Source organism: gamma proteobacterium symbiont of Axiagastus rosmarus (genome assembly GCF_059730925.1).
The window spans coordinates 2962412-3016021 of sequence record NZ_AP035925.1 but is presented as its reverse complement, the minus strand read 5'-3'; the positions used below and the strand labels follow the sequence as shown (position 1 = coordinate 3016021).

Here is a 53610-nt window from a genome sequence, read left to right as displayed (position 1 = left end):
AACTTCCAGTGGGCGATGCTGAAAAATATCGAGCTGAAAGCGGTGATGGGCAGCTTCTATCAGTACATTCACGTGGCGTTCCAGGCTTCCTTTGCCTGTATCACCGTGGGGCTGATTGTTGGTTCGCTGGCTGAGCGTATTCGCTTCTCTGCGGTACTGATTTTCGTACTGGTGTGGCTGACGCTGGCCTATCTGCCTATCGCACATATGGTGTGGGCTGGCGGCTTCCTGGCACAGGATGGCGCGCTGGACTTCGCTGGCGGTACCGTGGTGCACATCAACGCCGCCGTTGCCGGTCTGGTTGGTGCTTACCTGGTAGGCAAGCGTGCTGGCTTCGGTAAAGAAGCGTTCAAACCGCATAACCTGCCGATGGTGTTTACCGGTACCGCGATTCTGTACGTTGGCTGGTTCGGTTTCAACGCCGGCTCTGCGTCTTCCGCGAACGAAATCGCGGCGCTGGCCTTCCTGAATACCGTGGTAGCCACTGCGGGTGCCGTGCTGTCGTGGGTGTTCGGTGAGTGGGCGCTGCGCGGTAAGCCTTCACTGCTGGGTGCGTCTTCTGGCTTCATCGCCGGTCTGGTTGCCATCACGCCAGCCTGTGGTTATGTCGGCGTCGGCGGCGCACTGATTATCGGTCTGGCCGGTGGCCTGGCGGGTATCTGGGGTGTGACCACGCTGAAGAAATGGCTGCGCGTGGATGACCCGTGCGATGTATTTGGTGTGCACGGCGTGTGCGGCATCCTCGGTTGTGTCCTGACCGGCGTGTTTGCCTCCTCGTCACTGGGCGGCGTGGGCTACGCAGAAGGCGTGACTATGGGCCATCAGGTTTGGGTTCAGCTGTTCAGCTGTGGCCTGACCATCGTCTGGTCTGGCGTGGTTGCCTTCATCGGCTTCAAGCTGGCAGATATGATTGTTGGCCTGCGCGTACCGGAAGAACAGGAACGTGAAGGTCTGGATGTGAACAGCCACGGCGAGAACGCTTACAACCAGTAAGTGCCGGCTGGCAGAAGAGCAGTGCGCTATAACTATAATGATGAGAAAGGGGCGAGATAATCGCCCCTTTTTTTATGCTTCGCGCTGACGCATCACCCCTTCCTGCACCGTCGTCGCCACCAGCGTGCCGTCCTGGCTGAAGAACTCACCGCGCACGAAGCCGCGCGCGCCGGACGCTGAGGTGCTTACCACGCTGTACAGGAGCCACTCCGAGAGATCAAATGGACGGTGGAACCACATGGAGTGGTCAATCGTCGCCACCTGCATATCCGGCTCAAGGAAGCCTTTGCCATGCGGCTGCAGCGCGACCGGCAGAAAGTTGAGATCGGAAGCGTAGCCCAGCAGATATTGGTGAATGCGGCGATCGTCCGGCAGCTGGCCATTGGCACGCACCCAGACCTGGCGCAGCGGCTCATCAACGTGGCCTTTCAGCGGATTGTGGATCTGCACCGGACGGATATCCAGCGGGCGCTCGGCGAGGAATTTTTCTTTCAGCTTGAGCGGCAGGTGCGCAGCCAGCCGGTGGGCGAGATCCTGCTCGGAGGGCAGGTTATCGGGTCCTGGCACCTGCGGCATGCTGTTCTGATGCTCGAAGCCATCTTCCGGTGACTGAAAGGAGGCGGTCATGTAGAAGATCGGCTGACCGTTTTGTACGGCGCTGACGCGGCGGGCGCTGAAGCTTTTGCCGTCGCGCAGGGTTTCCACATCGTAAATAATGGCTTTCTGGCTGTCGCCCGGGCGCAGAAAGTAGCTGTGGAAGGAGTGAATGATACGGGCTTCCGGCACGGTTTGTTTTGCCGCATACAGCGCCTGTCCCACCACCTGGCCGCCAAACACCTGGCGCAGGCCGAGATCTTCACTCTGGCCGCGAAACAGGCCTTCTTCCAGTTTTTCCAGATTCAATAAATTAAGCAGGTTGTGCAGTGCCTGGCTCATAACGGATTCCTCAGTGATGCCAATGGCGTCAGTGTGAAAGATCCGACCAGTTTGCGCAACGCTTTTACCCGGTTTTCAGCAGCATGGCGGGGCTTCAGGCGCAAAGGGGATTTTTGTGCCAGAATTAACAGCAATCGGCGGTGGAAAACCCAGCCAATAAATTTACCGCCGACAATCATAGTGTTCATAAGGAGACGACATCGATGAAACTCTGGCATGTAATTAGCGGTATGACACTGGCGGTGGCAATCACAGGCTGTGCCGATCACAGTAAACCCGTGCCGACGCCAACTTTAGGCGCCAGCGTGGCCGGGCAGCCGTCGGCGATTGCCCAGCCAAACGTAAGCGGTTCCGTCTATATTCGCCAGCGTATTGCGCTGCCGCCGGATGCGGTGCTGACCGTGACGCTGGCCGATGCGTCACTGGCGGATGCGCCGTCCAAAGTGCTGTCACAGCGTGTGGTTCGCACCGAGGGCAAACAGGCACCGTTCCAGTTTGTGCTGCCCTTTAACCCGGCCGATATCCAGCCGAACGCGCGCATTTTGCTGAGCGCAGCGATCACCATCGACGGCAAGCTGGCGTTTATCACCGATACGGTGAAACCGGTGATTAATCAGGGTGGAACGAAAGCGGAACTGCTGCTGGTACCGGTGACCAATATGGCGATGCCAACCCAGCCGGGCGCTGCTACCACTGTGCCTTCGACGTCGCCAACCCAGGTTACGCCGTCAGCCTCCGTGCCGGCACCAACCAGTCTGTAAGTTGAAACGGGAGACAGCGCGTTACGGAAGCTGCGCCAGAATGGCACTGCAGAAAGTAAAGGCGCTGTCTCGTCCCTGATCGCTCGGCACACGCCATCCCTGGCGTGTGACGCTTTACTTTCTGCAGTGCCATTCCCGCGCCTTAAAGGGAGTGCGGCCTGTCAGCATTAATACTCCCAGCGATACTTCGCCAGTTCAATTTCTCCCGCATCACTCACTTCAATACCTTCGGCTTCCAGCGCATCGCGCTGACGAAAAAGATCATCGCCCTGCAGCGAAATACGACCATGACGATTAATCACGCGGAACCACGGCAGTTTACTGCCTGGCGGCAGGCGCCGCAGCACGCCGCCCACCTGACGTGCGGCACGCGGTGAACCGGCCAGCAGCGCGACATCGCCGTAAGTCGTCACTTTACCGGCAGGAATAGCGGCAACAATTTGCCAGACGCGCTCGGAAAAATTGCTCTGTTCACTCACTGACGCACCTCGTCTGCGGGAAAAGCGCCACTTTAGCATGCGATTGCGGCTATCTGCAGGGTTTTGCCGCCGGCCTGTTCAAGAAACCAACGGTTGCCCGGCCTGCGCTTGCAATTGCCAGGGGCTTCCCCGATAATGCCAGCGCTCTCAACATGAGAGCTCGTCAATGGGGGCCCTGTTGGTTCTCCCGCAACGCTAACTTGTGAACTCGGTCAGGTCCGGAAGGAAGCAGCCGCAGCAGGCGACGCGTGTGCCGGGATGTAGCTGGCAGGGCCTCCACCATTTCTGCCCATGCAAAATCCCTGCGCGCAATGCGGCACAGCACCGTATCGGCACTCCTTTGCCTGCCTGTCATCCGTGGAAATAAAGGTGAGTAACGAAACGACCTGCGGGGAGAAAACTTAGCGGACGTACTTCCAGACAGATCCGGGCACTTTGTCATAGAGCTTGTTCATGGTCAGCTCGGCCAGACGGTGATCGGCTGCGGAGTAGAATACCGCTAACTCATCATCGGGTAATTCATACTTGTTCTTTTCAATCACCCGTTCAAGGGTGTCAATTGAGCGACAACGACGCAGTCGCATCAAATAGTCTGTTTTGGTTAAGGCTGGGTTGCTCATAAATAAACCGGTCTCACTCTGATGCTAAAAGGAATGGCTGGGTTGCTGGAGATAAGCGCACTCTTCGGCAAACAGATTAAATAAGCGTTTTGCTGAACGTTGCCACCGTTGAAGATCCTGGGTATTGATTCCATAGCTGCTAAACAGCATAAAGGTATCATCAAGATATTCATCGATTTGCGTAATCAGCGCTTCATCTTCAACATGCTTAATTTTGTAATTCATCGTGAAAGAGGCGATATGCTCAATCAAATCGTTGAGCTGTAAATTGCCTGGCGAAGTGGGATCATTAACCCAGCCGTGATGGCTGTCGGTTAGCGTCGCCATACTTTCGTCAAACAGGTTCTCACACAGAAATTTAAGCTGGGCAATATCATGCCGTTTCGGTGAGTATTCGTCCATCTTTTTCCCCTCCATAGCGAGCACAGTTACCGCGACGCGGCGAGATTTGGAAAAGCTACCAGGGAGCGATCACGAATAAAAAGAATTCAGCGACCTTTTAAATATAATCCACAATCATTAGTTTTGCTCACCCAATTACTAAATATTACAATTCGTCGCACGGTGACGGGCGGGTATTGTCTATCACCTCAAACACCAGTGCGCCGGGCGTTGTCTGGAACAAAACTTCTTCACGTTGGGTAAAGGTTTCATTTAAATCAAGGCAGGGATTAAATAAATCCCACGTGAAATCGTAAAGCATTTTAAATCGTTTGTGACCGACGGGCTGAATGGAAATAATGGTAAAACTGTCCGGAACTAATTGCGCGTTTTGAGAATACCACTGTAAATCGCCGGCAAGGTCCTGGGCTATTTTGAGAATATTCCCCTGGATAATCTGGCGTAACTTGCCGCAATCATCCTCATTCACATCAATATCACTATGAATAATAGACTGCATTCTGCATCCCGTAAAAAGCAAGGAGAGTTCTATCATTGGCTTTCAGCCCGGACATTGCAAGCCATTGGTAAACAGAAAGGGCGATTGCTGCGATGGGCGCTGGCTTGATGGCACAAATCGCCCAGGCGTATCGCCGCTGATCAATTTTTGAAACACTTTCGTCCGCGCGTCGCGATGATGCCATCAGGTAGTATATTGTTATGTTATAACATTTTGGTTGCCTATCATGAATCACAGTGGATTACTTCTCTCGCTCGGCGGGCGCCTGCTGGTAGCGCTACTGCTGAGTAGCCTGCTGGCTCTAGCCATCGTCTGGGGCCTGCACCAATGATGCGTTTTCATCGTCTGCAGGGCGGCTATCAGGGCAGGGCGGTGACGCCGGTGGTGAATGGCGAACTGGCGGCCGGCAGTATGACGGCACTGGTCGGGGCCAACGGAACGGGCAAATCAACCTTGCTCAAAACTATCGCCGGACTGCTGCCGCCAGTGGCGGGACGCTGTGAACTGCAGCTGCCGCGAAAAGCGCTGGGCTGGTTGCCGCAGCGCAGCGAGCTGGACACCCGCTTCCCGCTCACCGTCTATGAGCTGGTAGCAATGGGCTGCTGGCCGCGCTGCGGCTGGTTCGGTGGCATCACGCGTGCGCTGAGGCAGGAGATTGATGCCGCGCTGGAGGCGGTGCAGATGCGCGACTTCGCCACTGCGCAGCCCGCGATGCTTTCCGGCGGGCAGTTGCAACGCGTGCTGTTTGCGCGCCTGATGCTCCAGCGCAGCCAGCTCTGGCTGCTGGACGAACCCTTCAACGGCATTGATACGCCGACGATAACGTTACTGATGTCGATTCTCGAACAGCAGCAGCGGGCGGGCACCACGCTGCTGGTGGTGCTGCACGACAAGCTGCTGGTGGCGCGCCATTTTCGTGACGTGCTGTCGCTGGATGAGCGTGACAGTGCGCAGCAACCGCGGCTGTGTCGGGTGGCGTCATGACGTTACTCCAGCCGTTTATTGAGTTTGGTTTTATGCGCCGGGCGCTGGTGGCCTGCATGGCGCTGGCGATCAGTGCAACGCCGCTCGGCGTCTTTCTCTCGCTGCGCCGTATGAGCCTGGTGGGCGATGCGCTGTCCCATGCGGTATTGCCGGGCGCCGCCATCGGCTATCTGGTGTCCGGCCTGTCGCTGGTGGCGATGGGCATTGGCGGCCTGATTGCCGGGCTGGCGGTGGCGCTGCTGTCCGGTGCGGTCAGCCGTTACACCCCCCTGAAGGAGGATGCCAGCTTTTCCGGCTTCTATCTGGGTTCGCTGGCGCTCGGCGTCACGCTGGTATCACTGCGCGGTTCCAGTGTCGATCTGCTGCACGTGTTGTTCGGCTCGCTGCTGGCGGTGGATAACGGCGCGATTGTGCTGGTTGGCAGCATCGCCGCGTTCACCCTGCTGATGCTGGCCGTGATCTTCAGGCCGCTGGTCATTGATGCCTTTGATCCTGATTTTCTGCGTGCGCAGGGGAAATGGAGCGCACCGCTGGTGCACGGCATTTTCCTCACGCTGGTGGTGCTGAATCTGGTGGCGGGTTTTCAGGTACTCGGCACGCTGATGTCTGTTGGGCTGATGATGCTGCCCGCCACCAGCGCGCGCTTCTGGAGCCGTCACCTTACGCGCATGCTGGCGATTGCCATGCTGCTGGCGCTGATCGCCGCCTTTATCGGCCTGTTGCTCTCCTGGCACTATGACCTACCTGCCGGACCGGCGGTGGTACTGAGTGCGGCCGTACTGTTTTTGCTGTCTGTGTTGACTGGACCATGTGGCGGCCTGCTGCGCCGTCGATAATAAGATGACAAGGGGATAGGTATGAAGAAGTTACCGTTGAGTCTGGCGATTGGCGCGATGCTGATTAGCCCGCTGACGCTGGCAAAAACTGTTGATGCCGTAGCCAGTTTTACCGTGCTGGCTGACATCGTTAAACAGGTCGGCGGCGATCACGTTAAGGTGAAATCGCTGGTGGGTCCGGATGGCGATCCGCACACCTTTGAGCCGACGCCGCAGGATAGCCAGGCGCTGGCGCAGGCCGATGTGGTGTTCGTCAGCGGGCTGGGCATGGAAGGCTGGATGGACCGGCTGATTAGCGCGTCCGGCTACAAGGGCACGGTGGTGGTCGCCTCGAACGGCGTCAATACGCGCAAAATGGAGGAGGATGGCAAAACCATCACCGATCCACACGCGTGGAACAGCATGCACAACGGCGTGATCTACGCCACCAACGTGATGAACGCGCTGATCAAAGCCGATCCGGACGATGCCGCCGACATCCGTCACAGCGGTGAACGCTATATTCAGCAGTTGCAGAAGCTGGATAGCTGGGCTAAAAGTGAATTTGCCGGCGTGGCGCAAAGTAAACGCAAGGTGCTCACCAGCCATGATGCCTTTGGCTACTTCGGTCAGCGCTACGGCGTGACGTTCCTCGCGCCGGTGGGCTTCTCAACCGAAGCGGAAGCCAGCGCCAGCGATGTCGCCGCTATCATCAAACAGCTCCGGGCCGAGCACATCACCACCTACTTTATGGAGAATCAGACCGATCCGCGTTTGGTGAAACAGATCGCCAGTGAAACCGGTGCGCAACCCGGTGGCGAGCTCTATCCGGAAGCGCTGTCAGCGGCCAGCGGGCCGTCGCCCACCTATGAGGCGGCGTTTAAGCACAACGTGGAAACTCTGCTGCACAGCATGAAGTAAAAAAAGGCCGGGGAGCATCCCGGCCAATTATCACGACACTTTCCTAACGTTTTTTCTTTCTTCCCTGCACCGCCTTAAAGCGCGGGTTGGTTTTGCAAATCACATAAATACGACCTTTACGCCGCACGACTTTGCAATCTTTGTGACGGGTCTTGGCAGACCGCAATGAACTGACAACTTGCATGTGGCTGAACTCCGGTTATTTGCTGCGCGTCAGGAAGCTGCCAAAACGCTTGTTGAAGCGTGCGGCGCTGCCCTCTTTGGCAAACTCTTTCTGTTTACCGGTGTAGTAAACGTGCGACTTCGACGACACATCAAGCGTGACGTACGGCAGCTCTTCGCCCTCAAACTGGATGGTACGATCGGTCTGAATCGTTGAACCGACTTTGAAGTATTCGTCGACGGTGGTGTCGTGGAACACCACAGGACGGTAGTGCGGATGAATGTTTGGTTTCATAATAGCGCTCTCGTGTAATGTTATAATATAACAATATTATGAACCTCACGCCGCAGGATTGCAACCACGCGTCCGGTGCGGATTTGTCATGGAACGTGCGGAGCAGGGGAGTGCGCAATAAAAAAGGCCGCTTGCGCGGCCTTTTAGCAGAGAGAAACTATCAGTGAGGGTGATTGACCGGATGGCCCTGTTCCAGCTCAGACTTGTTCTTGCTGAAACGGCGGCGCACCACCACGAAGAACACCGGCACGAAGAAGATCGCCAGCGCGGTGGCCGTCACCATCCCGCCCATTACGCCGGTACCGACGGCGTTCTGTGCGCCGGAGCCGGCACCGCTGCTGATCGCCAGCGGCAGTACGCCGAGGATGAACGCCAGCGACGTCATTAGAATCGGACGCAGACGCATACGTGAGGCTTCCAGCGTCGACTCGACCAGCCCTTTGCCTTCCTTCTCCATCAAATCCTTGGCGAATTCGACGATCAGGATGGCGTTCTTCGCCGAGAGACCAATGGTGGTCAACAGACCCACCACAAAGTACACGTCGTTACTCAGACCGCGCAGCGTGGTGAAGAGCAGGGCGCCAATCACACCCAGCGGCACCACCAGCATGACCGCGAACGGAATCGACCAGCTCTCATACAGCGCGGCCAGACACAGGAACACCACAATCAGCGAAATGGCGTACAGTGCAGGCGCCTGGTTGCCGGACAGGCGTTCCTGATAGGACATGCCGGTCCAGTCGTAGCCGATACCCGCAGGCAGCTTCGAGGCGAGGCTCTCCATCAGGTTCATGGCATCACCCGAGCTCTTGCCCGGCGCCGCCTGACCCAGGATCTCCATTGATGGCAGACCGTTGTAACGCTCCAGACGCGGTGAACCATACTGCCACTTCGCCGAAGAGAAGGCTGAGAATGGCACCATGGTCCCGGCGCTATTGCGCACGTACCATTTGCTGATGTCATCCGGCAGCATGCGCGAGTCGGCCTGACCCATCACGTACACTTTCTTCACGCGACCACGGTCGATGAAGTCGTTGACGTAAGAACCGCCCCAGGCCGCACCCAGCGTGGTGTTGATGTCGGACAGCGACACACCAAGCGCCTGCGCTTTTTCCTGATCGATAATCAGTTTGTACTGCGGCGTATCTTCCAGCCCGTTCGGACGCACGCCCACCAGCGTATCCGGATGCTGGGCAATCATGCCAAACAGCTGGTTACGCGCGGCGGTCAGCTTCTCATGGCCGAGGTTACCCTGATCGATCAGCTGGAAGTCGAAACCGGTGGCGTTACCCAGTTCGATAATGGCCGGCAGGTTGAACGGGAACACCATGGCATCTTTGATCTGACCCAGCGCCTGCATCGCACGTCCGGCAATCGCCGGCACTTTCAGGCTGGCATCACCACGCTCATCCCATGGCTTCAGGCTGACGAAGGCGATACCGGTGTTCTGTCCACGACCGGCGAAGCCAAAGCCGTTAACGGTAAACACCGAATTCACGCTGTCTTTCTCTTTGGTCAGGAAGTAATCCGTAACCTGATCCAGCACTTTCTGCGTACGTTCCTGGGTCGCACCGGCAGGCAGCTGCGCCTGCGCCAGTAACAGCCCCTGATCCTCTTCCGGCAGGAACGAGGTAGGCAGTTTCAGGAACAGGTAAGCCATGCCGACCACAATCAACAGATAAATCAGCAGATAGCGGCCGGTGCTGCGCACAATGTGGCCGACGCTGTCGACGTAATGGTTGGTGCTCTTATCAAACAGGCGGTTAAACCAGCCGAAGAAACCGGTGGTTTTGCCGTGTTCACCTTTTTTGATGGGCTTCAGCATGGTGGCACACAGCGCTGGCGTCAGAATCAACGCCACCAGCACCGACAGCGCCATCGCCGAAACGATGGTGATCGAGAACTGACGATAAATCACCCCGGTTGAGCCACCGAAGAACGCCATCGGGATAAATACCGCTGACAGCACCAGCGCGATGCCAACCAGCGCGCCCTGGATCTGTTCCATCGAGCGTTTGGTGGCTTCTTTCGGCGGTAATCCTTCTTCCGCCATGACGCGCTCAACGTTTTCCACCACCACGATGGCGTCATCCACCAGCAGGCCGATGGCGAGCACCATGCCGAACATCGTCAGGGTGTTTATCGAGTAGCCAAAGGCACTGATGATGGCAAAGGTGCCCAGCAGTACTACCGGCACGGCGATGGTAGGAATCAGCGTCGCGCGGAAGTTCTGCAGGAACAGATACATTACCAGGAACACCAGCACGATGGCTTCGAACAGCGTTTTCACCACTTCGAAAATGGAGATCTTAACGAATGGTGTGGTGTCGTACGGGTAAACGGTTTTCATGCCGGCCGGGAAGAACGGTTCCAGCTTGGCCAGTTCCGCTTTCACCGCGTCGGCGGTATCCAGCGCGTTGGCGCCGGTCGCCAGTTTGACACCGATACCGGACGCTGGTTTGCCGTTGTAGCGGGCAATGATCTCGTAGTTTTCACCGCCGAGTTCAATCTTCGCGACATCGCGCAGGCGCACCTGTGAGCCGTCCTGATTGACCTTCAGCATGATGTTACCGAACTCTTCGGTCGAGGTCAGACGCGTCTGGGCAATGATCGAGGCGTTAAGCTGCTGACCTGGCACCGGTGGGGTACCGCCCAGCTGACCGGCAGCCACCTGGGTGTTCTGGGTTTGCAGCGCGCTGATCACATCCACCGGCGTCAGCTGGTAGTTGTTAAGCTTGTGCGGATCGAGCCAGATACGCATCGCATACTGCGCACCAAACACCTGAGTATCGCCGACGCCAGGCGTACGGCTGATCGGATCTTTGATGTTCGACGCTACGTAGTCTGAGATGTCGTTCTGCGTCATGCTGCCATCTTCGCTGACGAAACCGGCGACCATCAGGAAGCTGCTGGAGGATTTTTTCACCTGAATCCCCTGCTGCTGTACTTCCTGCGGCAGCAGTGGCATCGCCAGCTGCAGTTTGTTCTGCACCTGCACCTGAGCAATGTCGGCGTCAGTACCAGACTGGAAGGTCAGCGTCAGCGTCAGCGTACCAGAAGAGTCACTGCTCGAGGACATATACATCAGCCCGTCGATGCCGTTCATATTCTGTTCGATAACCTGCGTTACCGAATCCTGTAGCGTTTTCGCATCTGCACCCGGATAAGATGCCTGGATTTCAACTGCCGGCGGCGCAACGTTGGGATATTGCTCGATCGGCAGTTTGATAATCGATAGCGCACCCGCCAGCATAATAATGATGGCAAGCACCCAGGCAAAAATGGGGCGATCGATAAAGAACTTAGCCATGTATCAACGGCTCCTGTTTATGACGATGATTTAGCAGACTGAGATTCCGGTGCGGCTTTGGCATCATCTTTGACTTCTTGCGGCGTCACCTGAGCACCCGGTTTAGCACGCTGAATACCGACGGTAATCACGCGATCGCCCTCTTTCAGGCCATCGGTCACCAGCCATTTGTCGCCAAACGCCTGGTTCGCGGTAATCTTACGCACTTCGACTTTATTATCCGCGCCCACTACCATCGCGGTGGCTTCACCGGTTGGCGTGCGGGTTACGCCGGTCTGCGGTACCAGCAGCGCCGTCGGGTTAGTGCCCTCATCCAGACGTGCACGCACGAACATGCCCGGCAGCAAACGATGATCCGGATTCGGGAAAATCGCGCGCAGGGTAATCGAGCCAGTGGTTTCATCCACGGTAACATCAGAGAATTCCAGTGTGCCCGGCTGGCTGTATGCGCTACCGTTCTGCATCAGCAGGGTAACGTTAGCTTTGCCGTCGTTCTGTTTCAGCTGACCAGACTCCAGCTCGCCGCGCAGGCGCAGGAAATCATCGCTGGATTGGGTCACATCGACGTACATCGGGTCGAGTTGCTGCACGGTCGCCAGCGCGGTGGTCTGGCCGTTCGACACCAGCGCACCTTCCGTCACCGAGGATTTACCAATGCGGCCGCTGATTGGCGAGGTCACTTTGGTGTACGCCAGGTTAATGCGGGCGGTTTCCACATTGGCCTGCGCCGCCTGTACGGCTGCGGCGGTCTGCGCGGCGGTGGCCGCGGCGTTATCGTAGTCCTGCTGGCTGATATATTTGGTACCCAGCAGTGGCTTGTAACGATTCACCGTCAGCTGGGCAACGCGCGCGTTGGCCTGCGCCTGGGCTAAATCGCCTTTTGCGCTGTCGTACGCGGCCTGATAGGTGGCGGGATCGATCTGGTACAGCGAATCGCCGGCTTTAACATCACTGCCTTCAACAAAATTACGCTTGAGAATGATACCTGACACCTGCGGACGCACTTCAGCCACGCGGAACGCCGAAGTACGGCCTGGCAGTTCGGTGGTGATTTTCAGGGGCTCGTTTTTTAACGTGACAACACCCACTTCCGGGGGCTGCTGCTGGGCGGCTTGCTGGGATTTATTATCATCACATCCTGTTAACAAAAAGCTGCCTGTAAGCATCACGGCGGCCGCCAGAGGCGCTAATCCTCTGTTTTTATTCATAAATAAACCTCTAGTGTCCGATATCAAATGATCAATGGATCACAAACCGTTAAACCCATTGCTGCGTTAAAACACGGGTCGTGCTATGGTACATACATTCACAAATGTATGTAAACTTGCCAGTTTGTAAAAACAGTCCTCTATGGCACGAAAAACCAAAGCGCAAGCACTTGAAACGCGACATCAAATTCTGGATGCCGCTTTAGCTCACTTTTCTGAACACGGTGTGGCCGCCACTTCACTGGCGGATATCGCCGCGGCCGCTGGCGTCACGCGCGGCGCTATCTACTGGCATTTTAAAAATAAAGCCGATCTGTTACAGGAGATCTGGCTGCGCTGCGACGCCGGGCTCGACGATGTGGAACTTGAGTATCAGACAAAATACCCTGGCGATCCACTTTCTGTAATGCGTTCGATGCTGATCTATATCCTTGAAGCCACAGCAAAGGATCCACAAAGACGCGCATTAATGGAGATTATCTTCCATAAATGTGAGTTCGTTGGGGAAATGTCGACGTTAATGGCGATGCAGCAGGGGCTGCTGCAGGCGTGTTATGACCGCATCGAAGAGGTGCTGCGCAGCTGTATCGAGGCCGGGCAGCTTCCGGCCAGCCTCAACACCCGCCAGGCTGCGCTGCTGATGCGCGGCTACATCAGCGGCATGATGGAGAGCTGGTTATTCAATCCGCAAAGTTTTGATCTGGTGAGTGAAGCGCCGCAGGTGGTAGAGGCCTTTATAGATATGCTGCGCCTGAGCCCGACGCTCGCCGGCACGCGCTAAGCGCTGCGTTCGGCCGCCAGCTTCTGCTCGTAATCGCGCTGGACAATCGCCAGCGCAGCCAGCACCGTGGCCGTGGGTACCTGGTTTTCCTCCAGCAGCTGAATTAAATCGACCGCCAGCTTGATGTCGTCCGGCGCGGTATCCAGCGTCATAGTGTCTCCTAAATACGTAGTTTAGCGGCGACCAGCAGCATCAGCAGTGCACCGGCCAGCGCCAAGGCAAAGCCCATCGGATGCAGCGTACCGAGGTCGCCCGTGGTGAAATACGTGGCGATGTAGCCGCCAATCAGCGCGCCGATCACCGCCAGCACCAGTGTCGGCACCAGTCCGCCGGGACGGCCGGGAAACACCCTCCGCTTCAGCCAGCCGGCAGCCAGGCCAATAATAATCCAGATGATAAGGGTCATGCTTCTCCTCCCGTCAGCGCTGTTTCCAGTATAGAGGAAAGCGAACGGCTTACGGCTGCGCCGCGATCTCCAGTTTATGCAGCGCGGCGCGGCAGCGCGCCAGCCGCTCCTGCAGAATCTCCACCTCGCGCATCAGCTGCTGCTGCACGCTCAGCGTTTCAGCGCGCGCCAGGTGCTTTTCGCGTTGCTGCAGCATGGCCAGCAATCGCGTTTCGTAGCCGCGGTACTCATCACGCTTCGGCTGCAGCGGATCGCGCCGCGGCCGTTCACGCACCACGCGCAGTTGCTGGCTACTGCACTCGCGCTGCAGCGCGGCAATCTGGTCCAGCACCTTCTGCGCCAGCCACTGGCGGCGCGACGCATCACTGTCGGACGCCGCGAGCTGCGCCGCATTGTGCTGCAGCTCTTGCAGATAGTCAGCCAGCCGCGTGCCTTTACAGCGAAACAGCTGCGCGTCAAAGCGCGGCTGACGGCAGCTACCGTCCGGCTGCTGCGCAATCTGCTGGCGCAGCGTGTCAATCATTGCGTGCAGACGCTGTTGGGCGGGCAGTTGAGGCATCACTTCGATTCCGTCTGTGTTAACGTAGCGCTGTTGTGACATTTTTCAGGCATCTGGCATGCAGCGCATTTTACTGTTAAGCCTTGGCTGGCTGGCGATTGTGCTGGGCACGCTGGGCATTGTATTACCTTTACTACCGACCACGCCATTCGTGTTGCTGGCCGCCTGGTGTTTTGCCCGCTCGTCGCCACGCTTTCACCACTGGCTGCTGTGGCGCTCGCCGTTTGGCCGCTATCTGCGCCACTGGCAGCAGCATCGCGCCATGCCGCCCGGTGCCAAAAGCCGCGCCATGTTGCTGATTGTCATCACCTTTGCGGTTTCAATCTGGCTGGTGAAGCTGCTGTGGCTGCGCATTCTGCTCGGTGTGATGCTGGCGCTATTGTTGCTCATGCTGTGGCGCATCCCGGTTGTAGCAGAAAGTGCGAACCCGCACGAACCGTAGCATCAGGGTTGCATTTAGCCGGCTGTTTGCTTAGATTTGGGCATCTTCGTGCGTGGCTTCCCTTTGAGAAACGACTTCGCTTAACCCGGTTTCCGGGTATTGGCGCTGTGGAAGCTGCGCGTTTTAGATATTTTTCCAGGCGTAACCTTTATGACCGCAACTGCGCAGCAGCTTGAACTGATCAAAAACAGCATCAAAAGCATTCCTGACTATCCGAAGCCGGGCATCCTGTTCCGTGACGTCACCAGTCTGATGGAAGATCCGCAGGCGTATGCCGCAGCGATCGCCATTCTGGTGGAGCGTTATCGTAATAAAGGCATCACCAAAGTGGTGGGCACCGAAGCGCGTGGCTTCCTGTTCGGGGCGCCGGTTGCGCTGGGTCTGGGCGTGGGATTTGTGCCGGTGCGTAAACCGGGCAAACTGCCGCGTGAAACTTTCAGCGAAAGCTATGAACTGGAGTACGGTTCAGACGCGCTGGAACTGCACAAAGACGCCATCAAACCCGGCGATGTGGTGCTGGTAGTGGACGATCTGCTGGCTACCGGCGGCACCCTTGAAGCCACGGTGAAACTGATTCGTCGTGCGGGCGGTGAAGTTAAAGATGCCGCGTTCGTGATCAACCTGTTTGATTTAAGCGGCGAAGCGCGCCTGAACGCGCTGGGTATCGACTGCTACAGCCTGGTCAACTTCCCCGGCCACTAAGGCCATCGCGCCGCCAGCCTTGATGCCCGGCGGCGCCTCTCTTCGCACTCCCTGACAGGCGTATTCCGCCCTGAAGCGCAGCGCGCAACGTATCACGGGTATAGGCATATCCGGCTGTGGCTGTTACACTCCTGTCAAAATAAACAGGGTTTGCGTCACCGCATTTTTCCCCTAAGTCCCACGGCAGAATCGGCGCAACTGAGCGTGCTGCTGTGCCAGGTTAAACAACTCCAGTGATTGAATCCACATGAGCTATCAGGTACTTGCGCGAAAATGGCGTCCCCAGGCTTTCGCCGACGTAGTCGGTCAGGAACATGTGCTGACGGCGCTGGCCAACGGGTTGTCACTGGGACGCATCCATCATGCCTATCTGTTTTCCGGCACGCGCGGCGTGGGGAAAACCTCGATTGCGCGTCTGCTGGCTAAAGGCCTCAACTGCGAAACCGGTATCACGGCCACGCCCTGTGGACAGTGCGATAACTGTCGCGAGATTGAACAGGGGCGCTTTGTCGATCTGATCGAAATCGATGCCGCCTCGCGCACCAAAGTGGAAGACACGCGCGACCTGCTGGATAACGTGCAGTATGCACCCGCGCGCGGGCGCTTTAAGGTCTATCTGATCGATGAAGTGCACATGCTGTCGCGCCACAGCTTTAATGCGCTGTTGAAAACGCTGGAAGAGCCGCCGTCGCATGTGAAATTCCTGCTGGCGACCACCGATCCGCAGAAGCTGCCGGTAACCATTCTGTCGCGCTGCCTGCAGTTCCACCTGAAAGCCCTCGACGTCGAACAAATTCAGCAGCAGCTGGCGCACGTGCTGCAGCAGGAGCAGATTGACGCCGAGCCGCGCGCGTTGCATCTGCTGGCGCGCGCCGCCGACGGCAGTATGCGCGATGCGCTCAGCCTCACCGATCAGGCGATTGCTATGGGGCAGGGCAGCGTCACGCGCGACAGCGTGGCGCAAATGCTGGGCACGCTGGATGATGAACAGCCGCTGGCGCTGATTGAAGCGCTGGTGGAAGGCAACGGTGAACAGGTGATGGCGCTGCTGAATCAGGCCGCATCGCGCGGTGTGGAGTGGGAGGCGCTGCTGGTGGAGATGCTGCGTCTGCTGCACCGTATCGCGATGGTCCAGCTGCTGCCCAGCTCGCTTGGCGAAGATGATGCCAGCCAGGCGCAGCGCCTGCGCGAACTGGCGCGCGTGCTGCCGCCTGCTGACGTTCAGCTCTATTATCAGACGCTGCTGATGGGGCGCAAAGATTTGCCGCTGGCGCCGGATCGTCGGCTGGGCGTGGAAATGACGCTGCTGCGTGCGCTGGCGTTTCATCCGCAGGCCACCATCGCTGAACCGGTAGCGCGCCCGTCGCTGACGCCGCAGGCCGCGCCGGCCGTTGCCGCGCCAGCGCCTCAGACCAAAGCCGCCCCCGCTGTGGCCGCGCAGCCGCAGATGGCACCGCCGATGGATGAGTCGCCGCCGCCAGCCGATAATTATCCCGATATGGCACCGGCCCCGGATAACTTGCCCGACGCCACCAGTCAGCTGTTACAGGCGCGGACGCAGCTGCTGCGTCAGGGAGCCAGCAAAGCAAAAAAGAGTGAGCCGGCAGCGCGTTCCGCGCGGCCGGCAAACCCGGCGCTGGAACGTCTGGCAAGCGTCACCGAGCGCGTGCAACAGCGAGCGTCTGAGCCGGCGGTAAAAGCGCCGGCGAAACCGGAAGCGTATCGCTGGAAAGCCCAGCAGCAGGAGGAGATCAAGCCGGAGCCAGTGGCGACGCCAAAAGCCTTGCGTTCTGCGCTGGAGCATGAGAAAACGCCAGAGCTGGCGCTCAAACTGGCGGAAGAGGCGCTGCAGCGCGATGCCTGGGCGGCGGAAATCGCCACGCTGACGCTGCCGAAGCTGGTCCAGCAGGTCGCGCTGAACGCGTGGAAAGAGGTGAATGAGCAGGGCGTGACGCTGCATTTGCGCAGCAGCCAGCGTCATCTCAACTCTGCCCCGGCGCGCCAGGCGATTCAGGACGCGCTGAGCCAGGCGGCCGGCCAGACGGTTGAACTGACCATCGTGGAAGACGATAATCCGGCGGTATTGACGCCGCTGGAGTGGCGTCAGGCCATTTATGAAGAGAAACTGGCGCAGGCGCGTCAGTCGATCAAAAGCGATACCCACATTCAGACGCTGCGTCGCTTCTTTGATGCGGACCTGGATGAAGAGAGTATCCGACCCGTATGATCACGCTGTCGCGCAGCGTTGCGCGCAGCCCCAGCAGAGAGAGAAAACTATGTTTGGTAAAGGCGGATTGGGCAACCTGATGAAACAGGCCCAGCAGATGCAGGATAAAATGGCCAAAGTTCAGGAAGAGATCGCCGCACTGGAAGTCACCGGCGAATCAGGGGCTGGCCTGGTCAAAGTGACCATCAACGGTGCGCACAATTGCCGCCGCGTGGAAGTCGATCCCAGCCTGCTGGAAGATGACAAAGAGATGCTGGAAGATCTGATCGCTGCGGCGTTCAACGATGCGGCGCGCCGTATTGATGAAACGCAGAAAGAGAAGATGGCGTCCGTCTCTGCCGGTATGCAGCTGCCGCCTGGCTTCAAGATGCCGTTCTGATGCAAACCAGTCCACTGCTTGAAGCTTTGATGGAGTCGCTGCGCTGTTTGCCGGGCGTTGGCCCGAAATCGGCGCAGCGCATGGCGTTTCATCTGTTGCAGCGCGATCGCAGCGGTGGCATGCGTCTGGCGCAGGCGCTGACCCGCGCCATGGCAGAGATCGGCCACTGTTCCGACTGCCGCACCTTCACCGAGCAGGAGATCTGCACCATCTGCGCCAATCCCCGCCGTCAGCAAAACGGCCAGATTTGCGTGGTGGAGAGCCCGGCGGATATCCACGCCATCGAGCAGACCGGCCAGTTTGGCGGTCGCTATTTTGTGCTGATGGGCCATCTGTCGCCGCTGGACGGCATCGGCCCGCAGGATATTGGCCTGGATCGGCTGGAGCAGCGCCTTGAACGTGAGACGCTGCAGGAGGTGATCCTCGCCACCAATCCCACGGTGGAAGGCGAAGCCACGGCTAACTATATCGCCGAGCTGTGCGGCCAGTATGGCGTCGACGCCAGCCGCATTGCGCACGGGGTTCCGGTCGGCGGTGAACTGGAAATGGTCGACGGCACAACGCTGTCGCACTCGCTTGCCGGACGGCACAAGATTAAATTCTGACCACTTGCCGGTATCCTGCTGCGATACCGGCTTGAAATTCTTCCCACCATCCCCATTTCACTCTCAACAATTGATCAACCCCGATTCTGTTGAGGTAGCAATGACCATGAAAGGACAAGAGACGCGTGGCTTCCAGTCAGAGGTAAAACAACTTCTGCACCTGATGATCCATTCCCTCTATTCAAACAAAGAGATTTTCCTGCGTGAACTGATCTCCAACGCCTCCGATGCGGCTGACAAGCTGCGCTTCCGCGCACTGTCGACGCCGGATCTGTATGAAGGCGATGGCGACCTGCGCGTGCGTATCTCGGTCGACAAGGAAAAACGCACGCTGACGCTGAGCGATAACGGCATCGGTATGCGCCGTGATGAGGTGATTGAAAACCTCGGCACCATCGCGAAATCCGGTACCAAAGCGTTTCTGGAATCGATGGGTTCCGATCAGGCAAAAGACAGCCAGCTGATCGGCCAGTTCGGTGTCGGTTTCTACTCGGCGTTTATCGTGGCTGACAAAGTGACGGTACGCACCCGTGCCGCGGGCGCCAAAGCTGACGAAGGCGTGTTCTGGGAATCCGCCGGTGAAGGCGAATATACGCTGGCGGAGATTGAGAAAGCCGATCGCGGCACCGAAATTACGCTGCACTTCCGTGAAGGCGAAGATGACTTCCTCGACGCGTGGCGCGTGCGCAACGTGATCAGCAAATATTCCGATCACATCGCGTTGCCGGTGGAGATCGAGACCAAAGACGAAGAGAACGACACCGTCACCTGGGAGAAGATCAACAAAGCCCAGGCGCTGTGGACGCGCAACAAAGGCGAAATCAGCGACGAAGAGTACAACGAGTTCTACAAACACATCGCCCATGATTTCAGCGATCCGGCCATCTGGAGCCACAACCGCGTCGAAGGTAAGCAGGAGTACACCAGCCTGCTGTACATCCCGTCGCGTGCGCCGTTCGACATGTGGAACCGCGACAGCAAGCACGGTCTGAAACTGTACGTGCAGCGCGTCTTTATCATGGATGACGCGGAACAGTTCATGCCGAACTACCTGCGCTTTGTGCGTGGCCTGATAGATTCCAGCGATCTGCCGCTCAACGTTTCCCGTGAGATCCTGCAGGACAGCCGCGTCACGCAGAGCCTGCGCGCCGCGCTGACCAAACGCAGCCTGCAGATGCTGGAAAAACTGGCCAAAGACGACGCAGAGAAATATCAGCAGTTCTGGAAAGAGTTCGGTCTGGTGCTGAAAGAGGGCCCGGCGGAAGATCATGCCAACCAGGAGGCGATTGCTAAACTGCTGCGTTTCGCCACCACCCAGAGCGAAGTCGCGGCGCAGACCGTTTCGCTGGAAGATTACGTCAGCCGCATGGTTGAAGGGCAGGAGAAGATTTACTACATCACTGCCGACAGCTATGCCGCCGCGAAAAGCAGCCCGCATCTGGAGCTGTTCCGTAAGAAAGGCATCGAGGTCCTGCTGCTGTCCGATCGTATCGACGAGTGGATGATGAGCTACCTGACGGAGTTCGATGGCAAAGCGTTCCAGTCGGTGAGCAAAGCGGATGAGTCGCTGAGCAAGCTGGCGGACGAAGAGACGGAAGCACAGAAGGAAGCGGAAAAAGCGCTGGAGCCGTTTGTTGATCGCGTGAAAACCCTGCTGGGCGAGCGCGTCAAAGAGGTGCGCCTGACCCATCGCCTTACCGACACGCCGGCGATTGTCACCACCGACGCCAACGAAATGACCACGCAGATGGCGAAGCTGTTCGCCGCGGCCGGTCAGGATGTGCCGGAAGTGAAGTACATCTTTGAGATCAACCCGGAGCATACGCTGGTGAAACGCGTGGCTGATACCCAGGATGAAGCGCGCTTTGCGGAGTGGGTTGAACTGCTGCTGGATCAGGCGCTGCTGGCCGAGCGCGGCACGCTGGACGATCCTAACCAGTTTATCCGCCGCATGAATCAGTTGCTGACGGCTTAACGCGGTGCGGTAATCGGAACGGTCGGCATGAATGCCGACCCTACAGGTTACCTGGCACCGATTCGACAACTGTCCACTCTCTGTAGGGTCGTCATTAATGACGACCTAAAAAAATCACATATTCGTAGGGTCGTCATTAATGACGACCTTTTTTTATTTATGCCGCCCTTGCTTACTTCAGCGCTTCATCCCGCAGCCAATCCCGGAACAACGTAATCTCCGCATCGTGCTGTCGTGACCGTTTGGTCATCATCCAGGTGGCACGGTCGGCGCGCACAAACCCCAGCGGCGCAATCAGCGTGCCGTCGTTCAGCTCCTGACGCACCAGCAGGCGCGGCGCCACAATCACGCCCAGCCCGTTTCTCGCGGCCTGAATCGCCAGCGTCAGATTATCGAAATGTTTGCCCAGCCAAAAATTACCGCGCACGCCGCTGATCTTCGCCCATTCGGCCCAGGCCTGCAGGCGGGTATCGGCGTGCAAAAGCGGCAGCGACGCCAGATCCTGCTCGCTGTGAAAACGCGCCGCGTATTGTGGGGCGCACAGCGGGCCGACGTAATCATCGCTGATGAGCGAGGCATCAATGTCGTCGTCCGGCGCCTGTTCATAACTGAGGATCAGCACATCGGTGTGTTCGCTGCGCAGCTGAGCAATATCGCCCTGCGGCTGAAATTGCACTTCAATATCGGGATAGCGCTGGTAAAAGCTGCTGATGCGCGGAATCAGCCACTGGGATAAAAAACTTGGGGTACAGGCGACGCTCAGATGGTTGCGCATCCCGGTGCGAATACTTACGCAGGTGGTAGAGAGTTCGCTAAAGGCTTTCTGGCAGCTCACCAGCAGGCGTTCGCCGTGAGAGGTTAAGCGCACGCGCCCGTTGGTGCGGATGAACAGGGGTTTGCCCATCCAGCTCTCCAGCTGGCGAATCTGATGGCTGATGGCGCTGTGGGTGACATGGAGACATTCGGCCGCGACGCTAAAGCTGCAATGCAGCGCCGCCTGATGAAAATAGTGCAGTGCACGTAACGACGGAAGCGCGGTCATACTCATCCCCTGTGTAAAAACCTAACAGGGATTGTCAGTTTATATCATTTTAATGTCCAGCCGCATTAACCTAACCTTTCCTGCTTAATCTGGCGGGTTGACGGACCGGCTTCGCTGTGTAAAGCAGCGGCGATGTCCGCTGCCAGCGCCAGCTTCACACAGCAGAATAACCAAGAGAAATGTCACGTGATGACTTCACAACAGGCTACTGCCAGGGCGGCGGCGCGCGATCGGCTGCGCGGCTTGCTGTCCCGTCACTATCGGCTGGAAAATTACGATCTGTTTTTTGCCCCCTCACTGCACATCGCGCGCGTACTGCTCTCGCAACTGTTTCTGCGCCAGGAGCAGGCGCGCAATCAGACGCGCTACGCCGCGCAATATCCGGTCAGCGAACTCAGCGTGTTGCCGGCCCTGCCGATGATGGCGGGCAATATCGCGCTGGTCGATCACGTCGATATGCAGCAGGGCCGGGTGCGCAATCTCAGTGCCTGCCAGAGCCAGGGCGTGACGCACGCGTCCGGCTCCTTCGCCAGCGTGTTGCATAAACGACTCATCAGCGAGGCACGACTGTTTGTCACCCAGCTGAATCAGCATGCGATGCTGAGCGACGATCTGGTGCTGATTGCGCTGCGTACTCATGATTTTAGTACGCTGGTGCGCAGCGAACTGCGGCTGTTCGAACAGGGACTGGCGCTGGGTGACGCGCCGGAACGCGCGCTGGAGTGCATGGCGCAGGACGACTGGCAGCCCTTCAACGTTGCCACTGTCGACAGCCTGACGCTGGATACGCCGTTCACGCTGCAGTCGATTCACCAGCCCGGCCTGCCGTTTGCGCTGCTGCCCTTGCCGCCCGGCAGTGCGCTGCCAGCGTTGCCCGCGGATATGCAGCTGCTGTTCGCGCCGCATCGCCTGTTTTTGCCGGTCAGCGTACGCGGCAACGGCAATAAGCCGCAGAACGTCACCGCTGCGCTAAAAAAACGGCTGCGCGAGGTGCTCAGAGACAGCCGAAATTCTTAAAAACGTGCGTGCTACTGGCGCACAGCGCTAAAGCAGGTCAAAGTAGGCCTTTCAGCGCCCGGGGGCCCGTTGCCTTGTGGTGTGCGGGTCATAATGGTATGTTCTTGGCCTTCTCAGATTGATCAATGCGATTCGCAAGGGGAATTACGCAATGCGTATTATTCTGCTCGGGGCACCGGGCGCAGGTAAGGGCACTCAGGCTCAATTCATCATGGAGAAATACGGTATTCCGCAGATCTCCACGGGCGACATGTTGCGTGCGGCTGTCAAAGCCGGCACCGAATTGGGCCAGCAGGCGAAAGCCATCATGGATGCCGGTAAACTGGTAACGGACGAGCTGGTGATTGCGCTGGTTAAAGAGCGTATCGCGCAGGAAGACTGCAAAAACGGCTTCCTGCTCGATGGTTTCCCACGCACCATTCCGCAGGCTGACGCCATGAAAGAGGCGGGCATCAAGGTGGATTACGTGCTCGAGTTCGCCGTTCCGGACGAACTGATTGTCGATCGCATTGTCGGCCGCCGCGTGCATGCGCCGTCAGGCCGCGTTTACCACATCAAATACAATCCGCCAAAAGTGGAAGGTAAAGATGACGTGACCGGCGAAGAGCTGACCACGCGTAAAGATGACCAGGAAGAGACCGTGCGTAAGCGTCTGGTGGAATACCATCAGCTGACCGCGCCGCTGATTGCTTACTACAGCAAAGAAGCCGAAGCCGGTAACACCGAATACCACAAAATCGACGGCACCCGCCAGGTGACCGAAGTGAGTGCACAGCTGGCTGATATCCTCGGCTAAGTGGTGACCAGGGCCGGTTGTCCGGCCCTTTTGCAGCAATTGCTTTCCCCCTCCGCTTTTTCCGCTACAATTTCCCCCGATTCAGAACCATTGTCTGCGACATCAAGGAAATACAATGAGGCAAGATAAGCCAGGGGTTTTACTGGTTAACTTAGGTACACCAGACGCACCGACCACCGCGGCGGTGAAACGCTATCTGAAACAGTTCCTCGGCGATCCGCGCGTGGTGGATACGCCGCGCTGGCTGTGGTGGCCGATTCTCAATTTCATCATTCTGCCGTTCCGCTCGCCGCGTGTTTCGAAGCTGTACGCATCGGTGTGGATGGACGAAGGTTCCCCGCTGATGGTGTTCAGCAAGCGGCAGCGTGCCGCGCTGGCGCAGCGGCTGGATATGCCGGTAGAGCTGGGCATGAGTTACGGCCAGCCGAGCCTCAACGGTGCGGTTGAGCGTCTGCTGGCGCAGGGCGTCACCAAATTCATCGTGCTGCCGCTCTATCCGCAGTTCTCCTGCTCCACGGTGGCGGCAGTGTGGGATGGCCTGGCGGCCAGCTTTAAACCGCTGCGTTCCCTGCCGGAAGTGGCGTTTATCCGCGATTACGCCGAACATCCGGCCTATATCGCCGCGCTGAAGGCCTCGGTAGAGCGCTCGTTTGCCCAACACGGCGAGCCGGATCTGCTGGTGCTCTCTTACCACGGCATTCCGCAGCGCTTCGCCAATGAAGGCGACGATTATCCGCTGCGCTGTAAAGACACCACCGATGCCCTGGCCGCCGCGCTCGGCATTGCGCCGCATAAAATCATGATGACCTTCCAGTCGCGCTTTGGCCGCGAGCCGTGGCTGATGCCGTACACGGATGAGACCATGAAAAGCCTGCCGGCCAAAGGGATCAAACATGTGCAGGTGATGAGTCCAGGCTTTGCGGCGGACTGCCTCGAGACGCTGGAGGAGATCAGCGGCGAAAACTGCGAAATCTTCCTGCACGCTGGCGGCGAGAAATTTGAATACATTCCGGCGCTTAATGCGGATGATGAGCACATCGAGATGATGGTGCAGCTGGTACAAGCGCGGCGCTAAGGGTGCGGCAGAGAATGTGATATCATTCTCTGCCTGATTTTCCCTGACGGCAGCTTTCATGAAATTTCCCGGCAAACGCAAATCCAAACACTATTTCCCCGTCAACGCGCGCGATCCGCTGCTGCAGGCTTCCCAGCAGGAGCAGGAGGAGGGCAGCTGGGTGGTGGGTATCGACCAGACGCTGGTGGATATCGAAGCCAAAGTCGATGACGACTTCCTGCAGCGCTATGGTCTGAGCGCCGGTCATTCGCTGGTCATCGACGATGCGACCGCCGAAGCGCTGTATAACGAGCTGATGCGCGAGCAGCTGATCAGCCACCAGTTTGCCGGCGGCACCATCGGTAATACGCTGCACAACTACTCGGTGCTGGCTGATGACCGTTCGGTGCTGCTCGGCGTGATGTGTAACAACATCCAGATTGGCGGTTACGCCTATCGCTACCTGTGCAATACCTCCAGCCGCATGGACCTTAACTTCCTGCAGGGCGTCGATGGCGCCATTGGCCGCTGCTTTACCCTGATCGGCGAGCAGGGCGAGCGCACCTTTGCTATCAGCCCTGGCCTGATGAACCAGCTGCAGGCCGCCAGTATTCCGGAAGAGGTGATTGCCGGTGCGTCGGCGCTGGTGCTGACATCCTACCTGGTGCGCTGTCAGCCGGGCGAACCGATGCCGGAAGCGACGTTGCGGGCCATTGAGTTCGCCAAAAAGCACAATGTACCGGTGGTGCTGACGCTGGGTACCAAATATGTGATTCAGGATAACCCGCAGTTCTGGCGCGATTTCCTGCGCGAACATGTCTCAATTGTGGCGATGAATGAAGAGGAAGCGTTCGCGCTGACCGGCGAAGCGGATCCGCTGCTGGCCTCCAACATGGCGCTGGACTGGGTCGATCTGGTGCTGTGCACCGCCGGACCGACCGGGCTGTATATGGCCGGGTTCACCGAAGAGGCGTTTAAGCGCAAAACCAATCATCCGCTGTTGCCAGGGGCGATTGCCGAGTTCAACCAGTTTGAGTTCAGCCGCGCCATGCGTCATCAGGATTGTCAGCAGCCGCTGCGTATCTTCTCGCACATTGCGCCTTACATGGGTGGTCCGGAGAAGATCATGAACACCAACGGTGCCGGTGATGGCGCGCTGGCGGCGCTGCTGCACGATATTACCGCCAACAATTTCCACCGTCAGAAAGTGCCAAACTCCAGCAAACACGCCCGCGAATACCTGACCTACTCGTCGCTGGCGCAGGTGTGCAAATATGCCAACCGCGTCAGTTATCAGGTGCTGAACCAGCACTCACCGCGTCTGACGCGCGGACTGCCGGAGCGGGAAGACAGTTTAGAAGAGTCTTACTGGGACAGGTAATAACGGCGGGTTGACCAGCGATCCGTCATGGATGACTGCGCTGTGTAAAGCGGTGCGCATGAATGTGTGATGGATATCTGCGCTGTGCGAAACGATGCGCATGAATGCGTGATGGATATCTGCGCTTTGCGAAACGGTGCGCATGAATGCGCACCCTACATGGGTCTCCATGGCGGCGCATCCTATGGTAGGGTCGCCATTCATGGCGACCTGGCAAATTAATAACGTCTTAAATCGGGCACTCGCGCACAATCGGGTTTTGCGCGATCTCTTCCTGCAATACATGCAACATACTGTTGGCAATCTCCCGCTCGCCCATTACCACGCGATTGGCGCCACGCTCCATGATATAGGCCACTTCGTCGTCGTAATGCGCCCGGGCGATAATCTCAATATCTGCCCGCTTTTCGCGCGCGGCGGTAACAATTTCCCCGGCTTCATAGCCGTTGGGGATGGTCAGCAGCAGCCAGCGCGCGCAGTCAAGACGCGCTAAATCCATGGTATCGACTCGCGCCGCGTTGCCCAGCACGGCTTTGATGCCCTGTTCGCGCAGCGCTTCGACGCGCGGGCGCGAATTCTCCACCACCACCAGCGGCACATCAGCTTCCATCAGCTGCTGTCCCAGCAGGCTGCCGACGCGGCCATAACCCACAATCACCGCATGATTGCAGATATCCACTGGAATCTGCTTCTCTTCTTCAATTGCCTCTTCCAGTGTCTGCTCTTCCATGGTCTCGGTTTTGTCGAGATAACGCTCCAGCACGGTAAAAAGAATCGGGTTAAGCATGATGGAGAGAATCGCCGCCGCCAGCACCAGGTTGCGGCCTTCGTCGCTCAGCATGCCGAGCGAAATCCCCAGTCCGGCGAGGATAAAAGCGAATTCGCCAATCTGCGCCAGGCTGACGGAGATGGTCAGCGCGGTGCGCCGCGAGTGGCCGAGCAGCGTGACCAGCAGCCAGGCGGCAATCGATTTGCCCAGCACGATAATGGCCAGCGCACCGAGCACCGCCAGCGGCTGCTCCAGCAGGATCATCGGGTCGAACAGCATGCCGACCGAGACAAAAAACAGCACGGCAAACGCATCGCGCAGCGGCAGTGTGTCGTGTGCCGCCCGGTGGCTGAGCTCTGATTCATTCAGCACCATGCCGGCAAAAAAGGCGCCGAGGGCAAAGGAAACATCAAAGAATTCCACCGCGCCAAACGCGATACCCAGCGCCAGCGCCAGTACCGACAGCGTAAACAGCTCGCGTGAACCGGTGGCGGCGCTTTTGGCCAGAATCCACGGCACCACGCGGCGGCCAACCACCATCATCAGCACCATAAAGGCAGCGACTTTGCCGATGGTCAGTAACAGGTCCCACGCCAGCAGCGTCGGGCTGGCATTTCCCTGCTCCAGCATGCCGGCAATGGCCGGCAGCAGCACCAGCGTCAGCACCATTACCAGGTCTTCGACGATCAGCCAGCCGATGGCGATTTGCCCGCGCTGGCTATCAATCAGTTGACGCTCTTCCAGCGCGCGCAGCAGCACCACGGTACTGGCGGTAGAGAGACACAGGCCAAACACCAGGCCGGTCATCCATGACCAGCCCATCGCCCATGACAGACCCATTCCCAGCAGCGTGGCGACCGCGATCTGCGCGATGGCACCGGGAATGGCGATCGACTTTACCGACATCAAATCCTTAAGCGAGAAGTGCAGACCGACGCCGAACATCAGCAGAATGACGCCGAGTTCAGCCAGTTCGGGGGCCAGATTGGTATCCGCGACGAAGCCCGGGGTAAAAGGACCCGCCAGCACGCCGGCCAGCAGATAGCCGACCAGCGGCGAGATGCGCAGGCGATTCGCCAGCATACCAAGGAGAAATGCGAGGACCAGACCTCCGACAATGGTGGTGATCAACGGGGTAGTGTGATGCATGCCTGTCTCCTTGTGTGCAAATGTATCCGCTTGTAACAACCTAGTGTAATGCACAATCGTTCGCCGCGTTTAAACATTTGAGCGGTGAAAGACGAAAAAATTGAAAAAATGAGACAAAAACGCAGCCGAAGCGCTATTTTCCTCAGTTATCTCAGCATATCGGCAGGATTTATGCAGAATGGAGGGGGGCAGAGAAAAATAGTTGCCCCCCGAAAGGGCTCAGCGCTGCTGCTGATCAGGTAAGAAAGCGGTCAACAGGCCAATAAGTGGCAGCCAGGCGCAGATTTGATACACCCATTCGATACTGGTGTGATCGGCGACCACGCCCAGGACCGCCGCGCCGAGGCCACCCATGCCAAAAGCAAAACCGAAAAACAGCCCGGAAACCATGCCGATACGCCCGGGCAGCAGCTCCTGGGCATAGACCAGAATGGCGGAAAACGCCGAGGCCAGGATCAGGCCAATAATTACGCTCAGCACGCTGGTCCACATCAGGCTGGCGTGCGGTAACAGCAGGGTAAACGGCGCCACGCCGAGAATCGATCCCCAGATGACATACTTCCGCCCGATTTTATCGCCTATCGGTCCACCGATAATGGTGCCGGCGGCGACCGCGCCGAGAAAGGCAAACAGATGGAACTGTGAATCCTGCACGGACAGCCCGAATTTGTGCATCAGATAGAAGGTGTAATAACTGCTCAGGCTGGTGAGGTAAAAGTACTTGGAGAAAATCAGCAGCAGCAGAATGCCGATGGCCAGCGCTACTTTATTGCGCGGCAGGGGATTGCGCGGCCTGCTGGCAGCGCTGGCCTGCGTGGCGCGCTGCTGGTGGCTGTACCAGCGGCTCACCTGCAGCAGCACAATGATGCCGAGCAGCGCGGCCAGCATGAACCAGCTGAGATGGCCTTTGCCATAGGGCGCGACGATGATGGCGGCCAGCAGCGGCCCGAGCGCGCTGCCAAAGTTACCACCGACCTGAAACAGCGACTGTGCCAGCCCGTGGCGGCCGCCGGAGGCCATGCGCGCCACACGCGACGATTCCGGATGGAACACCGATGAGCCGCAGCCAACCAGCGCTGCGGCCAGCAGCACCTGCGGATAAGTGCTGGCGAAGGTCAGCAGCACCAGACCGAACAGGGTAAACCCCATCCCGACCGGCAGTGACCAGGGTTTCGGATATTTATCGGTGTAATAGCCAATCAGCGGCTGTAATAATGAGGCCGTAACCTGATACGTCAGCGTAATCAAACCAATTTGCACAAAGCTGAGGCTGAAATCTTTCTGCAGCAGCGGATAGATCGCCAGTAACAGCGATTGCAGCATATCGTTCAGCAGATGCGCGAGACTGATGGCACCAAGAATGCCAAAAGCGGTACGCCCGGTGCGCCGCGTCGGGGTTAACGTCTGTTCACTTGCCATAAAGATCCTGAAGGGGTGGGAATTTCGTTATCAGATTGTTACGTCATGCATGACTGTATTCGCCTTTGGCCTTGAGTTAAAGGGCGAACTGTGCGACACAGAAGGGCGAAAAAGCACATCCGGCGCACCGCCCGGTAAAAAACGCAGAATAAGGAGATCGGCTTTGTTGTTATCACCGCACAGAGGGCGCTGGCTGGCGCTGTTTATGCTGCTGTTGCCGCTGCTGGCGCAGGCGTGGCAGCCGGACCGCAGCTACCGTTTCAGCATTTTGCACACCAACGATCATCACGGCCACTTCTGGGCCAACGCGCAGGGTGAATATGGTCTGGCCGCGCAGAAAACGCTGATGGATCAGCAGCGGTACGATGTGCAGGCGAAGGGCGGCGGCGCGCTAATTCTGTCGGCGGGCGACGTCAACACCGGCGTGCCGGAATCGGATGTGCTGAACGCCGAGCCGGACATTCGCGGCATGAACCTTATCGGCTATGACGCGATGGCGCTCGGTAACCACGAATTCGACAAACCGCTCAGCGTGCTGCAAAAGCAGCAGAAATGGGCGAAGTTTCCGTTTCTTGCCGCCAACATTTATGCCAAAGGCAGCGATAAGCGCCTGTTTAAGCCGTGGGCGATATTCAATCGTATGGGACTGAAAATTGCGGTGATCGGCCTGACCACCACTGATACGCTGCGCATCGCCAATCCGCAGAACGTGGCGCAGATAGAGATTCGCGATCCGGTGAAAGAGACGGAAAAAGCGGTGGCGGAACTGCGCGCCAGCGACAAGCCGGATGTAATTATCGCGCTGACGCACATGGGCCACTACGACGACGGGCAGCATGGCAGCAACGCACCGGGCGATGTGGAGCTGGCGCGCAGCCTGCCGCCGGGCACGGTTAACGTGATCGTCGGCGGCCATTCGCACGATGCAGTGTGCATGGCAAAAGAGAACGTCAGCGTGGCGGATTATCAGCCCGGACAGCCGTGCCAGCCGGATCGCCAGAACGGCGTGTGGATCGTGCAGGCAAAAGAGTGGGGGAAATTTGTCGGTCGCGGCGATTTCACCTTCCGCAACGGTGAGCTGACGCTGGATAACTATCAGCTGATTCCGGTCAACCTTAAGCACAAGGTAAAGAACCTTGATGGCAGCGAAACGTGGCTGCCGTATCAGGAAGCGATAGCGCAGAACGGCGCAATGATGAAGCTGCTGACGCCGTATCAGCTGCGCGCCGGCAAACAGCTGGCGGTCAACGTGGGTCGCAGCGACAGCGTGTTTGATGGCGACCGCAGCAAGGTGCGCTTTGAACAAATGCCACTGGCTCAGCTGATCCTGCGCGCGCAGATGGCGGCTACTCAGGCCGACTTTGCCGTTATCAGCGGCGGCGGTATTCGCACCTCGCTGGCGCAAGGCGAGATCAGCTGGCGCGATCTGTTGCAGATCCAGCCGTTTGGCAATCAGGTGGTGTCCGTGACGCTGACGGGCAAAGAGCTGCTGAACTACCTGGCGACGGTGGCGAATATCAAAGCCGATTCCGGCGGTTTCGCGCAGTTCAGCAACATCAGCCTGGTGGCCGATGGCAAAAGTGTTAGCGCAGTGAAAATCAATGGCGAGTCGCTGCAGCTGGATAAAACCTATCGCATGGCCACTAACAGCTTTAACGCCAGCGGCGGCGACGGCTACCCGGTGATTGATGGCCATGCCGGTTTCCGCAACAGCGGCCTGCGTGATGCGGAGGTGCTGCGCAGCTATGTCAGTCAGCACTCACCGCTGCGCGTCGCCGATTATGCACCACCGCAGATTGTGCATCTGACACCGCAGCAGGTTGAGGAGCGCGACAAAGCGCTGGAGAAGCAAAAGAAGCGCAGCTATCCGCAGATGATCCTGGCGTGGATCTGGCCGCGCGCGGCGCACGAGTGACAAAACGGGCGGCACTTCAGCCGCCCGTGGTTTTTCAGGCGCGGCAGGATTTCTGGCTCACCCAGCGCTGGCGCAGCTTATCCCATGCCCAGTTGTAAGCCATGGTGTAGGGCAGAAAGAACAGAAAGAACGCCACTTCCAGCAGGAAAGCCTCCAGCAGCGAAATGTGCAACATCCACGCGGCAATCGGCAGGCCAATAAGGATAAAGCCGCCCTCAAAGCCGAGCGCATGCAGCGCGCGCAGGCCGAGACCGCGCTGGCGCTGCGGCGGACAGAGACGGTCAAAACCGCTGTTATAAATGATGTTCCACAGCATGGCGACGGTCGACAGCATAATCGCCAGCGCGCCCATCTGAAACAGCGGTTTATCCATGACCCAGGCGGCCAGCGGCGCAACCGTGACGATCGCTAACCCTTCAAAGCCTGCGGCATGACAAAAACGTTCTTTCAGTGAACGGGTACGCATATAAACCTCCTTTTGAGTAACGCCACGCATTTTCTCACTGCACAATGCTAAGATAAAATGATTACCTATCGATAAAAGCGATGGTTCAGCATGAAGTACTCACCAGAATCCCTTGAGGCATTTGTCCAGACCGTCGCCAGCGGCTCGTTTTCTGCAGCGGCGCGTGCGCTGGCAAAAAGTCAGTCCACCATCAGTAGCGCGGTGGCCAATCTCGAAGATGACTTAGGCTTTGCGCTGTTTGATCGCAGCGGTCGCCAGCCGGTGCTGACCGCTCAGGGCCAGCGCGCGCTGGCGCAGGTGCAGCAAATTCTTGCTGCCAGCCAGCGGCTGGATGAACTGGCGGTGCGGCTGTCGCAGGGCGTTGAGCCGCGCCTCAGCCTGGCCATTTCCGACTTCTGGCAGGCCGATCACCATGAAAATCTGCTGACGCGCTTTGAGGCACGCTATCCGGATATCGAGTTTGAATGCATGATTGCGGAAGATGAGGATGTGCTGGATTTACTGCAGGCCGGGCGCGTACATCTTGGCGTGGTGCGCGCCCAGCCGCGTTTGCCGCCGGATCTGGCGGTGGCGCGACTGCAGGTTGAAGCGCAAATGGCGATTTTCCTGCATCAGGATCACCCGCTGGCAGCCCGTTCGCAGGTGAGCGAGGCGCAGCTGGGCGAATTGCGTCAGCTGCGGCTCAATACCTGGGTGGAAACCCGCCAGCCGCTGCCGGCGGGCCGCACCTGGTCGGCCCCAACCTATCTTTTATTGCTGGAGATGGCGGAGCAGGGGTTTGGCTGGAGCGTACTGCCGCGCTGGCTGGTGCAGCAGTTTGGTCATCAGGTCTTGCGCGAGCTGCCGGTGCCGGGCTGGCCGCAGCATATTGCGGTGGATGTCATCTGGTCGCGGCGCAATCCGCCGGGCCCGGCCGGGCGCTGGATGATCGACCAACTGTGCGCGCAGCAGCCTGATTAATCGCGGCGCGCCACGTCAGCCAGCGTGGCATCCAGCAGACGTGCCAGATCCTGCGCGGCCAGTTCGATATCCAGCCCGCGCTTGCCGCCGGAAATAAAGATGGTCGGGAATTCGCTGGCCTGCTGATCGATCACCGTCGGCAGCCGCTTTTTCTGCCCCAGCGGACTGATGCCACCCACCAGATAGCCGGTGACGCGCTGCGCGAGTTGCGGATCGGCCATGTCAGCTTTTTTTGCCCCCAGCGCTTTGGCAACTTTTTTCAAATCCAGCTGTGAAGAGACCGGCGTCACCGCCACTGCCAGCGCTTTGCCATCGCCGTTAAGCGCCACCAGCAGGGTTTTAAACACCTGGCGGGCATCCAGGTTGAGCTTGCGCACCGCCTCGTCACCGAAGTGGGTTTCATGGCTGTCATGCTCGTAGGGATGCAGGGTAAAAGCGACTTGTTGTTTTTCCAGCAGTTTTACGGCGGGTGTCATATTCAATCCTTGCTACGAAAATTCTTATCTCGGTTTGCGTGAAAGTACTGGCGAAAATCTGAACTTTGCGCGAAAATTGGCCGGCGCCAGTCACCCTGGCGATAACCAAAATCATAAACAAATTCCTCTTTGACGGGCCGATAGCAATATTGGCCTTCTTTTTTTATGCCTTCAGCAGCTGCGGCAAATTGTCTTCGCCGTAGAGATGCAATGCACCGACCGCCACCACATAGCGCCCGCGCGGCAGCGCCAGCAGCAGCTCGCGCCAGTGCTGATTACGGTTGCGCATCAGGGTATCGTTCAGTTCACTGCTGAACGTAGTCGGCAGCGCCACCGGCTGGCTGGCGGGCGGCGCATCCAGCCACCAGCTGATCATGGTTTGCAGCAGTCGCGCGTTGGTGTGCCAGTGTTCCAGCGTATCCAGCAGCAGCGCCAGGCCATCCTGCGGTAGTGATTTCAGCAACGCGATCTGCGTTTCCGGCCCTTCCAGCTCAATAATGCGTTTGCCTGCCGCCTGCGCTGCCTGCAGCAGCTGATAGTCAATACCGTACTGCGGTCGTAGCCCCAGCCGCTGCGCCTGCTGCGCCTGCAGCATCAGCGCAATTTGCCAGAACGGCAGGCTATCAAACAGCGCGATGTTCAGTGACAGCTCATCGCACAGCGCCGTCAGCTGTTGCAGCGTCTCTGGCGTCAGCCGCGTTGCCAGCGGCGGATATGCTTCACCCTCACTGAATGGTGAACTGCCGCGGGTAATATCCGCTTCCACCACCAGCGCATCGGCTTTCTGCAGCTGGCGCAGCAAGCCGGCCGGCAGCGGTTGCATATCGCGCGTGCCCATATGAATACTGCCAGCCAGATGCAGACGGCGGTCTCCGAGTCTGATATCCATGGCGGGCCAGCTGTAGCTGGCGGGGAACAGGCTGCTGGCCAGCTGTTGCAGGCGGTGCCACACACTGCGTCTCATGCCTTGTCCTTTTTAAGTCAAAAATCCATGCTAGCGATTTCGCTCAGCGAAAGACAGGGCAGAGGTTGCTATTGCCGCTGCGCCGGTTTAAAGCGCAGCAAACGGTTAGCATTGCTCACCACGGTGATCGACGACAGCGCCATGGCGGCACCGGCGACGATGGGGCTGAGCAGCACACCGGTAAACGGATAGAGTACGCCGGCAGCAATCGGAATGCCCAGGCTGTTATAGACAAAGGCACCCAGCAGATTCTGCCGCATATTGCGCAGCGTGGCGTTGGCCATCGCCAGCGCGTCGGCCACGCAGTGCAGATCGTTGCGCATCAGCGCCATCGCCGCGGTTTCAACTGCCACATCGCTGCCGCCGCCCATGGCGATCCCCACATCCGCCTGCGCCAGCGCCGGGGCGTCGTTGATGCCGTCGCCCACCATCACCACGCTGCGCCCCTGCTGTTGCAGCTGCGCAATCGCCTGCGCTTTACCGTCCGGCAGCACGCCAGCGATCACCTCATCGATACCCGCTTCGGCAGCGATGGCTTCGGCAGTGGTCTGATGGTCACCGGTCAGCATGATCAGACGATAGCCCAGCTGATGCAGCCGCTGTAGCGCCGCACGGCTCTCCGGACGCAGCTGGTCACGCAGGGCGATCAGGCCCAGCAGTTGCTGTTGATCCGCCAGCAGCACCGGCGTGGCGCCCTGCGCAGCGAGTCGCGCGATATCCTGCTGTGCGGCGCGCAGGTCAATGTGCTGCTCTTCCAGCAGCGCCGCATTGCCCAGCAGCAGCGTTCTGTCAGCGACAGTAGCACTCACGCCTTTGCCGCGTATTGTACGAAATTGCGCAACGCGGGCGTCACTGACGGTAGGTGCGGCGGCGACGATGGCCTTCGCCAGCGGATGCCCCGATCCCAGCTCCAGCTGGGCGGCGGCCTGCATTACCTGCTGACGATCCCAGTCGCTGTACAGCAGCACCTCGCTGACCTGCGGCGTGCCCTGGGTCAGGGTGCCGGTTTTATCAAACACAATGGTGTCGACTTCACTGGCCCGCTGCAGCGCATCGGCATCGCGCACCAGCACGCCCAGCTCGGCGGCGCGGCCGACGCCCGCGATCACCGACATCGGCGTGGCTAAGCCCAGCGCACATGGGCAGGCGATAATCAGCACCGTAGTGACAATCACCAGCGTATAGGCCAGCTGCGGCTGCGGCCCGACAACATACCAGACCGCTCCGCTGAGCAGGGCAATCGCCACCACCACCGGCACAAACACCGCCGAGATGCGATCGGCCAGCCGGCCCATTTCCGGCTTGCTGCTCTGCGCCTGACGCACCAGATTGATAATACGGGCCAGCGTGGTATGGCTGCCGGTGGCGCGGGCGGTGAACTGTAGCGATCCGTCCTGCACCAGCGTCCCGGCATAAATCTTATCGCCAGGACGGCGCGACTGCGGCAGCGCTTCGCCGGTGAGCATCGCTTCATCAAGCCAGGCTTCGCCGCGGCTGACTTCGCCGTCCACCGGTACGCGATCGCCGGTCACCAGCTTCAGCGTCATGCCCGGTGCGATTTCGCTCAGCGGCAGCGGCTTTTCCCCTTCAGCGGTGATCACGCAGGCCTGCGCCGGGGTTAAATCCAGTAGCCGCTCCAGCGCCTGTGAGGCGCGCTGGCGCGCGCGCTGTTCCAGCGCATGGCCGAGGTTAATCAGGCCGATGATCATCACGCTGGCTTCAAAATAAAGATGGCGCGCCTGCGGCGGGAAAAATGCCGGCCACAGTGCGACGCTCATCGAGTAGATCCAGGCCGCACCAGTACCGAGCGCCACCAGCGTGTCCATGGTGGCGGTAGCATGACGCAGGCTGCGCCACGCGCTGCGATAGAAGTGGCCGCCGGCAAGCGCCATCACCGCCAGCGTGACGGCACCGAGCACGCGCCAGAGCGTCTGATTGCTGTCGTTTAGCATCATGTGATCACCGAGCATGCCCCAGACCATCATCGGCACGCCGACGATCAGCGCCAGCGCCGCCTGCCAGCTAAAGCGGCGCATCGCCTGCTGTGCGCTGACCTGCTGGCGCTCGCGCCGGGTTTGTTCATCTTCGATCACTTCCGCAGAATAACCCGCCTCGTCTACGGCGCTGACCAGCGCTGAGGGTACGGCATCGCCCAGCACCAGCGCGCTGCGCTCACCCAGATTGACGCGCGCCTGGCTCACGCCGGGCACTTTCTGTAACGCCTGCTCGACGCGGCTGACACAGCTGGCGCAGCTCATCCCGTCTATCAGCAGATGGTGCACCGCAAGATTCTCTTCTGCCGGCTGCGACTCCGTTGTCAGCGCCTCCGGCTGCGGCTCCTGAGCTGGCAACGGATCAGGCTTTGGGCTGGACGCCTCATTTTTCAGCGTGGCGTGATAACCAGCCTGCTCAACGGTGGCAATCAGATCGCTGGCGCTGGCTGCGCCGGTGACGCGCGCTTCCTGCTGCGTTACCTCGGCCTGTTCCACATCGCTGCGCTGCTCCAGCGCCTCTTTAACGCGTTTAACACAGTGGCCACAGGACAAGCCGTCCAGAGCCAGTAATTGTGTGTGTGACATCATCAACTCCTCGTTTATCAGGTTTGACTCGCTGCAAGGTTTGCATTAGTTATAAAGCCTAAACCTTCCATTCAGGGGAAGGTCAAGGGGCAGAGATGAACATCAGCGATGTAGCAAAAAAAACCGGGCTGACCAGCAAAGCGATTCGTTTTTACGAACAGAAAGGGGTGGTTACGCCGCCGTTACGCAGTGACAACGGCTATCGCAGTTATGGCGCGCACCACCTGGATGAGCTCAATTTTCTGCGCCAGGCGCGGCAGGTGGGCTTCACACTCGAGGAGTGTCGCGAACTGGTCGCGCTGTTTAATAACCCGGCGCGCCACAGTGCTGATGTTAAAGCGCGCACTCTGCAGAAGGCGGATGAGATCGCGGCGCATATTGAAGAGCTGCACGCGATGCGCGCGCGTCTGGTGGAACTGGCTGCAGCCTGCCCGGGCGATGACGGTGCCGAATGTCCCATCATCAATCACCTGGCGGGCTGCGGTCATCAGGAGGGCGGCAAACGCGGCTGAATCAGCAGCGTGATGCCTGACACGCCGGTCACGATCACCGGCGTGCCCGCTGGCAAATCTTCCTGCGCCTGCACGCGCCAGCTGCTGTCACCAATGCGCACATGACCGACGCCGTCTTTTAGCGCACTGTCTAACGTCAGGTGCTGGCCAATCAGCTGGCTGCCGCGCTGATTGAGTGTATTGGGCTGCTGCGCACTTTCGCGAAAGCGCATCCAGCGATACCAGAAAAACACGCACAGCAGCGTCAGGGCGGCGAACAACATGCCCTGGCTGGTCCACGAGAACGGAAACAGCCACTCAATGATCCCGACCAGCACCGCCGCCACGCCGCTCCACAGCAGGTAACCGCTGGTGCCGAGCATCTCCGCTGCCAGCAGTAAACCGCCCAGCGTGAGCCAGAACCAGTGCGGATGCGCAATCAGCTCCATCAGCATCACGGTTTGCGCTCCTGACGACTCTCTTTCAGTAGCTCGCTGATACCGGCCACCGAGCCGAGCAGGCTGCTGGCGTCGAGCGGCATCATCACCACTTTGCTGTTATTCGCTTCGCCAATTTTTTGCAGGGCATCGGTGTATTTCTGCGCCACAAAGTAGTTAATCGCCTGGATATCCCCGGCAGAGATGGCTTCTGACACCATCCGCGTGGCGTTGGCCTCGGCTTCGGCCTGACGCTCGCGCGCTTCCGCCTGCAAAAAGGCGGAGGTACGTTCGCCTTCCGCTTTAAGGATTTGCGACTGCTTATCGCCCTCGGCGCGCAGGATGGCCGCCTGGCGTACGCCTTCGGCGGCGAGGATATCGGCGCGTTTGGTACGCTCAGCTTTCATCTGCGCGTTCATGGCCGCTATCAGTTCCTGCGGCGGGCGTACGTCGCGGATTTCAATTCGGGTGATTTTTACCCCCCACGGATTGGTCGCTTCATCAACAATGTGCAGCAGGCGGGTATTAATATTATCGCGCTGCGACAGCATCTCATCCAGCTCCATGCCGCCGAGCACGGTGCGGATATTGGTCATGGTGAGGTTGATGATGGCCAGCTCAAGATTGCTGACTTCATAAGCGGCGCGCGCCGAATCCACCACCTGAATAAAGCACACTGCATCAATGGTGACGTTGGCGTTATCTTTGGAGATGATCTCCTGCGACGGAATATCGAGGACCTGCTCCATCATATTGATCCGGCGACCAATACGATCCATGAACGGCACGACTAGATTCAGACCGGGCGGCAACGTTTTGGTGTAGCGGCCAAAGCGCTCCACCGTCCACTGGTAGCCCTGTGGCACAATTTTGACACCAGCCCACACGGTAACCAGCGCGAGCACGATGATGACGGGAATCACTGTTAACATATAACCTCCTCGCTGTCAGATTGTCGGGCCGAGTCGCTTCGGCCCGTTTACCGCGCGGTACCGGTCAGTACAGCAGCGAGTAGAGCTGGCGACGATAGCGCGAGGCGAGGGCATCGCCGGTGCCGAGGGCCGCCAGAATCTCCTGGAACATTTTGCGCACTTCGCCGTCACCGGCGCTGAGATCGCGCTTCAGAAAACCTAACAACAGCTCGAGCGCTTCTTCATTGCGGCCCACCTGATGCAGCTGTAACGCAAGTTTAGCAGCCAGACCGGCGTTGTCCGGTTCGCTTGCCATCTGCTCCTGCAGCTGCTGGATCTCCGGCGTGTCGGCGGCCTGTTTCAGCAGGTCGATTTGCGAAATCAGGCTCTGATAGCGCGTATCCTGATCCTGCAACGGCACCACAGCCAGCACCGCTTCGGCTTCTTCGCTGCGGTTCAGGGTGATCAGGACTTCTGCCAGCAGAAAACCGATTTCACTGTTCTGATTGCTCAGCTGCCAGGCGTCTTTCAGCAGCGGTAGCGCATCCAGCGGCTTGCCTTCCTGCATCAGCTGCATCGCCTGCTGCGCCTTTAACTCCTCTTCACGCGGCAGGACTTTCTCCAGCAGCGCGCGAATTGCCTCTTCCGGCTGCGGGCCCTGGAAGCCATCGACCGGCTGGCCGTTCTGGAACAGGTAGACGGTCGGCAGAGAGCGCAGACCAAACTGCGATGCCACCAGCTGCTCTTTATCGCAATCCAGCTTCGCCAGAATAAACTGGCCGGCGTACTCCTGTGCCAGACGCTCCAGCACCGGCGTCAGCTGCTGGCAGTGCTGGCTGCGCTCCGACCAGAAGTAGAACAGTACCGGCAGCTGCATCGATTGCTCCAGCGTCTGCTGCAGGTTGGATTCGTTGATGTCGATAATCAAAGCGTGTGACATGAATACGTCTCTTGGCAGAAAGTGTGTTGAGGATATGGGGGCAAACGCCCCGGCTTCAAGTTCAATTCCGGCTTGCAGTTTAGTTACTGCGTAAAATGCGATCCAGCATCCAGCCCGGCAGCAGTCGTTTGAGCAGACTCATCGCCCAGGCGACCAGCGTCACCGGATAGCGCAGGCGCGGATGTTTACTCTCCAGCGCATGCCGCAGTTTCGGCAGAATCGCCTCCGGCGGCAGGCTAAAGCGCGCGGCGATACCGGGGTTGCGCACGGGCTTGTCGCGTTCGCCCTGCTGCACGTTTTCGGTAAACCGGGTGGTAATCGGGCCCGGCTCAATCAGGCTGACGCGCACGCCGCTGTGGCGCACTTCCATGCGCAGCGCATCGCTCCACGCCTCCAGCGCCCATTTACTGGCGGCATAAGCGCCGCGGCCCGGCGTGGAAATCAGGCCGAGCACCGAGCTGGTGTTGATAATCCGCCCGTCGCCGCTATTTTGCAGCGCCGGCAACAGGCGCAGCGTCAGCTGGTGGGTGCCGAAAAAGTTGGTGGAGAATTGCTGCTCGAGCTGCTGACGCGACAAGCTGGTCAGCGGACCGTACTGGCCGAAGCCGCCGTTATTGAACAGCCCGTGCAGGCAGTGGTCGGTGAGGGCCAGCACGCGATCCGCGGCGGCATCCACGCTGGCCGGATCGTCAAGATCCAGCAGGATGCCGGTGAAGCCGAGCTCATCCATGCGCGCCACATCGTCGGCGCGGCGACAGGCGGCCAGCACGCGATAGCCGCGCGCCAGCAGATCGTTGGCCGCCACCAGACCGATGCCGCTGGAGCAGCCGGTAATTAATACGGACTTTTGCATATCTTTACCTGTCATTGGGCTCATCGCGGCGTTAATCATGCTTAACTAGCGGAGCCAGTTGCTCAGCCATCAGGTTGGCGATGAACGGCTGTGCATCCGGATTGGGGTGAATACCGTCCTGCTGCATCCACTCCGGCTTCAGATAAACCTGCTCCATAAAGAACGGTACCAGCGGAATATGATACTGCTGCGCGAGGCGCGGATAGAGCGCGCTGAACGCGTCGGTGTAGCGTCGGCCATAATTAGCCGGCAGACGAATTTGCATCAGCAGCGGCTGAGCGTTAGCGGCTTTGACCTGATCGATAATTTTACTCAGATCCTGCGCGATGTTTTGCGGCGGGAAGCCGCGCAGCCCATCGTTACCGCCCAATTCGATTAACACCCACTGCGGCTGATGCTGTTTTAATAGGCCCGGCAACCGCGCCAGCCCCTGACCGGCGGTATCACCGCTGATGCTGGCGTTAACCACTTTGGGCTGCTGTTGCCAGGTTTTGTCGAGCAGGCTCGGCCAGGCGGCGGTGGCGGACATACGATAGCCGGCACTCAGGCTATCGCCGAGAATCAGCAGGGTATCGGCGGCGGCGATGCGCGACACCAGCAGCAGCAATAACAACAGGAAGGAATAATGCCAGCGGAAAACATTGTTGCAGTTCATCATCTTACTAAGTCCGTCGGTCAGGGAGAGCATCAGCTGACCATCCTTACCGGAGTTGAGCTGGTTGTCAAACCAGCCGAGACGCTGGCGCTGATCGGCGAGTCGGGATCCGGGAAATCCACCCTGCTGGGGATTCTCGCCGGACTGGATGATGGCAGCAGCGGCGAAGTGCATCTGCTGGGCCAGCCGCTTCATCAGATGAACGAAGAGCAGCGCGCCGCGCTGCGCGCGCGTGAGGTCGGCTTTGTGTTTCAGTCCTTTATGCTGGTGCCCACGCTCAACGCGCTGGAGAACGTGCAGCTTCCTGCACTGCTGCGCGGAGACAGCGATCGCGACAGTCGCGCGCAGGCCACTGAATTACTGACGCAGCTCGGACTAAAAGATCGTCTGCACCATCTGCCGGCCCAGCTCTCCGGCGGCGAACAGCAGCGCGTGGCGCTGGCACGCGCCTTCAGCGGCCGTCCCGGCCTGCTGTTTGCCGATGAGCCGACCGGTAACCTCGATCGCAAAACCGGCGATCGCATCGCCGATCTGCTGTTTTCGCTCAACCGCGATTTCGCCACCACGCTGATTCTGGTGACGCACGATGAGCAGCTGGCGGCACGCTGCGATCGTCGCCTGCGGCTGCGCGACGGCAAGCTGTGGGAGGAAGCATGATCTGGCGCTGGTTCTGGCGCGAGTGGCGTTCACCCTCGCTGCTGATTGTCTGGCTGGCGCTGACGCTGGCGGTGGCCTGCGTGCTGGCGCTGGGCTCCATCAGCGATCGCATGGAGAAAGGGCTGAGCCAGCAGAGCCGTGACTTTATGGCCGGCGACCGCACGCTGCGCAGCAGTAAACCGGCACCGGATGCGTGGCTGGACAAAGCGCGCGAAGAGGGGCTGGCGGTCAGCCGGCAGCTCAGCTTTATGACCATGACCTTTGCGCAGGAGACGCCGCAGCTGGCCGATGTCAAAGCGGTCGATGATGCGTACCCGATGTTCGGCACCCTGCAGACGGATCCGCCCGGCCTGCGTCCGGTGGCCGGAACGGTGCTGGCCGCACCGCGTCTGCTGGCGCTGCTTAACCTTAAGGTCGGTGACCGCATTGACGTGGGCGATACCACGCTGCGCATTGCCGGCGAAGTGATTCAGGAGCCGGACGGCGGATTTAATCCGTTTCAGACGGCGCCGCGTTTGCTGATGAACCTTGCTGACGTGGAGAAAACCGGCGCGATCCAGCCTGGTAGCCGTCTGAGCTGGCGCTATAAGTTCTCCGGCGAGGCGGTGCCGCTGGCGCGCTATGATCGCTGGATTCAGCCGCAGTTGCAGGCCGGCGAGCGCTGGATCAGTGTGGAGAATTCCGAGGATGCGCTGGGCCGCTCAATGCAGCGTGCGCAGCAGTTCCTGCTGCTCTCGGCGCTGTTAACCCTGCTGCTGGCGATTGCCGCAGTGGCGGTCGCCATGAGTCATTACTGCCGCAGCCGTTACGATCTGGTGGCGGTGCTGAAAACGCTGGGCGCCACGCGTAAATCGCTGCAGCGGCTGATTATCGGTCAGTGGCTGGCCGTGCTGCTGCTGGCGGCCATCGCTGGCAGTGCGCTGGGGCAGGGCATTGAAGTCGCGCTGCTGCTGATGCTCAAACCGGTGCTGCCCGCCGCTTTACCGGCTGCCAGCGTCTGGCCGTGGCTGTGGGCGATTGGTGCGCTGGTGGTGATCTCGCTGCTGGTCGGGTTGCGTCCGTACCGTCTGCTGATGGCCACACAGCCGCTGCGCGTGCTGCGTCGTGATGCGGTTGCCACACTGTGGCCGCTGCGTATTTATCTGCCGGTGATGGCGCTGGTGGTGGTAGCGCTCCTTGCGCTGCTGATGGGCGGCAGCAAAATGCTGTGGGCGCTGCTGGCTGGCGTGGTGATGCTGGCACTGCTGCTGGCGCTGCTCGGCTGGGGCACGCTCCTGCTGCTGCGCAGACTGGTGGTGCGTAATCTGGCGCTGCGCCTGGCGATCAACCGTCTGCTGCGTCAGCCAGCCATGACGCTCAGCCAGCTGGCGGCATTTTCGCTCTCCTTTATGCTGCTGGCATTATTGCTGGTGATGCGCGGCGATCTGCTCGATCGCTGGCAGCAGCAATTACCGGCGGATGCGCCCAACTATTTTCTGCTCAATCTGACCCAGCAGCAGGTGCCGCAGGTAGACGAGTTTCTGCGGCAGCATCAGGTTAACGCCGGTACCTTCTATCCGATCGTGCGGGCAAGGCTCACTGAGCTGAACGGCAAGCCGGCCGATCCCAACCTGGATAACGCGCTGAATCGCGAGCTTAATCTGACGTGGCAGGCGGAGCGTCCGGATCACAATCCGCTGGTGGCCGGCAGCTGGCCGCCGAAAGCCGGTGAAGTCTCGATGGAGGTCGAGCTGGCCGACCGTCTGGGCGTCAGGCTCGGCGACAGGCTGACATTTAGCGGCGATACGCAGCAGTTCAGCGCGACCATCACCAGTCTGCGCAAGGTCGACTGGGAGAGCCTGCGGCCAAACTTCTTCTTTATCTTCCCGCCGGGCGCGCTCGATCAGCAGCCACAAACCTGGCTGACCAGCTTCCGCATGGCGAACGATCCCGCGCTGCTGGCGCAGCTCAACCGCGCGTTCCCGACGCTGAGCCTGCTGGATGTCGGCAGCATGCTGAAGCAGATTGGACAGGTGCTGGCGCAGGTGAGCCAGGCGCTGGAGATCATGGTGATCCTGGTGACGGTTTGCGGTGTGTTGCTGCTGCTGGCGCAGATCCAGGTCGGCATGCGCCAGCGCCGGCAGGAGCTGGTGGTGTATCGCACGCTCGGTGCCAGCCAGCGCCTGCTGCGCGGCACGCTGTGGTGTGAGTTTGCGCTGCTTGGCGTGGTCGCGGGTATCGCGGCGGCGCTGGGGGCGGAAGCGGCACTGTGGGGGCTTCAGCGCAAGATTTTTGATTTCCCGTGGCAGCCGGACTGGACGCTGTGGCTGGCGCTGCCGCTGTGCGGCGCGGCGCTACTGTCGCTGTGCGGCGGCTGGCTGGGTGTTCGCTTACTGAAGGGGAAAGCGCTGTTCAGGCGATTTGATGCTGCCTGATGCCCTCACCCCAGCCCTCTCCCACGGGAGAGGGAGCCGATTGAGCCTGTAACTTTAGGATGTTAAGGTGAGCGTCAAACGGAAAAATCGCACCGTATAATCCCCTCTCCCTGTGGGAGAGGGCAGGGTGAGGGGAATACCGCAGAACTACAGTTTCGCCACGGCCCACGCGATGCCGCTCGCATAGGCGTCAGGCAGCAGCGGTACCAGCGCATTGAGTGCGGCGGTGAGGCGTGCCGGATCGCTGTCGGTAAGATTCAGGTGCCCGACCTTACGTCCGGCGCGGACTTCTTTGTCGTACCAGTGCAGATGCACCAGCGGCTGCTGCAGCCAGTCGGTATTGAGGTCGGTGCCAATCAGGTTGACCATCACCGACGGCGCAAACACCACCGGCTGCGGCAGCGGCAGACCGAGCGCGGCACGCAGGTGCAGTTCAAACTGGCTGATAGAGGCGCCATTCTGCGTCCAGTGGCCGCTGTTGTGCACGCGCGGTGCCAGCTCATTGATCAGCAAGCCCTGCGGTGTGACGAAACACTCCATCGCCATCACGCCCACGTACTTCAGCTCATGCATGATCGCGCTCAGCATCGCTTCTGCCTGCTGCTGTTGCGCGGCATCAGCCTGCGGGAAGGCAACGCTGGTGCGCAGAATGCCGTCCTGATGCAGGTTGTGCGTCAGCGGATAAAACACCGTGCGGCCGTCGTGGCCGCGTGCGCCCACCAGCGAGACTTCACCGCTGAAGTTAATGCCCTGCTCAACGATGCACTCGCCATAGCACTCATCCGGCAGCGTTGCGGTTTCGTCGGCGCGCAGGCGCCACTGGCCGCGGCCGTCGTAGCCGCCGGTGCGGCGCTTGACGATCGCCAGCTCGCCCAGCGTGCTAAATACCGCCGGCCACTCGCTTTTATCAGCCAGCAACTGCCACGGTGCGGTTGCCAGGTTGAGTTGGTCGAGCAGCTGCTTTTGCGTCAGGCGATCGGCGAGGCGCGGAAAAATATCGCGGTTGACGAACGCCGGATGGTTAGCCAGCTCGCGCGTCAGCGCGGTTTCCGGCCAGCGCTCGATTTCCGCAGTAATCACGCTTTGCGCGATCGGCAGTGCCGACGGCTCCGCGTCCAGCCCGACCGGATACACGGCGATGCCCAGCGGCTCGCCGGCCTGGCGCAGCATGCGGCCCAGCTGACCGTTGCCGAGTACGCAAACTGGCTTCATGCGTCCTCCCGCGGATCCGGATTATTCAGCACTTCATCGGTCTGGCTCTGACGCCAGGCGGCCAGGCGTGCAGCCAGCTCGCGATCGTGAATCGCCAGGATCTGCGCCGCCAGCAGTGCGGCGTTGGCGGCACCGGCTTTACCGATGGCCAGCGTACCGACCGGAATACCGCGCGGCATCTGCACGATGGAGTAGAGGCTGTCCACGCCGCTCAGCGCTGCACTCTGTACCGGTACGCCCAGCACCGGCAGCAGGGTTTTCGCCGCCAGCATGCCTGGCAGGTGCGCCGCACCGCCGGCACCGGCGATGATCACCTGAAAACCGTTGTCGGCTGCGCGCTCTGCAAAGCTGAACAGCTTATCTGGCGTACGGTGCGCAGAGACCACTTCAACGTGGAACGGGACATCCAGGCTGTAAAGGATTTCCTCGGCGAACTGCATGGTAGCCCAGTCACTTTTGGAACCCATGACGATGGCGATACGGGCCGGGGCGGCGTTGGATGACATGCGGTCAACTCCTGTGAATAATCAAACGAACCTGGCCGGGCGGGCAGGTAAAGAAGGGCACAGAGAATAGCACGAGACAGCGGCAAGGAAAACGGTTGCGTGGGCGGAAAACCGGCATTTCCGCCGCAAACAATCAGAAAGGAAATTCGATCAACTGCACGCCCTGTGCGTCCAGCTGAATCATTGATCCGCGCTCATGCCACGCGCCCAGCACCGCGCGTTGCGCTGGCGTGCCGGCGAGCTCGAACTGATGAATCGCCGGGCGATGGGTGTGGCCGTGAATCAGGATCGACACCTGCTGGCGCGTCATCGCCGCGGCTACTGCCTGCGGGTTGACGTCCATGATGCTCAGTGACTTGTGCTGGTTGGCCTGCTGGCTGTCGGCCCGCATCCGCGCGGCAATACGCATGCGCAGACGCAACGGCAGCGCGAGAAACAGCCGCTGCAGCCAGCGCTGATGCACTTTGGCGCGAAAACGCTGATAACCGTGATCGTCAGTACACAGCGTGTCGCCGTGCATCATCAGCACGCGCTGACCATAGCGCTCCAGCACCTGCTCTTCGGGCAGCAGCGTCATGCCGCTGGCGCGGGCAAACTGTTGACCTAACAGGAAGTCGCGATTGCCGTGAATGAAGAATTTGGGTACCGGCAGGGCACGCAGGGCGTCGGCGATCTGCTGATGCAGCGGATTAGGATCGTCATCGCCAATCCAGGCTTCAAACAGATCGCCAAGGATGTAAAGCGCATCACACTGCTGCGCTTCCCGCTGCAAAAAATGCAGAAAACCGGCAGTGATTGCCGGTTCTTCCTGACACAGATGTAAATCTGCGATAAACAGCGTGCGCGACATTACTCGCTGACGGTCACTTTCTGGATGATCACGTCATCAACCGGCACGTCCTGGTGCATGCCGCTGCGGCCGGTTTTCACTGCTTTGATTTTTTCGACCACGTCCATGCCTTCAACCACTTCGGCAAACACGCAGTAACCCCAGCCCTGCAGGCTTTCGTCACGGAAGTTCAGGAAGTCGTTATCGGCAACGTTGATGAAGAACTGTGCGGTAGCCGAGTGAGGTGCCTGAGTACGCGCCATCGCCAGCGTGCCTTTGGTGTTTTTCAGGCCGTTGTTGGCTTCGTTGCGGATGTCTGCTTTGGTGGCTTTCTGCTTCATGCCAGGCTCGAAACCGCCGCCCTGAATCATGAAACCGTTGATCACGCGGTGAAAAATGGTGTTGTCGTAGAAACCTTCACGGCAGTAGTCCAGGAAGTTCTGTACGGTAGCCGGCGCTTTGTCATCGAAGGTTTTGATTACGATATCGCCATGGTTCGTCTGGAAAGTGACCATTATATTCGTCCTGTGGAGGTTGTCGTCAGTATCAACTGCCGCACCGGCAAGGCGGCGGGGCATTTTTGTAGACGCCTCTTATATCACAATTTCCAATAACGCGTCAGTAAGGCAACGGCAGTTGCGAAGCGAGCGATGCACAAGTCGGAAAAATACGGCACAATAACCGGCTACATCAAGAAGGCGTATCCCGCACACGTAAACAACGGAATCGTTCAATGCTAAAGATCTATAACACCCTGAGTCGCCAGAAAGAGGAATTTAAACCCATTCATGCCGGTGAAATCGGTATGTACGTGTGTGGAATCACGGTTTACGACCTCTGTCATATCGGCCATGGGCGTACCTTTGTGGCATTCGACGTGGTCGCGCGTTACCTGCGTTACGTGGGCTATAAGCTGAAATACGTGCGTAATATCACCGATATCGATGACAAGATCATTAAACGTGCCAACGAAAACGGGGAAAGCATTGAAACGCTGACCAACCGGATGATCGCCGAAATGCACAAAGATTTTGCCGCGCTGGGTATTCTGCCGCCGGATCTCGAGCCGCGCGCCACGCGCCACATCGCGGAGATCATCGAACTGGTCGGCAAACTGATCGATCGCGGTCATGCCTACGTGGCGGATAACGGCGACGTGATGTTTGATGTGCTGAGCGATAAAGATTACGGCGCGCTGTCGCGTCAGGATCTCGAACAGCTGCAGGCCGGCGCGCGCGTGGAAGTGGCGGAAGTGAAGCGCAACCCGATGGACTTTGTGCTGTGGAAAATGTCCAAAGCCGATGAGCCGGCGTGGAACTCACCGTGGGGCAACGGCCGCCCGGGCTGGCATATTGAGTGCTCGGCGATGAACTGCAAACAGCTTGGCACCCATTTCGACATCCACGGCGGCGGTTCAGACCTGATGTTCCCGCACCATGAAAACGAAGTGGCGCAGTCGACCTGCGCACACGATGGCCCGTACGTGAACTACTGGATGCACTCCGGCATGGTGATGGTTGACCGGGAAAAGATGTCGAAATCGCTCGGCAACTTCTTTACTGTGCGCGATGTGCTGCAGCACTACGATGCGGAAACCGTGCGCTACTTCCTGATGTCCGGCCACTATCGCAGCCAGCTTAACTATGGCGAAGATAACCTGAATCAGGCACGCGCGGCGCTGGAGCGCCTTTACACCGCGCTGCGCCATACCGATGCCAGCGCGACGCCGGCTGGCGGTGAGGCGTTTGAAGCCCGCTTCCGCACCGCCATGGACGATGATTTCAACACGCCGGAAGCTTACTCGGTGTTGTTTGATATGGCGCGTGAAGTCAACCGCCTGAAGGGTGAAGATAAAGCCGCCGCCGATGCGCTGGCCGCGAAACTGCGTCAGCTGGCCGATGTGCTGGGTATTCTGCAGCAGGATCCGGAGCAATTCCTGCAGAGTGGCGCACAGGTGAATGCCGACGAAGTGGCAGAGATTGAACACTGGGTGAAAACCCGCGCCGATGCGCGCGCCGCGAAAGACTGGGCGCAGGCGGACATCGCACGTGACAAGCTGAACGAGCTGGGCGTTATCGTGGAAGATGGCCCGCAGGGGTCAAGCTGGCGCCGTAAATAACAAAAAGGGCGAACTGCGGTTCGCCCTTTTTTTACGGCTAACTTTAACCCACTGGTTATGGGTAATTAACCTGATGCACTTATCGTAGCGGCGCAATTCATTGCGCAATCAATTGCGCCGCTACAGGTCCGGATTTGCCTGTTAAAAATCAGGCCACAACCGTTACGCGCTGACCGGCAAACTCAACCGTCTGACCGGGAAAAATCTTGCAGCGCTTACGCGTCTCGATGGCACCATCAACGCGCACTTCGCCTTCGTCGATCACCGCTTTGGCCTGCGCGCCGCTCTCCACCCAGCCTTCCAGCTTCAGCAGATCGCACAAATCAACGTGCGCATGTTTACCCAGTGAAAAACTCGCCATTATGCCTGCTCCACATCGTGATATTGCTCGCACGCCAGCAGCGTGTTCTCAATCAGCGTGGCGACCGTCATCGGGCCAACGCCACCCGGTACAGGCGTGATGTAAGCCGCGCGCTCAGAGGCTGACGCAAAATCTACATCGCCGACCACTTTGCCGCTTTCCAGCCGGTTAATGCCGACATCAATCACAATCGCACCTGGTTTAATCCAGTCGCCCGGGATAAAGCCCGGCTTACCGACTGCCACTACCAGCAGGTCGGCATGCTCAACGTGATGGCGCAGATCTTTGGTAAAACGGTGCGTGACGGTGGTGGTGCAGCCGGCCAGCAGCAGCTCCATGCTCATCGGGCGACCGACGATATTCGATGCGCCAACCACCACGGCGTTCAGGCCGTAGGTATCGATGTTATAGCGCTCCAGCAGCGTGACGATGCCGCGTGGCGTACACGGACGCAGCTTAGGGGCGCGCTGGCACAGACGACCGACGTTATAAGGATGGAAGCCATCAACGTCTTTGTCCGGCGTGATGCGCTCCAGCACTTTGACATTATCGATCCCGGCCGGCAGCGGCAGCTGCACCAGAATGCCATCGATAGCGTCGTCATAGTTCAGCTCATCGATCACATCCAGCAGTTCAGCTTCGCTGGTGCTGGCGGGCAGGTTGTAAGCGCGCGAGACAAAACCGACCTCTTCGCAGGCGCGGCGTTTGTTAGCGACATAGATCTGCGATGCCGGGTTTTCACCGACCAGCACCACGGCCAGGCCAGGGGCGCGTTTACCGGCAGCGAGACGCTGCTGCACTTTTTCGGCAACCTCAAGGCGCACCTGCTGCGCAATCGTTTTACCGTCAATAATTTTTGCTGCCATCAGAGAGGAAATCCATCTGTAGAGAGTTAAATCGGGGATGGCGTCTATTCTGTCAGAAGCGCGTGCGGCTGTCAGTCACAGATTCGTTTACGCGACCGGTTTCCCGATTTTTCGCCGTGGCGCGCACCAGGCTTAGCGCGTATTATGCCCGCCAGGCAATGATGTGGAACACGTGATGATTTGGTTGATGCTCGCCACGCTGGCGATAGTGTTTGTTGTGGGATTTCAGCTGCTGACTGCCGGTTCGCGCCACGCCGCGCAGGCGCTCAGCAAGCGGCTGCAGCTGCCGCCGGTGCATGTTGAATCGCTGCTTGCGCAGATGGGCAAAGAGGCGGCAAACGAGTTCACCGATTACATTCGCGGCGACAACGAAGTGCACCTCAATAATGGCGCGGCAGTGCTGCTGATCTGGCAGGTGCTGATTGTCGATGGCAGCGATGAGAACGCACAGCGCTGGCATCACATTCTGACGAAGGCGGGGTTCTCCGCTCTGATTTCACGTCAGCAGCTGTTGCTGGCGCTGGGATTCCTGCGCCAGCTGGAGCCGGACAGCCAGGAGCTGAATGCGTTACGCGAGCAGTATAATGCGCGCTTCACGCCGCAGGGGATTGAACTGGAAGGGGAATCCGCGGAGGTGAGTAATCTGGTCTCACTGAGCGAGTGGCGTCAGCGTCATTAAGGCGAATTGTTCATTCCCTCGACACTCTGCCGTCCGTTGGCGGCAAAAACGTTGACGCGCCAGCGTGCCGACGTATAATCCGACGCATCTTCTATGCGCCCTTAGCTCAGCTGGATAGAGCACCGGCCTTCTAAGCCGTAGGTCACAGGTTCGAATCCTGTAGGGCGTGCCAAATAAAATCAATCAGTTAACAACCTCCTTCAGCCACCTAAATTTCACCGTGGGACAGATTTGGGACACGACTGCCAAAAATCGCGTCAATTTGCCTCGCATGCTCGGTAAGATGATTAGGTGCCAGGTGAGCATACCGCTGAACCATTTCGATGCTCTCCCATCCGCCCATTTCCTGCAAAGCCGATAACGGAACTCCTGCCTGAATAAGCCAGCTTTCCCAGGTATGTCTCAGGTCGTGAAATTTAAAGTTATCAATATCGGCGCGCTGTAGCCCGATCTTCCACGCCTTGTTATCATCACTGCGCATCTTCCTTCCAGCCGGCGCAATAGTGCCGTCACTGCGATGCTTCGGCTTGGTGTGTACGAACACCCAGCGCGAATGCTTTCCAATCTGCCCTTTAAGCACTTTGCATGCGGTATCATTCAGAGCCACGCCAATAGCCTTGCCCGCTTTGGCGTTCTCTGGATTTATCCATGCCACTTTCCTTTGCATATCTACCTGAGCCCATTCCAGATCGAGAATGTTTGAGCGGCGCAGACCGGTTGCCAGAGCGAAAATTACAACCGGCTTTATGGTTTCAGGCATGCATTCAACAAGCCTGTTCGCTTCTTCCCTAGTTAACCACCTGATGCGCTTACTGACTGGCTTCTTGGTTTTTATTACAGGGGCATTTTTGATCCATCCCCACTCGATGGCTGCCGCACGGAGAAGCGAGCGCATGAATGCCAGGTAATGACTCTTAGTGCCGGCACTCACCGGCTTATCCTTATACACCGGCACTGGCTTATCATCCCTGATTGCCGCGTCCCTGCGGATTTCCCATTTGCGGCGATGATTACGGTCTACCATTTTGCTAACAATCTTCTGCACCTCTTCGCCTGTGATAGTGGCGATATCCCTTCCTGAGAAGTGCTGAAGAAAGAAGCCAATCTTAACCTTGTCGTCATCCAGACTGCGCTTCTGGTCTTTTTCATCCAGCCAGCGCATGCAGGCCTCTTCAAATGATCGCTGCGGTAAATCACCCAGCTCTTCAACTCTCCACGCCTCAGCCTTTAGCTTGTCGTACAGCTCCTGAGCTTGCTTTTTGTCCGCTGTGCCAAGCGATCGCTTAACTCTTTTTCCATTCGGGGTAAAGAAATGACAGTGCCATACTCCGCCCCTGAGGGTGATTGACATGATGTAACTCCTGTTCTGCCATCACCCATGCTCGCCGGGCGATTCTGTGTTGGATTGGATAGATAATCAATACAGGCTGACCTAAGCACCAGATACTTACCGCTGCTGCCGGCAGTTCTGCGGGCGTTTAAATCACCCCGCCTGATGAGATTGCTCACGGTCCTTGCCGATACCTTCAGGTAGGTGGCGGCTTCGGCGAGAGTTAACGGCTCGTCGTTTTCCATCTCTACTCCTTTGGCGGCCATCGCCACGCAATAATCAGGGCACTAAGAAAGGCTATCCACAGTGTGATATCGCTTGGTGACAGGGTGGGGAGGGTGTTCACAGCTCTTTCACTTCTTTTTCGCCATTCACCCATCCTTCCTGATAGTCCGTTTCACCCTCTTTAATCAGACGCGCATGGTTAACGACATCCTCCCAGTTCATGTTGTTAGCCGCCCAATCTTCAATCTCGAACGCGTCACCGTCGAACAGTGGCAGCGTGTCTTTTGCTAGGCTTTCCTCAACATCACTACCGAATTCATGCGCATAGTACGTAGCGCGGTTGCTTGCGATAATTTCAACCGGCACTGCCCAAACGCTTTCGTCAGGCATGGTGACAACCAGATTTTTTGACATAACAACTCCTCACGCAGAGCGCGTAAAGGTTAATGGGGTGGGGAATTACTTCAGGATGACGTGGGGGATTTTGCCGGAGGCGATAGCGTCGTAGATAACCATGGCATGAACCTTACCGACAGGGGAATCCCAGTCATCTAAGTCGTCCAAATAATTACAGAGTGACTTAGCGAACTCATCATGCTTGCGTTCCGCTTCGGTAACGTTACCGTGGCCACCCGGGAACAACCACCTATTCTCAGTGTTCCGCGGGCGAAAGATTAAAAGCAAAAAGGGAAGAGAATACATAGCAGCAGTAACTCAGCAAGTAACCGAAGCAAATCAGCAATACCAACTGGCCGGCCGGCTGAAAGTAAAAATTCTCGCATATCCACCTATACGCGCCCGTCGTGACCTCGACAACCTTTTCAAAGCACCCCTCGACTCACTCACCCACGCCGGCGTCATAGCAGACGACAGCCTGATTGATGACGTGCGTATGGTTCGCTGCAAAGTGGTCAAAGGCGGCAGGCTGGAAATCATCATCACAGATATGGGGGTTGCATGACCGACTACCTCAGAGAGAAGTGGCTCAGGCTACGCATGTATAGAACGCGCAATACCTTCCCGGTCGATTACCGAATCATCAAGCTCACAGCAAAAATCATGGGGATGAAACATGCGCATTGAGCGAGACTTTCAGCAAATCGTCAGGCTTGCCGGTGTTCGTAGCGCTGCGGATATGCGCCGGCTTTTCGGCACAGGATGGAAAACAATTAACCGATCGCAACAGGCATGGGTTCGTCACCTGCTCACCTTGAGGGGGCAGCACCTCGGTGGCGAAGATTATGACCGCGGCGAGGTGAATGTCTTTGGCCGCCTGATGATGCGCTGCGAATGGAGCGAACAGAAGGGTAAGCAGATCGAGAAAATCGTGTCAGAGCTTCACTGTGAAGGTCTGCGCGGGGAAGAGTTATTCCGTAAAGCCCGTGACCTGCTGATGCCGCAAACCTCAACCAGCAACATCATCGCTCTCGCCAAAGAATCTGATGATGCTGCTTTCGTTGAGTCTGTCATGGTGAAAACGTTTGGCCGGGATAACCCGATCCGCAACATGGCCAGATTACGCTACTGCAAACGCAAGAGCGCGCAAAATATTTCTTCCTCCCTGATTTACCACACCGGCCTGAGCACCAAAGAGGGGCGAAACAGAACGGAATGGGAACTGAATATCCTCGAAGGAGAAAAGTTTTACGCAATTAAGCGAGGTATGGAGAAGGAGAT

General features: G+C 58.7%; 60 protein-coding genes, 1 tRNA gene, 1 other RNA gene and 1 other annotated feature (2 of these 63 only partly in view). Of the genes, 28 read left to right on the top strand and 34 right to left on the bottom strand.

Going from position 1 to position 53610, the window contains the following annotated elements; all coding sequences use genetic code 11:
• Positions 1-993, top strand: the 3' portion of a protein-coding gene (gene amtB, locus AC6I8F_RS14350; protein ID WP_058757951.1) for an ammonium transporter AmtB. 297 nt of this gene lie to the left of the window's left edge; 993 of the gene's 1290 nt are visible here — the last part of the coding sequence; its start codon lies off the left edge, out of view; it ends in the stop codon at positions 991-993.
• A gap of 72 nt (positions 994-1065) precedes the next feature.
• Here amtB and tesB read toward each other — a convergent pair whose 3' ends face one another.
• Both tesB and AC6I8F_RS14340 read right to left on the bottom strand, forming a co-directional pair.
• Positions 1066-1929 carry an acyl-CoA thioesterase II gene (tesB, locus tag AC6I8F_RS14345; RefSeq protein WP_498028146.1) on the bottom strand — a complete coding sequence of 288 codons (864 nt, stop codon included), beginning with the start codon at positions 1927-1929 and terminating at the stop codon, positions 1066-1068.
• Positions 1926-2117, bottom strand: a complete 192-nt coding sequence (locus AC6I8F_RS14340; RefSeq protein WP_136547754.1) for a hypothetical protein — start codon at positions 2115-2117, stop codon at positions 1926-1928. Before AC6I8F_RS14340 ends, tesB begins: the two co-directional genes overlap by 4 nt.
• A gap of 15 nt (positions 2118-2132) precedes the next feature.
• Here AC6I8F_RS14340 and AC6I8F_RS14335 point away from each other — a divergent pair, with 15 nt between their 5' ends.
• Positions 2133-2690: a YbaY family lipoprotein gene (locus tag AC6I8F_RS14335; RefSeq protein WP_021507201.1), complete on the top strand. Its 558-nt coding sequence runs from the start codon at positions 2133-2135 to the stop codon at positions 2688-2690.
• 167 nt (positions 2691-2857) lie between these two features.
• Here AC6I8F_RS14335 and AC6I8F_RS14330 read toward each other — a convergent pair whose 3' ends face one another.
• Positions 2858-3169 (bottom strand): MGMT family protein, encoded by a 312-nt coding sequence (locus tag AC6I8F_RS14330; RefSeq protein ID WP_021507202.1) that lies wholly within the window; start codon positions 3167-3169, stop codon positions 2858-2860.
• Positions 3170-3345: 176 nt separating this feature from the next.
• On the opposite strand from AC6I8F_RS14330, the gene ffs reads away from it, so the two are divergent.
• Positions 3346-3442, top strand: an RNA gene (ffs, locus tag AC6I8F_RS14325) — signal recognition particle sRNA small type.
• Between the two features lie 128 nt (positions 3443-3570).
• On the opposite strand, the gene AC6I8F_RS14320 is transcribed toward ffs, so the two are convergent.
• The 3 genes from AC6I8F_RS14320 to AC6I8F_RS14310 all read right to left on the bottom strand — a co-directional run bounded on the left by AC6I8F_RS14320 (position 3571) and on the right by AC6I8F_RS14310 (position 4690).
• Positions 3571-3789, bottom strand: coding sequence for an HHA domain-containing protein (locus tag AC6I8F_RS14320; RefSeq protein WP_021507203.1), 219 nt, complete (start codon positions 3787-3789; stop codon positions 3571-3573).
• 24 nt (positions 3790-3813) lie between these two features.
• Positions 3814-4191 (bottom strand): Hha toxicity modulator TomB, encoded by a 378-nt coding sequence (gene tomB / locus AC6I8F_RS14315; RefSeq protein ID WP_021313568.1) that lies wholly within the window; start codon positions 4189-4191, stop codon positions 3814-3816.
• 145 nt (positions 4192-4336) lie between these two features.
• Complete coding sequence (locus AC6I8F_RS14310; protein ID WP_104092658.1) at positions 4337-4690, bottom strand: hypothetical protein; 354 nt, start codon at positions 4688-4690, stop codon at positions 4337-4339.
• Positions 4691-5017: 327 nt separating this feature from the next.
• Here AC6I8F_RS14310 and AC6I8F_RS14305 point away from each other — a divergent pair, with 327 nt between their 5' ends.
• From AC6I8F_RS14305 to AC6I8F_RS14295, 3 genes are read left to right on the top strand one after another with little or no spacing between them, the layout of a single operon-like run.
• Positions 5018-5674, top strand: a complete 657-nt coding sequence (locus tag AC6I8F_RS14305; protein ID WP_021507205.1) for a metal ABC transporter ATP-binding protein — start codon at positions 5018-5020, stop codon at positions 5672-5674.
• Positions 5671-6510 carry a metal ABC transporter permease gene (locus AC6I8F_RS14300; protein WP_498028145.1) on the top strand — a complete coding sequence of 280 codons (840 nt, stop codon included), beginning with the start codon at positions 5671-5673 and terminating at the stop codon, positions 6508-6510. Before AC6I8F_RS14305 ends, AC6I8F_RS14300 begins: the two co-directional genes overlap by 4 nt.
• 21 nt (positions 6511-6531) lie before the next feature.
• Positions 6532-7410: a metal ABC transporter substrate-binding protein gene (locus AC6I8F_RS14295; protein WP_498028144.1), complete on the top strand. Its 879-nt coding sequence runs from the start codon at positions 6532-6534 to the stop codon at positions 7408-7410.
• Positions 7411-7453: 43 nt separating this feature from the next.
• Here AC6I8F_RS14295 and ykgO read toward each other — a convergent pair whose 3' ends face one another.
• The 4 genes from ykgO to AC6I8F_RS14275 all read right to left on the bottom strand — a co-directional run bounded on the left by ykgO (position 7454) and on the right by AC6I8F_RS14275 (position 12385).
• Positions 7454-7594 carry a type B 50S ribosomal protein L36 gene (ykgO, locus tag AC6I8F_RS14290; protein WP_010616859.1) on the bottom strand — a complete coding sequence of 47 codons (141 nt, stop codon included), beginning with the start codon at positions 7592-7594 and terminating at the stop codon, positions 7454-7456.
• Positions 7595-7609: 15 nt separating this feature from the next.
• A complete protein-coding gene (locus AC6I8F_RS14285; RefSeq protein ID WP_021507208.1) occupies positions 7610-7867 on the bottom strand; it encodes a type B 50S ribosomal protein L31 in 258 nt (85 codons plus the stop codon).
• A 160-nt stretch (positions 7868-8027) separates the two neighbouring features.
• A complete protein-coding gene (locus tag AC6I8F_RS14280) occupies positions 8028-11177 on the bottom strand; it encodes an efflux RND transporter permease subunit (protein ID WP_498028143.1) in 3150 nt (1049 codons plus the stop codon).
• Between the two features lie 17 nt (positions 11178-11194).
• The gene (locus AC6I8F_RS14275) at positions 11195-12385 is read right to left on the bottom strand and encodes an efflux RND transporter periplasmic adaptor subunit (RefSeq protein WP_058757947.1); all 1191 of its coding nucleotides are present in this window, start codon (positions 12383-12385) and stop codon (positions 11195-11197) included.
• A 142-nt stretch (positions 12386-12527) separates the two neighbouring features.
• Here AC6I8F_RS14275 and acrR point away from each other — a divergent pair, with 142 nt between their 5' ends.
• Entirely contained in the window at positions 12528-13166 is a 639-nt protein-coding gene (gene acrR / locus AC6I8F_RS14270) for a multidrug efflux transporter transcriptional repressor AcrR (protein WP_031279658.1), read from the top strand.
• Here the strand turns inward: acrR and rsmS are convergent.
• The 3 genes from rsmS to priC are packed head-to-tail and all read right to left on the bottom strand — an operon-like array spanning position 13163 to position 14131.
• Complete coding sequence (gene rsmS / locus AC6I8F_RS14265) at positions 13163-13318, bottom strand: pleiotropic regulatory protein RsmS (protein ID WP_150058475.1); 156 nt, start codon at positions 13316-13318, stop codon at positions 13163-13165. The two genes, acrR and rsmS, sit on opposite strands and share 4 nt — an antisense overlap.
• Before the next feature lie 8 nt (positions 13319-13326).
• Positions 13327-13572 (bottom strand): GlsB/YeaQ/YmgE family stress response membrane protein, encoded by a 246-nt coding sequence (locus AC6I8F_RS14260; RefSeq protein ID WP_498028142.1) that lies wholly within the window; start codon positions 13570-13572, stop codon positions 13327-13329.
• A gap of 49 nt (positions 13573-13621) precedes the next feature.
• Positions 13622-14131, bottom strand: coding sequence for a primosomal replication protein PriC (gene priC / locus AC6I8F_RS14255; protein ID WP_498028141.1), 510 nt, complete (start codon positions 14129-14131; stop codon positions 13622-13624).
• 58 nt (positions 14132-14189) lie between these two features.
• Between priC and AC6I8F_RS14250 the strand changes: the two genes are divergently transcribed.
• From AC6I8F_RS14250 to htpG, 6 genes are all read left to right on the top strand, one after another.
• Positions 14190-14573, top strand: a complete 384-nt coding sequence (locus AC6I8F_RS14250) for a DUF454 family protein (protein WP_058775241.1) — start codon at positions 14190-14192, stop codon at positions 14571-14573.
• Between the two features lie 150 nt (positions 14574-14723).
• On the top strand, positions 14724-15275 hold the full coding sequence (apt, locus tag AC6I8F_RS14245; RefSeq protein WP_031279659.1) for an adenine phosphoribosyltransferase: 552 nt from the start codon (positions 14724-14726) through the stop codon (positions 15273-15275).
• Between the two features lie 247 nt (positions 15276-15522).
• A complete protein-coding gene (gene dnaX / locus AC6I8F_RS14240; RefSeq protein WP_498028140.1) occupies positions 15523-17502 on the top strand; it encodes a DNA polymerase III subunit gamma/tau in 1980 nt (659 codons plus the stop codon).
• Positions 16844-16905 (top strand) — a sequence feature (DnaX frameshifting element). It overlaps the preceding gene by 62 nt.
• A gap of 49 nt (positions 17503-17551) precedes the next feature.
• On the top strand, positions 17552-17881 hold the full coding sequence (locus tag AC6I8F_RS14235) for a YbaB/EbfC family nucleoid-associated protein (protein WP_010616869.1): 330 nt from the start codon (positions 17552-17554) through the stop codon (positions 17879-17881).
• Entirely contained in the window at positions 17881-18486 is a 606-nt protein-coding gene (recR, locus tag AC6I8F_RS14230; protein ID WP_031279660.1) for a recombination mediator RecR, read from the top strand. Before AC6I8F_RS14235 ends, recR begins: the two co-directional genes overlap by 1 nt.
• A gap of 106 nt (positions 18487-18592) precedes the next feature.
• Complete coding sequence (gene htpG, locus AC6I8F_RS14225; RefSeq protein ID WP_498028139.1) at positions 18593-20461, top strand: molecular chaperone HtpG; 1869 nt, start codon at positions 18593-18595, stop codon at positions 20459-20461.
• 172 nt (positions 20462-20633) lie between these two features.
• Here the strand turns inward: htpG and AC6I8F_RS14220 are convergent, their stop codons facing one another.
• Entirely contained in the window at positions 20634-21503 is an 870-nt protein-coding gene (locus AC6I8F_RS14220; RefSeq protein ID WP_021507220.1) for a LysR substrate-binding domain-containing protein, read from the bottom strand.
• Positions 21504-21692: 189 nt separating this feature from the next.
• Here AC6I8F_RS14220 and AC6I8F_RS14215 point away from each other — a divergent pair, with 189 nt between their 5' ends.
• From AC6I8F_RS14215 to AC6I8F_RS14200, 4 genes are all read left to right on the top strand, one after another.
• Positions 21693-22520: a DUF6024 family protein gene (locus AC6I8F_RS14215; RefSeq protein WP_159377494.1), complete on the top strand. Its 828-nt coding sequence runs from the start codon at positions 21693-21695 to the stop codon at positions 22518-22520.
• 151 nt (positions 22521-22671) lie between these two features.
• Positions 22672-23316, top strand: a complete 645-nt coding sequence (gene adk / locus AC6I8F_RS14210; protein ID WP_021507222.1) for an adenylate kinase — start codon at positions 22672-22674, stop codon at positions 23314-23316.
• A 115-nt stretch (positions 23317-23431) separates the two neighbouring features.
• Positions 23432-24391, top strand: coding sequence for a ferrochelatase (hemH, locus tag AC6I8F_RS14205; RefSeq protein ID WP_021507223.1), 960 nt, complete (start codon positions 23432-23434; stop codon positions 24389-24391).
• Positions 24392-24449: 58 nt separating this feature from the next.
• Entirely contained in the window at positions 24450-25751 is a 1302-nt protein-coding gene (locus tag AC6I8F_RS14200) for an inosine/guanosine kinase (protein ID WP_021507224.1), read from the top strand.
• A 229-nt stretch (positions 25752-25980) separates the two neighbouring features.
• Here the strand turns inward: AC6I8F_RS14200 and ybaL are convergent, their stop codons facing one another.
• On the bottom strand, positions 25981-27669 hold the full coding sequence (gene ybaL / locus AC6I8F_RS14195) for a YbaL family putative K(+) efflux transporter (RefSeq protein WP_021508650.1): 1689 nt from the start codon (positions 27667-27669) through the stop codon (positions 25981-25983).
• Positions 27670-27888: 219 nt separating this feature from the next.
• Positions 27889-29088, bottom strand: a complete 1200-nt coding sequence (locus tag AC6I8F_RS14190; protein ID WP_059012042.1) for an MFS transporter — start codon at positions 29086-29088, stop codon at positions 27889-27891.
• Between the two features lie 163 nt (positions 29089-29251).
• On the opposite strand from AC6I8F_RS14190, the gene ushA reads away from it, so the two are divergent.
• Positions 29252-31003, top strand: coding sequence for a bifunctional UDP-sugar hydrolase/5'-nucleotidase UshA (gene ushA / locus AC6I8F_RS14185; protein WP_498028138.1), 1752 nt, complete (start codon positions 29252-29254; stop codon positions 31001-31003).
• 34 nt (positions 31004-31037) lie between these two features.
• Here ushA and AC6I8F_RS14180 read toward each other — a convergent pair whose 3' ends face one another.
• The gene (locus tag AC6I8F_RS14180; protein ID WP_058781228.1) at positions 31038-31469 is read right to left on the bottom strand and encodes a multidrug/biocide efflux PACE transporter; all 432 of its coding nucleotides are present in this window, start codon (positions 31467-31469) and stop codon (positions 31038-31040) included.
• Positions 31470-31559: 90 nt separating this feature from the next.
• Between AC6I8F_RS14180 and AC6I8F_RS14175 the strand changes: the two genes are divergently transcribed.
• Positions 31560-32429, top strand: a complete 870-nt coding sequence (locus AC6I8F_RS14175) for a LysR family transcriptional regulator (protein WP_021508646.1) — start codon at positions 31560-31562, stop codon at positions 32427-32429.
• Here AC6I8F_RS14175 and ybaK read toward each other — a convergent pair.
• From ybaK to copA, 3 genes are all read right to left on the bottom strand, one after another.
• Positions 32426-32905 carry a Cys-tRNA(Pro)/Cys-tRNA(Cys) deacylase YbaK gene (ybaK, locus tag AC6I8F_RS14170; RefSeq protein ID WP_021508645.1) on the bottom strand — a complete coding sequence of 160 codons (480 nt, stop codon included), beginning with the start codon at positions 32903-32905 and terminating at the stop codon, positions 32426-32428. The two genes, AC6I8F_RS14175 and ybaK, sit on opposite strands and share 4 nt — an antisense overlap.
• A 163-nt stretch (positions 32906-33068) precedes the next feature.
• Entirely contained in the window at positions 33069-33869 is an 801-nt protein-coding gene (locus AC6I8F_RS14165) for a TraB/GumN family protein (RefSeq protein WP_021508644.1), read from the bottom strand.
• 68 nt (positions 33870-33937) lie between these two features.
• Complete coding sequence (gene copA, locus AC6I8F_RS14160; protein ID WP_498028806.1) at positions 33938-36448, bottom strand: copper-exporting P-type ATPase CopA; 2511 nt, start codon at positions 36446-36448, stop codon at positions 33938-33940.
• A 95-nt stretch (positions 36449-36543) separates the two neighbouring features.
• Here copA and cueR point away from each other — a divergent pair, with 95 nt between their 5' ends.
• Positions 36544-36960: a Cu(I)-responsive transcriptional regulator gene (gene cueR, locus AC6I8F_RS14155; RefSeq protein WP_211726331.1), complete on the top strand. Its 417-nt coding sequence runs from the start codon at positions 36544-36546 to the stop codon at positions 36958-36960.
• Here the strand turns inward: cueR and AC6I8F_RS14150 are convergent.
• The 5 genes from AC6I8F_RS14150 to tesA all read right to left on the bottom strand — a co-directional run bounded on the left by AC6I8F_RS14150 (position 36936) and on the right by tesA (position 40738).
• Positions 36936-37394: an NfeD family protein gene (locus AC6I8F_RS14150; RefSeq protein WP_021508641.1), complete on the bottom strand. Its 459-nt coding sequence runs from the start codon at positions 37392-37394 to the stop codon at positions 36936-36938. The two genes, cueR and AC6I8F_RS14150, sit on opposite strands and share 25 nt — an antisense overlap.
• Complete coding sequence (locus AC6I8F_RS14145; RefSeq protein WP_021508640.1) at positions 37394-38308, bottom strand: SPFH domain-containing protein; 915 nt, start codon at positions 38306-38308, stop codon at positions 37394-37396. The genes AC6I8F_RS14150 and AC6I8F_RS14145 overlap by 1 nt, the downstream gene beginning before the upstream one ends.
• Positions 38309-38372: 64 nt before the next feature.
• Entirely contained in the window at positions 38373-39227 is an 855-nt protein-coding gene (locus tag AC6I8F_RS14140; protein ID WP_021508639.1) for a thioredoxin family protein, read from the bottom strand.
• A 79-nt stretch (positions 39228-39306) separates the two neighbouring features.
• On the bottom strand, positions 39307-40080 hold the full coding sequence (locus AC6I8F_RS14135; protein ID WP_498028137.1) for an SDR family oxidoreductase: 774 nt from the start codon (positions 40078-40080) through the stop codon (positions 39307-39309).
• 31 nt (positions 40081-40111) lie between these two features.
• The gene (gene tesA / locus AC6I8F_RS14130; RefSeq protein WP_021508637.1) at positions 40112-40738 is read right to left on the bottom strand and encodes a multifunctional acyl-CoA thioesterase I/protease I/lysophospholipase L1; all 627 of its coding nucleotides are present in this window, start codon (positions 40736-40738) and stop codon (positions 40112-40114) included.
• On the opposite strand from tesA, the gene ybbA reads away from it, so the two are divergent.
• On the top strand, positions 40706-41392 hold the full coding sequence (gene ybbA / locus AC6I8F_RS14125; RefSeq protein WP_021508636.1) for a putative ABC transporter ATP-binding protein YbbA: 687 nt from the start codon (positions 40706-40708) through the stop codon (positions 41390-41392). The two genes, tesA and ybbA, sit on opposite strands and share 33 nt — an antisense overlap.
• A complete protein-coding gene (gene ybbP, locus AC6I8F_RS14120; protein WP_498028136.1) occupies positions 41389-43806 on the top strand; it encodes a putative ABC transporter permease subunit YbbP in 2418 nt (805 codons plus the stop codon). Before ybbA ends, ybbP begins: the two co-directional genes overlap by 4 nt.
• 147 nt (positions 43807-43953) lie before the next feature.
• Here the strand turns inward: ybbP and purK are convergent, their stop codons facing one another.
• The 4 genes from purK to ppiB all read right to left on the bottom strand — a co-directional run bounded on the left by purK (position 43954) and on the right by ppiB (position 46868).
• Positions 43954-45018 carry a 5-(carboxyamino)imidazole ribonucleotide synthase gene (gene purK, locus AC6I8F_RS14115; RefSeq protein ID WP_498028135.1) on the bottom strand — a complete coding sequence of 355 codons (1065 nt, stop codon included), beginning with the start codon at positions 45016-45018 and terminating at the stop codon, positions 43954-43956.
• On the bottom strand, positions 45015-45524 hold the full coding sequence (gene purE, locus AC6I8F_RS14110) for a 5-(carboxyamino)imidazole ribonucleotide mutase (RefSeq protein WP_498028134.1): 510 nt from the start codon (positions 45522-45524) through the stop codon (positions 45015-45017). Before purE ends, purK begins: the two co-directional genes overlap by 4 nt.
• 133 nt (positions 45525-45657) lie before the next feature.
• Positions 45658-46374 carry a UDP-2,3-diacylglucosamine diphosphatase gene (locus tag AC6I8F_RS14105; protein WP_058769412.1) on the bottom strand — a complete coding sequence of 239 codons (717 nt, stop codon included), beginning with the start codon at positions 46372-46374 and terminating at the stop codon, positions 45658-45660.
• Positions 46374-46868, bottom strand: a complete 495-nt coding sequence (gene ppiB / locus AC6I8F_RS14100; protein ID WP_021508631.1) for a peptidylprolyl isomerase B — start codon at positions 46866-46868, stop codon at positions 46374-46376. Before ppiB ends, AC6I8F_RS14105 begins: the two co-directional genes overlap by 1 nt.
• A gap of 218 nt (positions 46869-47086) precedes the next feature.
• On the opposite strand from ppiB, the gene cysS reads away from it, so the two are divergent.
• Positions 47087-48472 (top strand): cysteine--tRNA ligase, encoded by a 1386-nt coding sequence (cysS, locus tag AC6I8F_RS14095; protein ID WP_021508630.1) that lies wholly within the window; start codon positions 47087-47089, stop codon positions 48470-48472.
• Between the two features lie 148 nt (positions 48473-48620).
• Here cysS and ybcJ read toward each other — a convergent pair whose 3' ends face one another.
• Together ybcJ and folD are read right to left on the bottom strand one after the other, a co-directional pair.
• Complete coding sequence (gene ybcJ / locus AC6I8F_RS14090; protein ID WP_010618497.1) at positions 48621-48833, bottom strand: ribosome-associated protein YbcJ; 213 nt, start codon at positions 48831-48833, stop codon at positions 48621-48623.
• A complete protein-coding gene (folD, locus tag AC6I8F_RS14085) occupies positions 48833-49699 on the bottom strand; it encodes a bifunctional methylenetetrahydrofolate dehydrogenase/methenyltetrahydrofolate cyclohydrolase FolD (RefSeq protein WP_498028133.1) in 867 nt (288 codons plus the stop codon). Before folD ends, ybcJ begins: the two co-directional genes overlap by 1 nt.
• Before the next feature lie 175 nt (positions 49700-49874).
• Here folD and AC6I8F_RS14080 point away from each other — a divergent pair, with 175 nt between their 5' ends.
• Both AC6I8F_RS14080 and AC6I8F_RS14075 read left to right on the top strand, forming a co-directional pair.
• Positions 49875-50378 carry a DUF1198 family protein gene (locus AC6I8F_RS14080; RefSeq protein WP_058769413.1) on the top strand — a complete coding sequence of 168 codons (504 nt, stop codon included), beginning with the start codon at positions 49875-49877 and terminating at the stop codon, positions 50376-50378.
• Positions 50379-50473: 95 nt separating this feature from the next.
• Positions 50474-50550: transfer RNA gene (locus AC6I8F_RS14075), tRNA-Arg, on the top strand.
• Between the two features lie 36 nt (positions 50551-50586).
• On the opposite strand, the gene AC6I8F_RS14070 is transcribed toward AC6I8F_RS14075, so the two are convergent.
• From AC6I8F_RS14070 to AC6I8F_RS14060, 3 genes are all read right to left on the bottom strand, one after another.
• Entirely contained in the window at positions 50587-51723 is a 1137-nt protein-coding gene (locus AC6I8F_RS14070; protein ID WP_498028805.1) for a tyrosine-type recombinase/integrase, read from the bottom strand.
• A complete protein-coding gene (locus AC6I8F_RS14065; protein WP_498028132.1) occupies positions 51606-51953 on the bottom strand; it encodes a helix-turn-helix domain-containing protein in 348 nt (115 codons plus the stop codon). Before AC6I8F_RS14065 ends, AC6I8F_RS14070 begins: the two co-directional genes overlap by 118 nt.
• A 97-nt stretch (positions 51954-52050) precedes the next feature.
• Positions 52051-52347 carry a hypothetical protein gene (locus AC6I8F_RS14060; RefSeq protein WP_498028131.1) on the bottom strand — a complete coding sequence of 99 codons (297 nt, stop codon included), beginning with the start codon at positions 52345-52347 and terminating at the stop codon, positions 52051-52053.
• Between the two features lie 184 nt (positions 52348-52531).
• Here AC6I8F_RS14060 and AC6I8F_RS14055 point away from each other — a divergent pair, with 184 nt between their 5' ends.
• The 3 genes in view from AC6I8F_RS14055 to AC6I8F_RS14045 are tightly spaced (each overlapping or abutting the next) and all read left to right on the top strand, a layout consistent with a single transcriptional unit that may run on beyond the window.
• Positions 52532-52894 carry a RusA family crossover junction endodeoxyribonuclease gene (locus AC6I8F_RS14055; RefSeq protein WP_498028130.1) on the top strand — a complete coding sequence of 121 codons (363 nt, stop codon included), beginning with the start codon at positions 52532-52534 and terminating at the stop codon, positions 52892-52894.
• Entirely contained in the window at positions 52891-53016 is a 126-nt protein-coding gene (locus AC6I8F_RS14050; RefSeq protein ID WP_498028129.1) for a YlcG family protein, read from the top strand. Before AC6I8F_RS14055 ends, AC6I8F_RS14050 begins: the two co-directional genes overlap by 4 nt.
• Positions 53006-53610 carry the 5' portion of a hypothetical protein gene (locus AC6I8F_RS14045; protein WP_498028128.1) on the top strand. The gene runs 19 nt beyond the window's last position, so the window shows 605 of its 624 coding nt (coding positions 1-605); it begins with the start codon at positions 53006-53008; the stop codon falls past the right edge of the window. Before AC6I8F_RS14050 ends, AC6I8F_RS14045 begins: the two co-directional genes overlap by 11 nt.

What these genes read in the sequence shown, in the direction of transcription:
- tesB (WP_498028146.1), bottom strand. Translation starts at nt 1,929, where the DNA reads ATGAGCCAGGCACTGCACAACCTGCTTAATTTATTGAATCTGGAAAAA.
- AC6I8F_RS14340 (WP_136547754.1), bottom strand. Translation starts at nt 2,117, where the DNA reads ATGAACACTATGATTGTCGGCGGTAAATTTATTGGCTGGGTTTTCCAC.
- AC6I8F_RS14335 (WP_021507201.1), top strand. Translation starts at nt 2,133, where the DNA reads ATGAAACTCTGGCATGTAATTAGCGGTATGACACTGGCGGTGGCAATC.
- AC6I8F_RS14320 (WP_021507203.1), bottom strand. Translation starts at nt 3,789, where the DNA reads ATGAGCAACCCAGCCTTAACCAAAACAGACTATTTGATGCGACTGCGT.
- tomB (WP_021313568.1), bottom strand. Translation starts at nt 4,191, where the DNA reads ATGGACGAATACTCACCGAAACGGCATGATATTGCCCAGCTTAAATTT.
- AC6I8F_RS14310 (WP_104092658.1), bottom strand. Translation starts at nt 4,690, where the DNA reads ATGCAGTCTATTATTCATAGTGATATTGATGTGAATGAGGATGATTGC.
- AC6I8F_RS14305 (WP_021507205.1), top strand. Translation starts at nt 5,018, where the DNA reads ATGATGCGTTTTCATCGTCTGCAGGGCGGCTATCAGGGCAGGGCGGTG.
- AC6I8F_RS14300 (WP_498028145.1), top strand. Translation starts at nt 5,671, where the DNA reads ATGACGTTACTCCAGCCGTTTATTGAGTTTGGTTTTATGCGCCGGGCG.
- AC6I8F_RS14295 (WP_498028144.1), top strand. Translation starts at nt 6,532, where the DNA reads ATGAAGAAGTTACCGTTGAGTCTGGCGATTGGCGCGATGCTGATTAGC.
- ykgO (WP_010616859.1), bottom strand. Translation starts at nt 7,594, where the DNA reads ATGCAAGTTGTCAGTTCATTGCGGTCTGCCAAGACCCGTCACAAAGAT.
- AC6I8F_RS14285 (WP_021507208.1), bottom strand. Translation starts at nt 7,867, where the DNA reads ATGAAACCAAACATTCATCCGCACTACCGTCCTGTGGTGTTCCACGAC.
- AC6I8F_RS14280 (WP_498028143.1), bottom strand. Translation starts at nt 11,177, where the DNA reads ATGGCTAAGTTCTTTATCGATCGCCCCATTTTTGCCTGGGTGCTTGCC.
- AC6I8F_RS14275 (WP_058757947.1), bottom strand. Translation starts at nt 12,385, where the DNA reads ATGAATAAAAACAGAGGATTAGCGCCTCTGGCGGCCGCCGTGATGCTT.
- acrR (WP_031279658.1), top strand. Translation starts at nt 12,528, where the DNA reads ATGGCACGAAAAACCAAAGCGCAAGCACTTGAAACGCGACATCAAATT.
- rsmS (WP_150058475.1), bottom strand. Translation starts at nt 13,318, where the DNA reads ATGACGCTGGATACCGCGCCGGACGACATCAAGCTGGCGGTCGATTTA.
- AC6I8F_RS14260 (WP_498028142.1), bottom strand. Translation starts at nt 13,572, where the DNA reads ATGACCCTTATCATCTGGATTATTATTGGCCTGGCTGCCGGCTGGCTG.
- priC (WP_498028141.1), bottom strand. Translation starts at nt 14,131, where the DNA reads ATGCCTCAACTGCCCGCCCAACAGCGTCTGCACGCAATGATTGACACG.
- AC6I8F_RS14250 (WP_058775241.1), top strand. Translation starts at nt 14,190, where the DNA reads ATGCAGCGCATTTTACTGTTAAGCCTTGGCTGGCTGGCGATTGTGCTG.
- apt (WP_031279659.1), top strand. Translation starts at nt 14,724, where the DNA reads ATGACCGCAACTGCGCAGCAGCTTGAACTGATCAAAAACAGCATCAAA.
- dnaX (WP_498028140.1), top strand. Translation starts at nt 15,523, where the DNA reads ATGAGCTATCAGGTACTTGCGCGAAAATGGCGTCCCCAGGCTTTCGCC.
- AC6I8F_RS14235 (WP_010616869.1), top strand. Translation starts at nt 17,552, where the DNA reads ATGTTTGGTAAAGGCGGATTGGGCAACCTGATGAAACAGGCCCAGCAG.
- recR (WP_031279660.1), top strand. Translation starts at nt 17,881, where the DNA reads ATGCAAACCAGTCCACTGCTTGAAGCTTTGATGGAGTCGCTGCGCTGT.
- htpG (WP_498028139.1), top strand. Translation starts at nt 18,593, where the DNA reads ATGAAAGGACAAGAGACGCGTGGCTTCCAGTCAGAGGTAAAACAACTT.
- AC6I8F_RS14220 (WP_021507220.1), bottom strand. Translation starts at nt 21,503, where the DNA reads ATGACCGCGCTTCCGTCGTTACGTGCACTGCACTATTTTCATCAGGCG.
- AC6I8F_RS14215 (WP_159377494.1), top strand. Translation starts at nt 21,693, where the DNA reads ATGACTTCACAACAGGCTACTGCCAGGGCGGCGGCGCGCGATCGGCTG.
- adk (WP_021507222.1), top strand. Translation starts at nt 22,672, where the DNA reads ATGCGTATTATTCTGCTCGGGGCACCGGGCGCAGGTAAGGGCACTCAG.
- hemH (WP_021507223.1), top strand. Translation starts at nt 23,432, where the DNA reads ATGAGGCAAGATAAGCCAGGGGTTTTACTGGTTAACTTAGGTACACCA.
- AC6I8F_RS14200 (WP_021507224.1), top strand. Translation starts at nt 24,450, where the DNA reads ATGAAATTTCCCGGCAAACGCAAATCCAAACACTATTTCCCCGTCAAC.
- ybaL (WP_021508650.1), bottom strand. Translation starts at nt 27,669, where the DNA reads ATGCATCACACTACCCCGTTGATCACCACCATTGTCGGAGGTCTGGTC.
- AC6I8F_RS14190 (WP_059012042.1), bottom strand. Translation starts at nt 29,088, where the DNA reads ATGGCAAGTGAACAGACGTTAACCCCGACGCGGCGCACCGGGCGTACC.
- AC6I8F_RS14180 (WP_058781228.1), bottom strand. Translation starts at nt 31,469, where the DNA reads ATGCGTACCCGTTCACTGAAAGAACGTTTTTGTCATGCCGCAGGCTTT.
- AC6I8F_RS14175 (WP_021508646.1), top strand. Translation starts at nt 31,560, where the DNA reads ATGAAGTACTCACCAGAATCCCTTGAGGCATTTGTCCAGACCGTCGCC.
- ybaK (WP_021508645.1), bottom strand. Translation starts at nt 32,905, where the DNA reads ATGACACCCGCCGTAAAACTGCTGGAAAAACAACAAGTCGCTTTTACC.
- AC6I8F_RS14165 (WP_021508644.1), bottom strand. Translation starts at nt 33,869, where the DNA reads ATGAGACGCAGTGTGTGGCACCGCCTGCAACAGCTGGCCAGCAGCCTG.
- copA (WP_498028806.1), bottom strand. Translation starts at nt 36,448, where the DNA reads ATGTCACACACACAATTACTGGCTCTGGACGGCTTGTCCTGTGGCCAC.
- cueR (WP_211726331.1), top strand. Translation starts at nt 36,544, where the DNA reads ATGAACATCAGCGATGTAGCAAAAAAAACCGGGCTGACCAGCAAAGCG.
- AC6I8F_RS14150 (WP_021508641.1), bottom strand. Translation starts at nt 37,394, where the DNA reads ATGCTGATGGAGCTGATTGCGCATCCGCACTGGTTCTGGCTCACGCTG.
- AC6I8F_RS14145 (WP_021508640.1), bottom strand. Translation starts at nt 38,308, where the DNA reads ATGTTAACAGTGATTCCCGTCATCATCGTGCTCGCGCTGGTTACCGTG.
- AC6I8F_RS14140 (WP_021508639.1), bottom strand. Translation starts at nt 39,227, where the DNA reads ATGTCACACGCTTTGATTATCGACATCAACGAATCCAACCTGCAGCAG.
- AC6I8F_RS14135 (WP_498028137.1), bottom strand. Translation starts at nt 40,080, where the DNA reads ATGCAAAAGTCCGTATTAATTACCGGCTGCTCCAGCGGCATCGGTCTG.
- ybbA (WP_021508636.1), top strand. Translation starts at nt 40,706, where the DNA reads ATGCCAGCGGAAAACATTGTTGCAGTTCATCATCTTACTAAGTCCGTC.
- tesA (WP_021508637.1), bottom strand. Translation starts at nt 40,738, where the DNA reads ATGATGAACTGCAACAATGTTTTCCGCTGGCATTATTCCTTCCTGTTG.
- ybbP (WP_498028136.1), top strand. Translation starts at nt 41,389, where the DNA reads ATGATCTGGCGCTGGTTCTGGCGCGAGTGGCGTTCACCCTCGCTGCTG.
- purK (WP_498028135.1), bottom strand. Translation starts at nt 45,018, where the DNA reads ATGAAGCCAGTTTGCGTACTCGGCAACGGTCAGCTGGGCCGCATGCTG.
- purE (WP_498028134.1), bottom strand. Translation starts at nt 45,524, where the DNA reads ATGTCATCCAACGCCGCCCCGGCCCGTATCGCCATCGTCATGGGTTCC.
- AC6I8F_RS14105 (WP_058769412.1), bottom strand. Translation starts at nt 46,374, where the DNA reads ATGTCGCGCACGCTGTTTATCGCAGATTTACATCTGTGTCAGGAAGAA.
- ppiB (WP_021508631.1), bottom strand. Translation starts at nt 46,868, where the DNA reads ATGGTCACTTTCCAGACGAACCATGGCGATATCGTAATCAAAACCTTC.
- cysS (WP_021508630.1), top strand. Translation starts at nt 47,087, where the DNA reads ATGCTAAAGATCTATAACACCCTGAGTCGCCAGAAAGAGGAATTTAAA.
- ybcJ (WP_010618497.1), bottom strand. Translation starts at nt 48,833, where the DNA reads ATGGCGAGTTTTTCACTGGGTAAACATGCGCACGTTGATTTGTGCGAT.
- folD (WP_498028133.1), bottom strand. Translation starts at nt 49,699, where the DNA reads ATGGCAGCAAAAATTATTGACGGTAAAACGATTGCGCAGCAGGTGCGC.
- AC6I8F_RS14080 (WP_058769413.1), top strand. Translation starts at nt 49,875, where the DNA reads ATGATTTGGTTGATGCTCGCCACGCTGGCGATAGTGTTTGTTGTGGGA.
- AC6I8F_RS14065 (WP_498028132.1), bottom strand. Translation starts at nt 51,953, where the DNA reads ATGGAAAACGACGAGCCGTTAACTCTCGCCGAAGCCGCCACCTACCTG.
- AC6I8F_RS14060 (WP_498028131.1), bottom strand. Translation starts at nt 52,347, where the DNA reads ATGTCAAAAAATCTGGTTGTCACCATGCCTGACGAAAGCGTTTGGGCA.
- AC6I8F_RS14050 (WP_498028129.1), top strand. Translation starts at nt 52,891, where the DNA reads ATGACCGACTACCTCAGAGAGAAGTGGCTCAGGCTACGCATGTATAGA.